A 56,382-nucleotide genomic window follows, 5' to 3' on the forward strand; every position below is an offset into this window, starting at 1 on the left:
ATCGCCACCCCGACAGGGAAAGAGACTGCATCGCCTTTGATCCGGAGGTATTGAGACGGGTTCTAAGTGCTCGTTGCCCAGTTCGCGGTCACCGTCAGCCGTCGGCGCGGTCTCTCTCGATTCTCCGCATCTGGCGGGCCATGTCGGGTTGCGCCCGGATCACCGCCTCGGACAGGGCGTCCGGATCTCCGTCGGGTCCGGCGTTCGCGGACAGCAGCGCCGCGACGAGGCTGGTGAGGACGGTGACCAGGTCGGCTGTGCCCACCGGGCCACGGACTTCGACCAGTTGACGGACGGCTTCGTCGATGCGGTCCATCGCCTCCTCACCCTGGAGGAACAGGCCGAGCCGGTCGGCGAGGAACATGCGGACGACCGCGACACCGTCGGCCAGCGCAGTGTCCACGTTGAACTGCCGGACGTAGTCGAAGCTGCGGCGCTCAGGGGTGCCCGGCACCATCGGCAGCACCGGCGCTGTCCGTTCCAGGGCCTGGATCTGCGGCTTCTCGTCGACCGCGAAGACGGCCGTGTTCGCCGGCGGGGCGAGATACAGTCCGACCACGTCACGGATCTTGTCGATCACCAGCGGGTCCGGAGAGATCTTGAAAGTTTCGTGCGCCAGGGCCGCAGTGGTTGCAGGTCAGGAAACGCCTTCGGGTCTTCGTAGACCTGGAGGCGGGGGTTGGCGACCAGCGCGCGTAGTTCGCGTTTGCCGAGGTAGGTCCCGGCGTAGCGGTCCTCCTCAGCACCGTCGTCGACGAAGGAGCCCGGCGACACCAGCGCCTTCTCCACCAGGACGTGGAAGGCGTCCGTGTCGGTCGCGGCCAGCAGCGCCGAATGGTCCGTCCAGGCGAGATGCGCGATCTGGTGGGCGACGCTCCAGCCGGGCGCCGGGGTAGCGAGCGCCCACTGCTCGGCGCTCAACTCGGCCATCAGCCGGTCGAGTTCCTCGCTCTCCTCGCGCAGGTCGTCGAACACGGGCGTCGGATCGGGCACGGGACCCTCCCCTCGGGCATGGCAGCGCCGAAGAAAACAAGCGAGTAAGGGTGCTTGCATAATTGTGGCCGTTCGGTGCACGCCCCCCGGGGCGAGGTCTGCGCGGACCCTGTGTCTCAATACACTCGGTGATCGCGCCCATCGCGGCGCACACTCGCATATCGGGGGACGAACGATGAGCAACTGGAACCCGGGCGGACAGCCGCCCCAGGGGCCGCAGCCCTACCAGCCACAGCCACCGCAGCCCTATCCGCCCCAGCCCTACGTGCCGCCACAGCCCCAGCCGCCCTACCCGGGACCGCCGGTGCCGCCGTCGGGCGGGCCGATCACCCGGCTGCGGCGGCGGATCGGACCCATCCACACCGCGCGCAGGGTCTTCACCCCGTCACGGCCGGGCATCGTCTCGGATCGTGAGGTGGCGCGGATGCGGAAGATCAGGACCCTGGTCGGCGTGGGCGCGTTCCTGTGGATGTCTTATGCCTACAAGCTCGCCCCCAAGCTCAGCGATGCGGCGGACGAGCAGGTCGACAAGTCGTGGACCAGCGCCCTCGTGCTGGCGGCTACCCTCCCGGTCGTCGTCGGCGTCCTGTACGGCCTGGCCGCTCCGGCGGCGCGACGGGACCTGCTGCGCCGGGCGGGGCGGTGCTTCGGCGCGATCGTGGCCATGATGGCGGCGGCCTCCGTCTTCCCGATCATCGTGCTCTCAGGGTTCTTCGAGGGCCAGGAACCCCTCGTGGAGGGCCACTTCACCGTGACGAAGGGCCTCATCCTCGCGTTCACCCTCTTCGTCCTCTTCTGGGTGACGCCGTTCGTCGTCTGGGGCGTGGGACTCGCCGTCCAGCACGTGTTCCGCACCGCAGACATCCACGAGACGGTGCCGCCGCTGCTGATCATGGCGTTGGCGTGGGAGATGGCACTGATCGACATGTTCACCGGCGCCCACGAGGGCGTGCCGACGGTGATCCGGTACGTGTTCATCCTGGGCGCCCCGCTCTCCGTCACGGCGGTGGGCCTGTGGGAGCTACACCGGCTGCGCGTGCACTACAGGCTGGGGATGCGGGGACTGCTGATGCGCTAGGAACGGCGCCTCGCAGGACGTACTAGTGATCTGGTTTTGAGGTTGTGGGTCGCCACATGAGGCGTCCCCTCTTTCAGACTGCGGCGTGCTGCTGCGGCGGGTAGCGCGCTCGCGCTGTGCTGGGTGGATGGGCGATACCCAGCTGGAACCTGTCGTGTTGTCGGAGGCCGAGCGGCTGACGCTGGAGAGCTGGGCCAAACGCCGCTCGACCGCCCAGGGACTGGCCGTTCGCGCACGCATCGTGCTGGCGTGCGCAAACGGCTGGAACAACACCGTGGTCGCCGCGCGACTCGGTGTCGGCAGAGATAGCGTGCGCCGCTGGCGCACACGGTTCCTCGCCCGGCGACTGGACGGCCTCGCCGACGAGCCGCGGCCCGGAGTGCCGCAGACCATCACCGATGCCTAGGTGGAAGAGGTCGTGGTCCGCACCCTGGAGCAGACGCCACAGGGCGGGACGCACTCGTCGAAGCGGGAGTTGGCCAAGGTCGTGGGGATCTCGGCGATGAGCGTGCTGCGGATCTGGCACGCCTTCAGCCTGCAGCCGGGGCGGACTGAGACCTTCAAGATCTCACCCGACCCGTTCCTGATCGACAAAGTCCGCGACGTGGTGGGCCTCCACCTCGCCCCGCCGGTCAAGGCGGCCGTCTTCAGCGTGGACGAGAAGCCCCAGATCCAAGCCCTGGAGCGGACCGCACCGGTGCTACCCATGGTCCCGGGCATACCCGAGCGGCGCAGTTTCGACTACGTCTGCCACGGCACCGTGGACCCGTTCGCGGCCCTCAACACCACCACCGGAAAGGTCATCGCGGCTTGGTCGGCGAACCATTCCAGCCTCAGGCACTTGTCGGGTTCGCGGTTCGCGACTTCGCCTTTGAACGTCGTGGTCTCGTAGAAGAGGCCGATGCGGTCGGGGCCGTCGCCTAGGTGATGGATGACGGTGTGCAGGGGTGTCATCGTCTCGGGTTCGGCGAAGAGTCCGGTCTCTTCGAGGAGTTCGCAGGCTGCTGCTTCGGCGAGGGGTTCGCCGGCGTCCCGTTTTCCGGATGGCAGGTGCCACTGCCCGTACCCGTAGGGCCCGCCGCGCTGGGACATCAGGAGTTTGTCCCCGTCCCGTACGAGGACGTGGACGTCGACGATGGGCGGGCGGGGCGTGGTGTGGTGTGGTTCATGGTGTGGGCTCTTCTGGGCCGGCTGTGGGGGCGGTGCGGTTGACGGTAGCGCCCGGGGCGGGTGCGGCGCGGGCGATTGCTTCGGCGACACCGTGGGGGGTGAGGTCGGTCGTGTCGATGGTCAGGACGGGGTATCCGAGCTCGGCGAGGATGAGCAACGCCTGCTGGTAGAGCTCGAGTTCGCGCAGGGTGCTCTTGGGGTCCAGCTCGAAGCGGTGCTTGGTGCCGCGCTGTTCGAGGCGGGCCAGGATGGTGTCGGGGTCCGCGAGGAGGATGACGGCCAGGTCCGGGACGGTGAAGAGATGGCCCCGGACCACACAGGACGGGGCATGGGAGAGACCTCCGTGACAGCCCCGAGGATTTTTGTGGGATCTCAAATCCCGTGGCCGAATCTCACGAACCGTGGCCACGCGAAGGCCAGTTGGCTGCGAACCTGAGACTGGCTGGTTGTGAGCGCTTCAGTCGGCGAGCTAGCAGTTGATCTGGCGAGTTAAGCATGTGTCCAGGAGTACGGAAGCGTCGACGTCGACCCTCACTTTCGAGTGGCTCGAGCCGATTCCCCGCATAAACACATCGTGGGTGGTCAGGTGACACCCACCACCTACGACGAAGGGACGTATCCCATGACGATGTGTCGCCCCAGGAGCCGCCGGCGTCTGGCCGTCGCCGGATTACTGACGACGGTGCTGGGCCTCGGTCTCATCGCGGCCCCGACCGCATCCGCAGCCTCCGTGCAACCCGCCCCCTCCTGTACCAGTATCCCTGGCCCACTTGGAGTGGACATCGTCATCAGCATTGGCTGCGAGAAGCTTTGACTCCGCCCCGGTCGTGCCGTGGCCCCCTGAGCCGGGCACTACCTTGCCGCCGAGATACTCAACTCGCCAACTGAAGCGCTGAGCGACACTGGTCAAGGCGCCCGGCGCCATCACCTACAAGGGTGGCGATGTCGTCCCGCCAGCCGTTCGATGCGGCGATCGGCCGCAGTTCTGAGACTGAACAGTTTGGCCACGACGTGAGACAGCGCGCCCGGCCTGGGAGAAGAACGCAGGGAACCTTGCGTGTCACCAGTCGGCGACGGTGGCGGCGATCACGAAGACCAGCGCGAAAGCGCCAAGCAGCATCCCTGCCGACCGAGCAGCGCGCAGGGCACGCTGCTTGCGGCCAGGAGGCTCCGCCTGCGGGTAGTCGCAGCAGTCGCAGGGTCCAGCGCACCCCGCTGTCGTGCCAGGTGCCTGGCCCCCGCCCAGGTCGATGTTGAGGAAATCACCGACACCCATAGCCGTATATCTCCCTGCCCCGCGTCGTGACGGCGATTGGCTGTCGGCGCCAAGGCCCGTGCCGGATAATCGTCCCATATGGGACTGGTCTGGCGCTCAACGTTCCATGGCGCAGGCTCACGGCTCGGGATATCTGCAGCCCGGACCGGTGGGCTAGCCGATTCTCCAGTCCCGCAGTTGCCCGGTCACCTGGCCGAGGTCCACGGCCCGCTCGCGGACCTTCCGCACGAGCTCGGACAGCGCACCGTAGGGCGGATCGATACCTTCGCCGGACTGGCCCATGGACTGGGCAGCGGCGATCGCGGCGAACCAGCTGTTGCACCGCGGCAGAGGCTCCAGAAGCACCAGTGTGTGCAGCAGGGCCGCGGCACGCCAGGCGGCATCCGGGTCGGAGGCGTCCCGGCCGTGTCCCGGCGGGCACGGTGATCGTCGGTCGGGCGGCCGCCGCGGGTGCTCAATTCATCCCCGGACTCGGGGCCCCGGCCCGGTGCTGTTGCCCCGAGAGGGGTACCGGCACGGAAGCCGGTCAAGAAGTGTTCTCGGCGCAGCGGAGCGTACTCCTGTGGGCGGAACAGCCAGCCCTCGCGGGCATGACCAGCATGAACTGGACTGCCGACGGGGCCCGTCCCGTACAACATTGACTCCCGGTCCGCCCAGCCGCCTATTCGTCGGTAGCCGTGGCGGGGGAAGCCGGGCGGGAGGACGCGTCCGGCCGCTTGGCCGCTTCGTCGGCGCGGCGGTATTCGGCGTTGAGGCGCTGGGCTTCTTCGAGTTGGTCTTCGAGGATGACGATGCGGCAGGCGGCTTCGATGGGGGTGCCCTGGTCGACGAGCTCGCGGGCGCGTGCGGCGATGCGCAGTTGGTACCGGGAGTAGCGCCGGTGCCCGCCCTTGGAGCGCAGCGGGGTGATGAGACGGGCCTCGCCGATGGCTCGGAGGAAGCCCTGGGTGGTGCCGAGCATCTCGGCGGCCCTGCCCATGGTGTAGGCGGGGTAATCGTCGTCGTCGAGACGGTCGAAGGAGTCCTCAGCTGTCATTTGCACCTCTCCGTGGAACGCGTCGAGGGGCCCTGGCGCCGTACCGGCACCAGGGCCCCGAAGGAACTACTACACCATCTGCCGGCACTCGTACTGCGCCGACCTACTGTTTCCGCACGTCCGGCCTGGGAGCTGCCGGGAGTGCGGGGATCGCGGATGCGTGACCGGAGACCACCTGCCTATCGATGTCCTGCGGTACCCGGACCCCTTGGTTCCGTCCGGGCGATCCTGATGGCGTTCGATCCCTCCGTTCTTCCTCTTCTCATCAATCACTTGCCGTACCGGGACTGCGTACTGCTGGCATTGCTCATCGTGCGTGTACCACTGCCCGGCAGTTCGTGTCTGCCGGGCTCTTCTCGATCTCGGCTACGAGAGAAACCATAACGACCTCAGCGCCCTATGTCTACTCTGGCCAGAGTAGATTTTCACGTGTTCGAAGATGAGGTAGTCCGCCTCGAACGCCGTGGTATCGCCTCGCCCGGTAGCGGCCCGCTGGCGCCGCCGGTCACGCAACTGGACGCCCGTAACTAGAGTTGGGCTCATGTCGAAGCCTGACGAGTTGCTCGTTGACGTCGCTGCCCTGGTGGAGTCCAGGCAGAGCAACCAGATGTCCCTGACCGTGGTCACGGGTGGTGCTGTCATCACCGGTCGACTGGCCCCCGAAGCCGTGTGGCGGCAGAGGGTTTCCGATGTGCTGACGGATTCGGAGCGCTTGGGCGAGTTCGCCGGCGTCTTCGACGCCCCCACGAAGAGGGACGGGCCGCCGACGCATCTTCACTTCCATGTCGCCCGGATCTTGCAGGGCACGGTGGGCATCCCGGAGACGGGCGGGATGTACCGCGTCGCGATCGCGGACGTCAGCGCCTGGACCATGGGCGACTTCAGCTATTCCGACCACTGAGCCCGCACTGCGGCGGGAGCCCCTTGGGAGCAGTGTGGCCCCACCCGGCGTACGCCGGGTGGGGCCACACTGCTCTCTGCTGTCCAGGTGCCGGCTCGCGCCTGTCCCCTCGCTCAGGCAGGTGCAGGGGCGCCGAGCATCTGGGAAGCTCGCTGGAGCGAGTCGAGGACGGGTACCGGCTCGGCCTCGGGGACGGAGCTGCAGGTGAAGCCGAGCTGAGCCATCGCCCGGAGCACTTCGGCGGTGCTGAAGTCACGGCGGTCCTGGCGGGTGATGACCTGACCCACCTGCTTGACGGGGTAGTGGCGACGGCCGATGGTCACGGACACACCGGTGACCGGTTCGGGCTTGATGCCCTTCATCGACTCCAGCACGCCGTTCTTGGTGAGCTCGAAGGGAAAACGAGCGATGATGCAGCGCATGTGACCTCACAGGGACAAGGGTGAGAGCGGGCCCACCAGGGTGAGACGGTTCAGCGGGAGAGCGCGCGGACATCCTGGGCGGCGCCTAGCTGCTCGGCGACTGACGGGACATCGAGCCGCAGGTCGCGCAGACGGACACGGTCCGTGTACGCGGAGCCGTCACGGACGGCGGCGAGGTCGGCCTGGGTGATCAGGCCGGTGCACTGATCGTCCTGGTCGCAGACGGCCAGCCGGTCCGTGCGGGCGGCGGCCATGACAGCCAGCGCCACCTCGACGCTCATGTCGTCACAGACCCGCGGCCCGGCCGTGTCCATACCCCCGACCCCTGTCCTGTACGCGGAGTTGGCGCCTGAGGGGCGGTGCCGGATCTGAACCAGCGTCAAAGGTACCTCCTGCAGAGATGGGTCAGCTTCCCGATCACAAGGGCTCTGGGCCGCTCGTACGAGGCTCCAGGCCGTCGGCGAAAGGCTTTAGGCCGCCGCGTTGACGCCGGGCTGGCGTACGGGCGTGCGCCGTGCCGCCGAAGAGCGGCGGCGTCGGCTGTGGGAGGAGGCTCCGCGCAGGGGGCGTTCGGCCACTGCTGCGGTGATGACCACCGGGATACCGGATGGTGCCTGGGCGCCGGTGATCCGGTTCAGGGTCTCGTCGTCCGGGCGGATCTGGGTGGTTCGCGGCCGGATCCCGGCGTCCGACATGAGACGGAGCATGCCACGGCGCTGGTTCGGCGTGACGAGGGTGACGACGCTGCCGGCCTCGCCGGCGCGGGCGGTACGGCCGGCTCGGTGGAGGTAGTCCTTGTGGTCGGTCGGCGGGTCGACGTTGACGACCAGGTCGAGGTTGTCGACGTGGATGCCGCGCGCCGCGACGTTGGTCGCCACGAGCACGCTGACGTGTCCCGTCTTGAACTGCGCCAGCGTGCGGGTGCGCTGCGGCTGCGACTTGCCGCCGTGCAGCGCGGCTGCCCGTACTCCGCTGTCGAGCAGGTCCTGGGTCAGCCGGTCGACGGCGTGCTTGGTGTCCAGGAACATGATCACGCGACCGTCGCGGGCCGCGATCCGCAGCGTGGCAGCGTGTTTGTCGGCTCCGCGGACGTGCAGGACGTGGTGCTCCATCCTCGTGACCGCACCGGCCGACGGGTCGACGGAGTGCACGACGGGGTCGGTCAGATAGCGGCGCACCAGCAGGTCGACGTTGCGGTCCAGGGTGGCGGAGAACAGCATCCGCTGCCCCTCCGGACGCACCTGGTCGAGCAGCGCGGTGACCTGGGGCATGAAGCCCATGTCAGCCATCTGGTCGGCCTCATCGAGGACGGTGACGTCCACCTGGTGCAACCAGCACTCGCCCCGGTCGATGAGGTCCTTGAGCCGGCCGGGGGTCGCGACGATGACCTCGGCCCCACGCCGCAGCGCGCCAACCTGCCTGCCGACCGACATCCCGCCCACCACCGCGGCGAGACGCACCTTCACGGAGCGTGCGTACGGAGTGAGCGCGTCGGTCACCTGTTGGGCCAGCTCACGCGTCGGTACGAGGATCAGCCCCAGCGGCCAGTGGGGCTCGGCCCGCTGTCCGGCGGTGCGGGCGAGCAGGGCGAGGCCGAAGGCGAGGGTCTTGCCGGAACCGGTGCGCCCACGGCCCAAGACGTCGCGGCCCGCCAGGGAGTTCGGCAACGTCGCACCCTGGATCGGGAACGGCGCCGTCACGCCCTGCTTGTCGAGTTCGGCTAGCAGTTGCCCGGGCATGTCGAGATCGGCGAAACCGGTCACGGCCGGCAGCGCGGGGGTGACCGTCTCAGGAAGCGCGAACTCACCCTGCGCTGCGGCGGGCCGCCGACCATACCGGCCGGAACGGGTCAGCCTGCCCGAGCGGTCGATCGGACGTGTGCGGTTCATGCGGAACCTCCCTCGGTGGGGCACATATCAAGGATTACTGCAGCCGTGAGCGGCGCGGGTAATCGCGAGTATGAACCAGTGAAAAGGGAAAGCGGCCTCGCCGATAAGAACAGGCGGGGCACTTCTGTCCCTGAAGCAGAAACCGCGGACTGCGCGCGAAAATGCGTATAGCTGGGGCCCGCACCCCAGAGGATGCGGGCCCCAGCTATAAAGTGCGCGTCAGCGTTAGGCAGGAACGATGTTCTCGGCCGTCGGGCCCTTCTGGCCCTGCGCGATGTCGAAGGTGACCTTCTGGCCCTCGAGCAGCTCACGGAAACCCTGAGCGGCGATGTTCGAGTAGTGGGCGAAGACGTCGGCGCCGCCGCCGTCCTGCTCGATGAAGCCGAAACCCTTTTCCGAGTTGAACCACTTCACGGTTCCAGTAGCCATGTCATATCTCCTTTGGGCAGCACATCGGCACCCGCACTGCGCGGGGCCGTGTCGTCGCAATGACCCCGCCCGGAAAATGACCGGAAATACATAAGCGCTCTCGCCGACATGAATCGGCTGGCGCGCTTGAAGTTTCGGGAACCACAACAGCAACTGAGATCAACATTAGCATGCCGCGACGGCGCGCGTATGCCGAATAATCCATTCTCGCTCATCGCGACAGAAAACCTGCGCACATGATCCGTCAAATTCTCATTTCGCGGATACAGATATTTCTTCATTCGGAGGGCCGAAAACGGTGCACCAGCTTCTGAGTACGTGCTTGGAACGGTAGGCAGGCACTGAGCCTGTACCTGCACCGTTCAGAATCAGCGGCGGCCTGATCCGCGTCCGCCGCCTCGCACCTGGCACCGACGGCCGCGACCGCTACGTTTCCGGCAAGAGCAAGCAGAACGCGGTGAAAGCCCTGGTGGTCACCGACATCCAGGGGCGACTGCTGTTCGGCGGTGCTCTGAAGCCCGGCAGTTGCCCCGACATCACTCAGGCCCGAGACGCTGGGCGCCCAAACCGGTGGCCAAGTGATCACACCACCACATCGCAAGTTCAAGAAGAACGCCGCGCCTTGGTGGGAGGAGAGGCTCACTCAACAACGCAAAGCTCACTCAACGCGACGCATCCGGGTCGAGCACGGCATCGCCCACCTCAAGAACTGGCAGGCGCTCTCCCGCCACCTCGGCCGACGTGAACTCCTCGACGAACTCGTCCCGGCCATCGCGGGACTCGCATCCACACATCGACAGCCACCGAAGCCTGCCGCAGCAGGGTGAGAAACACCCACGTGTCCCTTCACGATGCCCAGCCGCCAACCATGCACGAGGTCGTTAGGAGTAGCGCGTCACCAACCCCCGCCTGCGGAACGTCCGCAGCAGCCGGCGCAGCGCGTACACGCTGAGCACCAGGAGCAGCAGGGTGCCCGCCGCCGCCAGGGACAGCTCGCGCCAGGGCATGCCCCCTCCCCCGGCCAGGGCCCGCCCGGCCGCGAAGACATGGGTCGTGGGCAGGACTTCAGCGATCGGGCGCAGCGCGGCGGGGAGCGTGGAGACCGGGTAGAACACGCCGGACAGTGGCATCACCACGGACAGCGCGCCCCAGACCAGCGCCTCGGCCCCGCTGCCGTACCTCAGCACCAGGCCCACCACGAGCAGCGCCACCGACCAGCCGCAGGCGAGCAGCAGCGCGGCCACCGGGATGAGGCCGAGGCCGAGCGTGGTGACGTCGAAGGCGTACGCGGTGAAGGCGAGCACCGCGACGGCGCTCGTGCTGGCCGCCATGCGGACCAGGGCGAACAGGCCGACTCCGGCCAGGTACTCCCAGTCCCGCATGGGCGTGGCCATCAGGCCGAGCACATTGCGCGACCAGGTCTCCTCCAGGAACCCCGTGGCCAGTGAGATCTGCGTCTGGTGCACCAGGTGCCACAGCACGGTGCCGCTGAGCAGATAGACCGCGACGGTCGTGCCGGTGCCCGGGCTGCCTTTGGCGGACTGCGCCGCCTGTGCGGCGAACAGCCCGATCGAGCCGTACAAGAGGGTGTCGACCAGCGGCCACACCAGCACGTCGAAGAACCTGTGCGGGCTGCGTTTGAGGACCAGCCAGTGGCGGCGCGCGACCGCCAGGACCCGGTGCAGGGAGGCGGAGGCCGGGGTACGCAGGGCCGGGGGCGCCTCCACGGCGTTCGGAGGTGTTGTCATCGGGCCGTTGCCCCTTCCGCCGTGCGGTCCGCGAGGTCCGCTCGGTCCGTACCGTCCTTGCTGTCCTTGCTGTCCTTGCCGACCGCCCGGCCCGCACGGTCGCGCTCCTCTGCCAGGTGAAGGAACACGCCCTCCAGGTCCTGCCGCCCGAAGCCGCGCGCCACCTCCTGCGGGGTGCCGTCGGCGGCCACGCGCCCGGCGTGCAGGAAGACGACCCGCTCGCACAGCCGCTCCACCTCCACCATGTCGTGGCTGGTGACCAGGAGGGCCGTGCCCTGCTCCCGCGACAGGGCGAGCAGCGCGGTACGTACGCGCAGCGCCACGTCCGGGTCGAGCGAGGCGGTCGGCTCGTCCAGGACCATCAGCCGCGGTCGGTGCAGGGCAGCTTTGGCGATGCCCACCAACGTGCGCTGTCCGCTGGAGAGTTCGGTGCCGATGGCGTGCGCCAGATGGTCGATGCCGAAGCGCTCCAGGGCCGCCTCGACGGCGGCGGCTGGCGCGGCGAGCCCGTACAGGTCGGCGTACAGGCGCAGGTACTCGCGCACCCGCACCCGGTCCGGCAGGGGCAGATACCCGGCGACGAACCCGACGCCCTCAAGGGCTCGCGCGCGGCGGGCGGGCAGCGGGTGCCCGAGGATCTCGACCGAGCCCTCGTCCGGCTCGACCACGCCGAGGCACATCAGCAAAGTGGTGGTCTTGCCCGCGCCGTTCGGGCCGAGCAGCCCCAGCCGCTCGCCCTCCCCCAAGATCAGGTCCACGCCGTCCACGGCCCGGCCCCTGCGGTACTCCTTGACGAGCCCTCTGGCCGCGAGGGCCGCCGGCGGGGAAACGGCACCAGGGTGGGCGGGGCTCAGCACGAGGCGTCCGAGGAGGCATCACGAAGGGCGCCAACAGGGCTGATCGACCAGGTGAGTTCGGAGCTGACTGGGCCGGTGCGGGCCAGGAACGCGCCGTGGTCGATGGAGACCGGCGCGAGCTGCGAGCCGTAGCAGAGCACAGCCGCGCGCTTGGCGGCCCACTGCTCGTCGTCGAGGGTCACCGCGTCGCGGACGGCGGTGCGGTATTCGTGCAGCATCCCCTGGTAGGCCGGTCCGTACGGCTCGCTGGTGGCCAGCGCCTCGCTCGCCTCCGGCCGGCCCCACTCGGGCAGATGGCCGGTGTAGGGCAGATCGGCGTACACGATCGGCAGCGGGGCGCCCAGGTCCGCGAGGACGCGCAGCGCGCGGCGACGTACGGCCTCGTGGTCGCGCTGATTGGTGCCGAGCGGGACATAGACGTCGGTGCCGGGCTCCAGCTTCGCCAAGTAGGCGTCCAGCTCGGCGAGTTCGGAGCCGGGCGCGGCGTACGGCCCGTCGGGGTGGTCGAGCGCCACCTGACGGGCGTCGAGCAGCGCGCAGGCGGCGGCGTCCTCGGCGAGCCGGACGCGGTGCGCCTCGTGCGCGGAGGAGAACCCGGAGGTGCTGTCCCACCAGGAGACGAGGGTGCCGGGTGCGGGCGCGCCGCCGTACACCGTGACGATGTCGACGGGTCCGGGCAGGCGCGCGATGAGCCCGCCGAGCGAGAGGGCGGCGTCGTCGAAGTGCGGGGACAGGACGACCGTGCGCGGGGCGGCGGTCTCGGAAGGATTCTGGGGCATGATGCGTGGTTCCTCGGATCTGATGCAGGGGCAGGTACGCGTTCAGGCGCGGGACTTGGCCGCGGGCGTGGCGCGGCGGCGCAGCGGCAGGGCTGACAGGACGCGGTCCCAGGCGAGGTCATCGCCCTCCCAGCGGCCCTCGACGAGGGGCACGGTGTCCCAGCGGACGCCGGGCGGCAGTCCGTCGGCGTCCGGCGGCGGGGTGCGCCGTAGCCAGAGCAGTCCGAAGCGGTGGTCGGGGTGCTGCGCGGCGAGCACCGCACGCAGCCGCAGTACGTCCGACGCGCCGATCTCGTCGAAGGCGTCGTGGTGGACGTAGAGGACGTGCGCGGACGACGCGGTCATCGCGCGCCAACGCTCGGCGAGGTAGGTGAACTTCTCGCGTACGCGCGGAAGCTGGCGGTGGATGTCGGGCGGTGCGAGGGGCCGTCCCGGTTCGGCGTGGAAGTCGTGGAAGAAGCGGATGTTGGAGGGTCGGTCCAGGGCGCAGCGGCCGTCGCTGAAGGGCACGACCGGGCCGGTGCGCAGCACGTCCTGGAAGTCGCCGCGGATCGTGTCGACGACCGAGCCGAAGTCCAGGTCGAGCCAGTCGAAGAAGCGCGCGCGCTCGTCGCCTGTGTGGCGGCGCAGCTGATAGGTGGACTCGCAGTGGTAGCCGAGCCCGACGCAGAGGTCGTACACGGGATTTCCTTGAGGCTATTGAGGCTATTGAGGCCGTTCAGGCGGTTGAAGTTCCTGACGTTGTTTGACGGGAGCGGATCCGGAAGACTTGCCGTCATGTGCGCAGCGGGCCCAACCAGCTGTGTCCGGTGAGGAGTTCGGCGGCGGCCACGGCGTTGGCCAGGCCCGCGCCGCGCGTGTACAGGACGGCGTCATCGCGGAGCGTCGCGTTCGGAGCATCCTCGTCACGGGCCTCATGCAGGCCCATCTCGACGGCCACCAGGTCCGGCCTGCGCGCCCGCAGCGCATGGAGCGCCGTGCGCTGCCAGGGGTCGCGCGCCGCGTCCCGGACGACGACAGCGACCGGGCCGCCGGCGGGCAGGGAGACGGTGGTGGGGTCGGCGCCCGGTTCGACATCGGTGGCCGAGGCCAGCAGGCCGAGGCGGGCGAGGGGCTGCTCCAGGCCCCAAGGGGCCGTTCCCACCGCCATGTTGGCCTCGCTGAGCAGTCGTACGGTGTGCCAGGCCGTACCCGGTGCGGGGGCCACGTCGCCCGTCGCGGCGAGGGCTCGGCGGGCGGCGCGCAGGCCGACGTCCGCCGACGCCCCCGACGTGGGGACGGCCGTGGCCCAGGCACGCAGCGCGGCGACCCGGGCGGCGGCCTCCTGGAGCCGCTCGACCGTCAACTCGCCCTTGCGCAGGGCGGATTCCACGGCCGCGTACACCTCGGGCAGCGCCCGGTCGTCACCGCTCGGGCCGAGCAGGACCAGGTCCGTACCGGCCGCCCAGGCGAGGACGGCCGCGCCGCCGAAGCCCCAGCGGTCCCGTACGGGAGCCATCTCCAGGGCGTCGGTGATCACGACGCCGTCGTAGCCGAGCTGCTCGCGCAGCAGCCCGGTGACCACGCGGCGGCTGAGGGTCGCGGGGAGTTCCGCGAGGTGGGGCAGCCGGATGTGGCCGGTCATCACCGCCTTGGCGCCGGCCGCCGCACCGGCCGCGAACGGCGGCAGCTCCACGGCGTTCAGGGCGTCGAGGGGCCGGTCGATGTCGGGCAGCGCGTCGTGGGAGTCCACGCCGGTGTCGCCGTGCCCGGGGAAATGCTTGAGCGTGGCGGCGACGCGGTGTTCCTGCAGTCCCTCGACGAAGGCGGCCGTGTGCCGCGCGACGAGCGCGGGGTCGGCGCCGAAGGCGCGTACGCCGATGATGGGGTTGTCCGGTTGGGAGTTGACGTCGGCGCAGGGCCCGAGGCACAGGTTGATCCCCTCGGCGACCAGGTCGGAGCCGATCGCCCCGGCCACCTCACGAGTGAGCGCTGTGTCGTCGACGGCACCGAGGGCATGGTTGCCCGGGTAGGCGCTGCCGCGCAGGTAGTCGAGGCGGGTGACGTCGCCGCCCTCCTCGTCGAGGGCGATCAGGACATCGGGGCGTACGGCCCGCAGCGGCTCGGCCACGTCCTCGCGCAGCGAGCCGTGGGCGACGCCGTCGGCGGGCGTGAGGTTGGTGCCGAAGAGCCCCACGCCGGCCATGCCCTCGTCGAGGGCGCGCAGAAGCCAGGCGGGCGGTACGCGACCGGGGTAGGCGGGCATCAGGCAGGCGTTGACCAGGGCGGTGAGCTGGGCGGGTGAGGGCAGGGCGGAACGGCTCATGTGCGTGATCCTTTTGGTCCTCAGCGTCAGGTACTGCTGTACGGGCGGTGGTTCAGCGGGTCGCGCGGCGCAGGACCACGCCGGTGCTGCCGCGCTTGCGCAGATAGGCGCGGCCTCCGCAGACGCCCTCCAGCGCAGGCCGTACCAGGACCGTCTCGTCGACGGCCGACCACTGGGCGCTCTTATCGAGCCAGGGACGCAGCCGGGTGTCCAGGGCCTCGGGTTCGAGGGCGACCAGGACGAGGTCACCGGGAAGGGCGTCGAGCAGGTCCAGGTCCTGGCCGTAGTAGAGCATCTCGATCAGGAGGTACGCGGATCCAGGCACCCCCCGCTGCTCGGCCCCCACCCCAGCTCCGGCTTCAACTCCGGCTTCAGCTGCGGCCAGTTCCTCCAAGGAGTGGTCGTAGAGGTCGAGTTGGGGCGAACCCGCGCCCACGTTCCGGTGCAGGCGCTCGCGGAAGACCGGGTTGGGCTCGGTGGCGGCGACTCGGAAGCCCTTGTCGACCAGGCGTGTGGTCAACGCACCCTCACAGGCGCCGACTTCCACGAGCGTCCCGTTGTCCGGGGAGACGGAGCGGGCGATCCAGGCGGTCGTGGCGTCCAGGCGCCGCTGCTCGTACGCCGAGGTGGCGAACTCCCAGGGGTCGGACACGGCCGCCGCCTCGTCGTCGAGGCTCGCCATGAGCGCGTACAGCCGCTCGCGCTCCTCGGCGCCGCCCGAGGCGAAGAACCGCTCGGTGGACGGCACTCGGCCGGTGTGGAGCATGTGCTGCGGCGACTCGGTGTCGAGGAGGTGCGCGCAGTGGTCGTTGACGAAGCGGAGCTTGTCGGCGCAGCCCTGGCGGTCAAGGGGCCGGTCCAGGTCGCTGACGAACTGCAGGAAGGGCGAGTAGCCGACGGCGTGCCGCACGGACAGCCCGAGCTCCTCGGCGGCGTGCGCGACGTCGCGCCCGACCCGGCCGCGGCTGCGCCGGGTGTCGGCGGCGGAGTGGGTCCACACCATCGTCCCGCTCCCGCCGCCCAGTTGGCGCAGGTGCGCCGCGAGGGCGTCGGGACCGGGCGAGGCGACGGACTCGTCCGCCAGGCGGACGCGGGCGGCGAGCGCCGCGAGGCGTTCGGCGGCACCGGTTCCGGGCGCGAACTCCAGTGCCTCACCGGTGTCGCAGAGCAGGACGTGGGTGGTGGCGGTGGCGGTGCCCGTCGGGGCGAGTACGGAGAAGAAGTCGACGACGGCGTCCTCGGCCCTGAGCACCACGAGGATGTTGTTCACGAGCGGGTCCTTCCAGGGGGCAAGCAGGCAGGGCGGATCGAAGGCGGGCAGGGGTGGGTGACGGGGAGGAAGATCCGGAGGTCGGCCGCAGCCGACTGAGCAGACCTGTGCGGATCTGCGCGGACCGGTGCGGACCGGTGCGGACCGGTGCGGACCGGTGCGGACCGGTGCGCTCCGTGGAGCGACGTTAGCCACTACTCGACGGTATGGTCTAGACCAGTATGTCGGCCATTGATCGTCGTGTTCCAGCCACGCGGCGCGTACTCCTCGCCACAGGCCATACCGGTATGCAATCTCGCGCGCGGGCGGGCGTGGAGGGACAGGGACGGGTTCCGGTTGCGGACGCCGTGCGCACCGAAGTTCTGGACCGGCGCCTGCCCCACCTGTCACCGCAACGTCCCCGACCCCGCACCAACCTGACCAAGCCTTGCTACTGAGGATTTCGGCTTGGGGTGACGGTGATCTCGGTGGTGAGTTCATCCTGGTGGCATGCGGCATGCCGATGGGGCGGTCTGACCGCGAAGCAGCGGGCTCAGAGGGAGCAAGTGCGGTTCGAGGCCGCCGAGTTATTCGCACAAGGGCTGCCGCCGCCGCAGGTCGCGCGGCGGCTGCGGGTCTCCGGGAAGTCCGCGTATGCCTGGCATGCCCGGTGGCGGGACGGCGGCGTGGAGGCTCTGGGCTCCAAGGGGCCGTCAGGGCGGCCCTCCCGGATGAAGCCCGCTTGGCATGTCTGGCCGGCCGCCGAGCTGGAGAAGGGGCCGGCTGTGCGCGGCTGGGCGGAGGAGCAGCGGTGGACTCTGGCCCGGGTGGCCACTGTGATCGCGCGGCGCTTCCACCTCCGCTTCAGCCCGGCGCATACCCGGCGGATCCTGCACCAGATGGGCTGGACGGTGCAGGTCCCGGTGCGCCGGGCCGCCGAGCGTGACGAGAACACGGCGGCCACCTGGATGAAGGAGACCTGGCCCCGCGTGGAAAGCCGGTGAGGGACCAGGACGCGTGGCTGTGCTTCGCCGACGAGTCGGGCCAGGTGCTCCGGCCACCGAAAGCACGGACCTGGTCCCGGCGCGGTCACACACCCCGCATCACCGTCCGGGTCGCGGGCTCGGGACATATCTCGCTCGCCGGTCGGGTGTGCCGCAGGCCCGGCCACCGCACGCGGCTCGTCTTCCGGAAGCTGGTGCACCACGGCCGCAAGGGCGAGCAGAAAGGCTTCCGCGAACGGGACTTCGCCTGCATGCTGGACGCGGTCCGCCGGCAGCTCGGCGGCCCCATCGTGCTGGGATGCGACAACGACACCCACCATGTCGACGCCGGGATGCGTGAGCTGATCGCGGCCCGCAGCTGGCTGACCGCCTTCCGCTTCCCCTCGTACGCACCCGACCTCAACCGGCCGAGGGCGTGTGGGCACACCCGAAGAACAGCCTGACCAACCTGGCCCCGTGCGGCATCGACGAGCTCGCCGCACCGGCCCGCACCCGCCTGAAACGGATGCAGTACCAAACCGGCCTGCTCGACGGATTCGTCGCCGAGACCGGACTGATTCCGGCCCAGCAGTCGGACGCTGTGGCAGCAGCGGGCACCTACGGGTGATAGAGGGAATGGGCGCGCGTCAGGTCGGCAGGCCCGTCCTGGCCAAGGTGGAAGAAGTAGTCCACCTGCCATGCCTGGGTGCTGCGGGCCTGCCGGTTGGTCGTGGTCACCCACGGCGGATACACACGGAATCCCCGCTTCCCGCCGGAGCCGTTGCGGGAGACGATGTCGCGCTCACACAACACCTCGCGAGGGAAGACGAACTGCCCGAAGCCGTCGTCGTCACGGCTGCTGATGACGAAGAGGTCCACCCCGCCGTCGGCGTCGAAGGGCCGGATCGGCCCCTGCGCAGACCGCTGCCACACAGTGACGAACTGACCCACCTTCGTCGGGGTGGTCTTGCCCACGCGGAACCGGACCGCACGGCCATCGAGCGTGAAACCGCACGCCGCGTACTCGACGCTCTCCGGTTCGGGCACTGGCAGCGAGCAGGCAAAACCGCTCGGGTCGTACACCAACGCCTTCGCCGCCAGCAGATCACCGTGAAGCCCCGCCCACGGCTGATTCGTCACCATGCCGCCATCCTGCCATCGCGACCGCCACGCTCTGCCTCGGCTCCGATCCGCCTTGCGATGCAAGGCCAATCCGACCTGTCAGCGCCGGGGCCCCTGGTGCAACATCGTCACCCCGAACCGAAAACCTCGGTAGCGCACCCGAGGACATCGCCAAGCGGCCTGCTTCGTTCGCGGGGGGGACCGGACGGGGGGCGAAGCAGACCGCCGATCGTGCTGCGCGGCACGGGTCCTCAGTGGCGCATCGTGCGCTCCGGCGGAGGCCCCGGCCGGTCCTTCGGCAGCAGCACACGCAGGGCACCCGGCCGGATCCCGCACAGGACGGGGAGAGGAAGCCGTACCGCTTCGCCGTCGATCCCCGCGTCCACATGCCGCGCGTCACCGTGCAGCGTGATGCCGGGAGCCGACCAGACGACAACCCCTTCACCCGCCGGGCCGGCACCGCGCTGGTGCTGTCGCAGTTCGTCGCGCAGGTGCCGCAGGAGATCCGGGGGTGCCTGTGCCGGCCGCTTGAGGACGATGGCGCCCAGCTGTCCCGTGGTAAGGGAGAACCGACGCCCCAGCCAGCGCGGTGTGGCCAGGTGGTAGGGGTTGTTGGAGATCAGCACCACCTGCGGGAACTCGACGGTCCCCCAGGGGGTCGCCACCTGAACCTCGACCCACTGCTTGCCTTTGAGATAGTCGGGCACCACAGTGGCGAACGCGCGGGGCTTGTCGTCCCGGTACCCAGGCTCGAGCAGGGCGTCGGCGTACATGCCGAAAGAGACGTTGTTGACAAAGACACGCGAGCCGAGCACCCCGAGGTCGACCTGTGTGGGCTCACCGTCGACCAGGGCGTCCAGTGCCCGCCCCGGATCGCGGATGTCAAGGCCGAGGTCCCGGGCGAAGTGGTTGCGGGTGCCCGCCGGGACCACGACCAGCGGCAGGCCCTCGGCGGCTGCCACCGCGGCAACCGCCGACACGGTGCCGTCGCCGCCCGCCGCCCCCAATACCTGCGCCCCTTCCTGGACGGCGTTCTTCGCAAGCGACGCAGCGTCGTATTCCGCGCTGGTCCTCCAGCACTGGGCGCCCATGTCCTCGGCCCGCTGCACCAGTCCGTGACGAGCAGTCGTCTTGCCACGGCCCGAGCGTGGGTTCGTCACGATCACCACCCGGGCACGCGTCCGGGCACCGGCCATCACCGCACCCGTTCGCGCCGTTCCGGGCGGCCTGCGGCCAACCAGTCGATGTAGGACATCGCTGCCTCCTGACGGCGTGGGACGGTAGTGGGAAGGTAATGGGCGCCGCCGCGGCGGCGGCCGACGGCGCGTCCGTGCGATGCGGTCAGCCGGGCGGATACCGTCTGCCCGCAGACGTCCGGTAGGACGGTCGTCTGCGGGAGCGGGGTGGCCGGAGTCCGCGCCGCAATCAGTGCTGGGGGTGCGGTTGGGAGCGGAACAGAGGCCGCCGCTCGGCAGTGGTCCCGGCAGCGAGACGGCCGACTTCGATGCGCATCCTGATGGCGTGGAACACCTCGATCACGCCGAGGACGATGGCCATGATGCCCGCCGCCAGGGTGAGCGCGCCGATCGAGGTGAACGGCGAGACGATCAGCACGATGCCCGCCAGCATGCCGACGATCCCGGTGAAGAGCGTCCAGCCTCGCGCCGGCATGTCCGGGGCCGAGGCTGCCGTTGCTGTGACCATGGTCCCGCGCAGCAGCCAGCTGAAGCCGATCCACAGAGCGAGCAGCAAGATCGACTGCAGAGTGCCGCGGAAACAGACCAGCCCGAGCAGGACGGATAGCGCGCCGGTGACGAAATGCAGCGCCCGAAGATGCCCGGGGATGTGCGTGCCGAAGGCGGCGGCCAGCTGGAAGACACCGATGACCAGCAGATAGACGCCGAAGAGCACGCCGACGACCCGCAGCGTCTCCTCCGGCCAGGCAAGGACCACGACGCCGAGGGCGATGGCAGCCAGGCCCATGGTCAGAAGGATCTGCCAGCCCATGTTCGCCAACGGCGCCAGGCTTCCGCCGAGGGAGGCGCCCTGTGGCTCGGTGCCCTGCTGAGGGCGCAGTGCCGGTTCCTGAGGGGAATCGGAGGGAGATGTCATGCCAGCTCACCCTTCCGGGAACACAGAGGGGGCGGATCGGTTCCTCACCATCGTCGCGCCGCGCCGGCCAAGAGCACCAGCCACCGAGCCGACGGCCTGCTCCGCCTCGAACTCCCCGTCGGCATCCCCGCTCTGCCGCCCCTGCGCCGGTGCCTCGCCGGTCACTGGCTCAGCCCGGATCCCGAACGCCTGGGCCTGCTCGGCCCGACGATTCAATACCCGCTCCGCGATAGTGAGTTCCTCCCGATCGGCCTGCACCTCCTGCGGGATGCTTGGCCAACTTCCAGGCAGCGGGGCCCAGTTCGTTCCGGCGGGCGGTAATCCACTGCCACGCATGCATCTCCGCAGCCTCCCGCAGTCTCAGGGCGCGCCAGCCTGCTGACGGATCGTCGGCGGGGGCCTGTCATGGCCGCAGCCGAACCGGGAAGTCCGTCGGAACCGGGAAGTCCGTCGGAACCGGGCAGTCCGTCGGAACCGGGCCTGCCCGATGATCTCCGGCACAGCCATCAGCCGCCGACCGGCACGAGTACCCGAACCGTCACTCACGTCAGAGCCATGACCTGCGATTTCACGATGCACACCACTCATTGGGCAGGTGGGACGGACCCTGGTACCGCGTCCACACCGAGCAGTTCGAGGCCGCGTTCCTGCCCCATGCCGGTGAGGACTTGGAGTCCGTGGACAACGTCGACGTCTTCGTGGACCTCAAGGACGGTTCCCGGTGGAGCACGACGATCATCACCGTCGCCCAGGCCGAGGTCCTTATGAAGCGATGGGTCGCCAGCAGGGAGGCCCTCTCAGGCTGCTACTTCCGGTGCTCGGGCGGGCTCACCGTCCACGACGCCGGCATCAGCAACATGACCGAGATCCTCACCGGCCTGGCCGAGAACGGAATGACCTCGGTCAAAAGAGCCCGCAGTCGATTCCTTCTGGAGCGCGTGTCGTCCGACGATCTCACTCGTTACGATCATCGCCCTCGGTGCTGTGACCTGGGGCCTTGTGACGATGAAAGGCCCCAGGCGTCGCCATGACCCAGCCCGTTTCCGCCCCCGACCCGGCTCCGTACGACAACACCATTCCGCCCCTTGCCCCGGTGCCGCCCGAAGTCCATGCGAAGACACTGCGCGACGAGCTCGTGGCCGCCGCACAGTGGGTGTCCCAGTACCTGAGCGACCTCCCGGCCGGAACTGTCAGCCGTCCCATGACGCCGGAGCACCGGACCCGGCTGCGCACACCATCCCTCGCCCCGCAGGGCCAAGACCTGGGCCGGATCCTGGACTTCGTCCGCGACGAACTCGCCCCGTACCCGACGGGGAACGGACACCCCGCCTTCTTCGCCTGGGTCAACTCCCCTCCCGCACCTGCCGGCATCGTCGCCGACCTGCTGGCCTGCGCCATCAACGCGACCTGCGGCATGGGCGAGAACGCCCTCATGGACCTCGAACGCGGCACCGTGCACATGCTCGCCGACCTGGCAGGACTGCCCGACACCACCGGCGGGGTCCTCACCAGCGGCGGCTCCATGGCCAACCTCCTCGCCCTGGCCACCGCCCGCACCTGGTACCTCACCCGCCGCGGCTCCAGCGACGGCCCCGCATACGACCGCGACCACACCCGCCTCACCCTCTACTACAGCGCCCAGGCCCACATGTCGGTCGCCAAGGCCGCCGCCTGCATCGGCCTGCCCGCCCACCGCCTGCGCCCCATCCCCGCCGACACAGACCACCGCCTCGACCCCGCCGCGCTGCACACCGCGGTCACCGCCGACCTGGAGGCGGGCCTGCTGCCGTTTTGCACCGTGACCACACTGGGCACCACCGCCACCGGCGCCGTCGACCCGCTCCAGCCGGTCACCGACCTGTGCCGCAGCACGGGCATGTGGCACCACGCCGACGGCGCCTGGGGCGGCCTCGGCGCCGCCGTCCCGGCACTGGCCCCCCACTACCAAGGCATCGAAGACGTCAACTCGCTGACCGTCGACCCGCACAAGACGCTCAGCGTGCCGGTGGGCTGCGGAGCACTGCTCGTCCCCGATCCTCAACACCTGCACACCGCCTTCGCCCACCAAGCCTCCTACCTCACTGCCAGTGAACCCGGCGTACTGCCGTGGCTCTCCCACGCCACCATCGAACTGACCCGCCCCGGCACGAGGGCCTTGGCCCTGTGGGCCACCCTCACCCACCTGGGCCGCGACGGCGTCACCGCGCTGATCGAGCACTACCTGTCCCTCGCCGGCCAACTGCGCGACAAGATCACTGCCGAGCCCCGGCTCCACCTCCTGGCCGGCGGCCCCTGGCCGGTCGCCTGCTTCGGCATCACCCAGCCGACAAGCGATGACCCGGATGCCCTCCACACCCGCATCGCCCGCCGCGTCCAGGACAACCAACGCGCCTACCTCGCCACTGTCGCCATCCACGGCCGGACCGTCCTACGCGCCTGCCTGTGCAACTACCGCACCACCACCAACGACCTCGACCTACTCATCCACGAAATCCTCAATGCCACCGACACGCACGACCACCCGCCCATTCCCACCAACGACCAGACGACACCGTGGTGATCACCATCCTCACCTCGTTCAGGCCATCGACACCCGCAGCTAGTGACAACTAGGACGTCCAGAAGTGACAGGTGGGCCGTTCACGTGCCAAAGGGCGCTCCGTCCCACCTGCCCGTCTCATTCCGAAACGATCAGTAAGCCCCGCCCGGGAGGATCACGATCCCAATCGAACGCCACGGAAGGTAGCTGCTAAGAGCGTCCGCCAAAAGGGCGAGGACGTGTCGAAGCTGACGGCACGGCAGACTCTTCTTGGTGATCGTGGAGTTGCTTATGCTCTGTGATCTTCAGGAGAAGGTGTGTCTGTCGTGCCTGTGTCCATCATCGCCCCGATCCGCGAGGAGTTTCTCTCGCTACTACCCCAACGCCGGGACGAACATCCACTCGGATGTCACCGGCCCCGGATCCCCGACAGGGTCATGTTCGACCGGATCGTCTTGGCGTTGGTGTCGGGGATGGGTTACGAGCGGGTCGCGGACGAGGCATGTTCGGCGACTACGATCCGGCGCCGACGGGACGAGTGGATCGAGGCCGGTGTCGTCGGCCACCTGGTCCTCGCGGTGCTGCGGGCCTACGACACGATGGTGGGCCTGGAACTGGAGCGCCTGGCCGCGGATGGCTGCATCACCAAGGCGCCATCTGGCGGCGACACCGCCGGGAAGAGCCCGGTGGATCGGGGCAAGCAGGGGCTGAAACGGTCCCAGGTGACCGACGGCTACGGGATACCGGTGGCCATCGTCCCGGCCGGGGCCAACGTGCGGGATCACACCCTGCTGCCCGAGACCCTCGATGAGTTCGCCGCTGTGGCTCACGATCTGGAGCATGTCCCCAAAGATCCCAAGCTGAGCCTGGACGCCGGCTACGACTACCAGCCCGTCTACACCGACCTCGCCGAGCGCGGTGTCACCGGCCGCATCACCCGGCGCGGCACGAAGACGCCCATACAGACAGACGGCCGCTGGGTGGTAGAGCGCACGAACTCGTGGATGAACAACTTCGGCAAACTCCGGCGCAACACCGAACGCCGCCGGATCTGCACCGAGTTCTACCTCGCCCTCGCCACCACGATCATCACCGTCCGTAGTCTGATCCGGCGAGCCTGGTACACCCACCGCCGGGACACCCGACCGGCCAGTCCTCGTGTCCGGTAATCCCAGTGCACGCCCCGCTGGCCGACGTTCTCAGGCGGTCAGGTTGGTCGGCCACGCTGGTGACCGCGAGGGCTGTTGCGCTTCAGGCGCGCGGCTCGATCGCCAGTGTGTGGTGGAACACGTTGAGCGGGTCCCAGCGGGCCTTCACCTGTTGGAGGCGCCGGTAGTTGTCCTTGTAGTAGAGGGTGTGCCACGGCACTTGGGAGGTGTTCCACGCCGGGTCGGCGAGGTCGGTGTCCGCGTAGTTGATGTAAGAGCCGTCGCTGACCTCGCCGGGTACGGGCACGCCACCGGTGTCGGCGTAGACGTCGCGGTAGAAGGCCCGGATCCAGGCCAGGTTGGCGGCATCGTCGGCCGGGTCGTCCCAGGTCGTGCTGTATACCGCCTTCATGACCACATCGCGCTGGGCGAGTGCCGTGTCCTGTGGCCGTACCGCGTTGACCTGGCCCCCGTAGCCGACGAGCAGCATGCCGCCGGTCGAGGGGCCGGTGGAGTCTGTCAGGTAGCGATGGATGGTGGAAAGTTGGGCGTCGGTGTATGAGCGCCGCAGGTAGGCGGCCTTGTCCTTGTAGCGGCGGCTGATCGCGTCGCCGGGCTCGCCGCTGCCCGGCCAGGTCAGCCGGTGCAGCCAGGGCATCGTCACCTGCGTTTTGCCGGCCAACTGGACGCCGGTGCCCGCGGTCACGGCAAAGACGAGATCGTCCACCATGCCGTGGGCATTCGGGATGTCCGCATCGACTTGGACGGCCATCGCGATGCCTTGGGGCCCCCGGTGCGGCACGAGGAGGACCGCGTACAAGCCGGTGGCCGGTGAGCCGGGCGCGCTGTTGCGTTCGTGCCAGATCCCGAAGTTGCGCAGCAGTGTGGTGAACGCCTGCTCGGTCATCGTCCGGTCCCAGGCCCAGTGGACCAGGCACTCTAAATTCTCGCTGGGTGAGGACGGCAGCAGGCGGGACGGATCGGTGCCGGTGGCGTCGGGTGAACGCAGCAGATAGCGGGTGACGACGCCGAAGTTGCCGCCGCCCCCGCCGGTGTGCGCCCACCACAGGTCGCGGTGCGGGTCACCGGGCTCGCGGGTGGCCAGCACCGCGCGGGCGCTGCCGTCGCCGTCGACGACCACCACCTCCACGCCGTAGAGATGGTCCACGACCGAGCCGTAACGGCGGGAAAGGGGCCCGTACCCGCCGCCGACGAAGTGCCCGCCCGCACCCACCTCCGGACAGCCGCCCGCCGGGATCGTCACACCCCAGCCCTTGAACAGCGTCCGGTAGACCTGCCCGAGCGTGGCACCCGGCTGCACCGCGAACGCCCGGTGCTCCGCGTCGTAGCCGACCGCGTCCATAGGCGACAGGTCCACCAGCATGCGTATGGCCGGGTCCGCGGTGAAGTTCTCGAAGCAGTGGCCGCCGCTGCGGACCGCGACCCGGCGCCCCAAGCGCACGGCGTCCGATATCGCCTCCACCACCTGGCCGGTCGACCCGGCCACACGGATCTCGTCCGGGCGGCCCACGAAGCGGAAGTTGTTGCCACGCAGCAGACCGGCATACCGGCGGTCGTCCGGGCGGACCGTCACCGGGCCGAACGGCGTGGGCTCCGGCCCGCCCGTGCCGGTGGCCGCAGCAGCGGGTGCGGGGGTCAGCGCGCTGCCCGCCGCCATCGCGCCGGCCGTCGCGAGAAGCGCGCGGCGATTGAGTAAGTTGCGATCCGTTCTCTTCAACGTGCCCCTCCGGTCCGGCGGCGCAGCCTGAACGCCTGCAACATACACGCGGCGGACCGAGAGCGTCAGCACTCCCACAAGGAAGTGGACCTACCCCTGCCCCTCATACCGCGCTGACCGGGCGCTCCGCAGCGTGAACACCACAACGACACGGAGGAACAACCATCACGGCGAACTCCACGGTTGCGACCGCACACGGTGGCCGCTCTCACAGACAGGTAGCAGAGCCAGGAATTCCCGACGGACCGGCGCGATGACCGAAGCAGACACAATGGACACGACCTCTCCCAATGACCACAGAGCGTAGAGAACTCCACGGTCATCAAGACCGCGCCCGCATACGCCAAATCCCACGCATCCACGCCCTATTGGCGGACGCCCTAAGTGACTGCTAGTTGTGTGCAGTTGGCCGTTCGGTCTGGAATTCATGCACACTCGGCCGGAACCCGACGCCACACAGCACCGCACATAAGTAGCCGACCACACTAGCCCCACCCCCACCCTCGCTTCTCATTGGTCACGACCCAATACGCGCCCTAGCGCAGGTGCCGTCCGGCACCCGCATCGATGATCTCGGCGCAGGCGGTGAAGACGGCCTGATCGCCGCCCTCGGGGTCGGGCACGTCCTGGTCGACGAGGTAGAGGGCGTAGCTCCACACCGATGTCGTGCTGCAACGTGCCGTTCCAGTCCCAGCCGCTGCGCGAACCGACGACGTACAGTCCACGCACTTCAGCCACTCGAGGTCGTCCGAGACGTACCACTCGCGCAGGAGACCGCTCCATGTCTACGCCCATCGCTCAGTGGCTCCCCCACATGCAACTGACCGCCGGACGACTCCAGTACATGCCGGAACGCCTCTCCGAGTCCCTCACCGTCACCGCCTACGGGGCGGCAGGCACCGGAACCGTGGACGACGCGCCCGCCATCCAGGCCGCGCTGAACGCCGCGAAGGTACGCGGGGGTTTCAGGGCCAGTTGCGAAAGTGCTGGTCACAGCCACTCGTTGAGGACTGCGACCAGCACGGTCGCCTCGTAGCGGACCGCGAGCTTGTCATACCTCGTGGCCGCAGCCCGGTGATGCTAGAGGCGGTTGATCCCGCACTCGACCTCTACGTCGCCCTGCACCTGGAGCGCGCCCGCATACGGCAGTTGACTCTGCGCGCCGATCAGCTCATGGCCGCCGAGCCCGCCCATCACCAGCTGCTGGATCCCGCCGACGACAAGGCCCACCGTCTCGAAGCCGTCGCCGACGCCGCCCGTGCCCGCTTCGGGCCGCACATCATCCGGCCCGCCGCCACCGGGCCGCTCGGGTCCTGATTCGCCGGTGGGGCCTGCTGGATACGCGGATCTTGTCATTCACTGCCGCTGAGAGCTCTTTGGACCGCGTTCATAGCCGCTGCGACTTCATCCGAACTCAATTGAGGAGGATGGAAGTTGCGCTTCTGCACACAGGCCACAAAATCGTCCGGAACGTGAGCACCGTACTCCCTGACGAAGTAACCCCAGTACGTCGGCCACGCCCACTCGCCATCAGTGGAGAACCCGAACGGGACGACTGCACCCTTCTCTGGTGATAGCGGGTCTGTAACGTGTCCGGCGGCCACGAGCACCTGTGACCCGAGCAAATACCTCGCCACGGGCTCACGTAGAGGGACTGGGAGCTTGCCGACGTTGCCACTCAGCATGACCCGGGTGAACCTACCCGAGTCTGCCGACTTCACTTCTTCAATAGCGGGGAGAATGCGCACGTCCACTCCGTTTGTCAGTCCGCGGCCCATGCGGAACGAGGGATTTGCCGCTTCGGCTCCTTCACCATCCGGCCCGCCGAGAGAGACATGGTCAACGCGGCGCTCCATCTGCGTCGGTCGCTGCTCGTCACCGGCCGCTACTACACGCTGTGCTGTTCCCCCTTCCGGACGGGCACGGCGAAGCACACGATGTGCGTGTGGGTCGACTACATCGACTGGACCTTCCACGGAAAGAGCATGGGCCAGAAGGGCATCCAGACCGCCTACGTGGCCAAGGGGCAAAAGGGACCGGGCAAGCGCAAGTGACGCGACTCATGTGTGCGGCACAGCGGCTGAAGGACTCCGACGAGCCGCGGCGCTTCATCCCAGGAGACCGGGTGCGGCCGCGGGAGGATACCGACCACCCCGAAGACCCCATCGGAACAGTCATGGTGCGCCTGGACACCCATGAACTCCTGGTCGACTTCCCGCGAGCCGGCGGTGAGATCTACCTGGACGAGCACCTCGACCTCGTCCAGGCAGCTCCCCCGGGCTGGAAGCCACCACCGCCCGCCCCGGAAACCGAAGTACACCGCGACTGAGAGCACGGTAGGTTCGCGGAACAGAGGCTGGTCGTCGGCAACCGGGAAGTCCGGCTGCCGACGGCAGAGTCCCGGCGGCCATGGCCCGCTTGCACGCGACGACGCGCTGATCGAAGGCAGGTGCGGGGCACTATGGCCGAGCGGCGGCCGCAGAGATTCCGGCCGCCCGCAGCTTGCTGGCGATGAGTGCCATCTCGGGAAGGGTGCCCGAGAACTCCCCGGCCAGCACACGGCCCAGTTCCGTTTCGGCCTCGGTCAGGTCGATCCCGAGTTCAGCCCGCAGCACTCGCATGATCGCGATGCTCTTGCCCTGTGGGGAAGTTACCCGCAGTCTCGCCGCTCCGTGCTCGGAGAGCAGCTGATCGCGGAGGCCAGCCGGCAGTACCTCATCGCACACAGCCATCGTGAACCCACAGGCCGAGCAGATGACCTCCACATCCCACCGCAGGGCGACGCCCACCAGAGCCTGGACGCCGCAGCACTCCAACCGGGCAACCGCAGTCCTGGCACACCGCCGCGTACTTGATGGACTCCCACACTGCCTGCCCCATCCCCACCTCCAACAGAGCGAGGCTACCCCCGTCCCGGCAGTTCACCACCATGCCGGGAACCGGCGATGAGGCCCGGCTACGGTGGGCGGACGGACGGATCGAAACCACCGGCCGGACCGGGTGCGTTGCTGCCCGTGCTGGGCACCGACGAGCAGGTTGTCGCGTCTTTCACGTCGATCGCGGATCTCGACGCGACGTACCCGGCCGACTTCGAGCTGAGTGACGACGTCCGGCTCGCGCCCGGGGCCCGGCTGGAGCAGTTCGCGCGAGGCGCCTCGGGGGACGCGTACTGCTTCGCCGGTGAGGGTGGCGAGGAACACCCGGTGGTGTACGTGAGCCTCGACGGCGAGGCCGGGCCGCTGGCACTCGGACTGCCGGAGCTGGTGCGCTTGTGTCTCGTGGCGCCCTGGTGGCGGATGCGCATGGGCGGACGGCCACACAACTCCGGGCGGTCGCCGACGAGTACCGCACAGACTGGCCCGACCTCGACCAGCGCCGCGACCGCGCGCCCCAGGCGCTTGGTCTCGACCCGGCCCAACTGCCGTCCGAGGCCGCGGTCCTGGCCCGGCTCAATGAGCTCGCCCGTGGACCGGTCGCCGCGGACTGCGTCGTCCTCGGGTACAAGGGCGAGCCGCTGGACCCGCTGTTCGATACTGCCCCCGGCCTCTCCTGACCGTCCGCAGAGCGCACACCCGACGCCGGGCTCCCTCTCCATGCCAGGCCCCATCCAAGCCGCACCCCGATTCATCGAGATCACTCCGTCGCCGACAGGCTTCACCAGCAGCTTCTGAGCCCCAGACCACAGGAACGCCTGTGACGTCTCCGCGCTCTTCTGCGTAGTCAGCATGGACCGGAAGGTCCTGGCCACCCCAGCCGTTGGCCAGTCTCTGCGGCCCATGGTGCGGTAGCACACCGCCAGTTGACGCCCTCAAGACGCCTTCATTGCTATAGGTCGAGACTCCAGCACCTCAGCCCCGTCGCACGTACCACATTGGGTCGTCTGGAGCCGGGCGGCCAGAGAGGCGCTGTAACCGCTCCCCGGCATACGAGAGCCGTTGGCGGGCGACGGCGACGGCGACGGCGACGGCGACGGCGACGAAATCACGTTGCGCCGATTCGACCCGAGAACCCAAGGTCAACCAGCTCTCGCTGGGAGTCGGACCACGGTCTACTGCGATGAAGGCACGCCAGAACTGCTCATCGAGAGCATGAACTGCTTTCACGACATCCCTGTCTACCGCCTGTCCCCTGGCGACCGCGTGGCAGAGATCGGCAGCGGCACTGGACTCGGATCTGGATTCACCAAGGCGTCAGCGCCCCCGCCCCGACCCTTCGCCCCATGACCACCTCACTCGCGGTCAGGGCGGCCTTGCTCGTCCATGCTCCGTCGAACACCGGGGTTCCGCATGGAGCGGGGATCGGCCGTCCGTCTCCTCCAGCGACTGCACCACCGCTGCGGCGTTCGGTGCGCGGAAGTCGTCGGCCAGAACACCCATCGCTCTTCTCCCGGGCTCCATGTCTCGGGCGATAGCAGATCAGGCGGAGCGGCAGTGTCAGTGGTCGGTCCTAGGATCGCGTCGCACGCAGTGATCAGGAATGCTGCCGGCCAACCAACCGACCGAGCGGAGAGCACCGTTGTCCTCAATACATGACTTCGCGACCTGGGAGCCGCTGCTGCGGCTGGTGCGGGATTCCCACGCGGAGCAGCTTGTCGCGCCGGGTGGTTGCTTCACGGGCCAGATCAGTCTCGGCAGTTGGACCCTGCCCGCGCAACAGCCGCGCCCAGTGTCAGGGCGAGCCCTGCAAGTGGCAGACATGCAGGACCAGTTCACCGCCGTGGAACGGGTCCAGGCCGCCCTCAGGACCGACGGTGTGAGCGGCGTTTCGTACATGGTCGAGACGGCGCCGGACGGGAAGACCGTGCTCCACGTCATCGATGCGGGGCCCGCCGTGGAGCATGGCGTCACAAGCCCTTTCGTGGGCGCCCTGCTCCTGGTCGAGGGCGCCGTTCCCGAGCCCTGGCGGCGCCTGCCCGAGGATTTCCCGGGGGCGGCGCCGGCGCCGTCGGCGGACCCGGCGCTGCTGGAGCGGACCCTTCACGAGCGGCTCCCCGACACCATCGGTGCCACCGAGGAGGAGATAGCCGCAGCGGAGGCGCGCCTCGGTGTCACGCTGCCCGACGAGCTCAAGGCCCTCTACCGCGTCACCCGTGCGCGGTGGCAGGACTGGAGCGGCGACTACGCGGCGCAGGAACGCGTCAGCGAAGCGGTCGGCTGTGAGCTCTTCCCCCTGGACGGGCTCTACATCGCGGATGCCCGTTCCCGTCCCTGCCCTTGGCAGTCCGCCGCCAAGGACGCGGTCGTCACCGCACCGGACGCCGCCGTGCAGGGCCTCGTCGGCTCGCCCGGCTGGATCGTCTTCGGCGACAACGGCGGCGGCGACCGGCTGGCCCTCGACCTGACACCGGGCCCAGGCGGACACGCCGGGCAGGTCATCGTGATCGACCACGAGCGGAGCATCGGGGCCGCACTGCGCGCCGGCTCCCTTACCGACATGGTGGTCAACCACCGCGACGACTGGCACTCGGACGATGACTGGGACCGTCCGCCGGTGGTGGCTCAGGTGAGCACCCACAGCCCGGGCGGCATGGTGGCCGCTGCCCGGCCCGAGCTGGAGGTGCTCCGGATCGGTGGTCGCAAGGGCGAGCCGGTCGGCCTCGCCCCGGTCGCCGGCCTCCCCCGCCTGCGGACGCTAACCGCTTCCCCGGGCACGCTGGCCGATCCTCTGGAGATCGCCGGGCTGAGAGGGCTGGAGTACCTGAGCCTCGGCCCCGAGGAGTGGCGCGTCCTGCTCAACGCGGGCGCCGTCCCCCGGAGCCTGTCGGCTGCCGCCATCGATGTGAAGGGCGAACAGCACCCGTTGCCGGTCCTCGACCTCGCCAACGAGCTCCTCGCCCTGTGGGACCGCCCCCTGATCACCCGGACCGTCCTCGAAGGCGACCTTGACATCGACCGGGCGGCCGAGGGCACCCAGTGAGCAACGGCGCAGTGGAGGAGAGTGGAGGAGATGTGGGCACCGCTGCCCACGTACAGGGTCGAGACCGTCAAAACCCTCGGCGGCTGGACCGCCCAATAGCCACCTCCGCGTGCACGATCCGCGCCATCGGCAGGACCTGGTCGACCACAGCGAGCGCCGCACGGCCGCGACACCGCTGGACGGCACTGCGCGCGTCGGCCAGGAGACACTCCCGCTCATCGGCGGCCGCAGCCTTGCGGTGTAGGGCCGCTGTCCGAGGCAAGTGCTCGGTCAGGAAGCTCGTCAACTGCCGGTCGGCCCAGGCCCGCGCGACAGCGCGGCGGCCGAGGTGGAAGGCGGCCAGGCCGCGTGCCATCCCCTGTTTTCCGGCGACCGCCATCGGACGATCTGTCGGCATCGCCTCTGCGCGCAAGGGCGCGGACGCGTCTCGACGTCGCGGGGATGCATGGTGAGCGCTGACGGGCCGTCGGCCCGAAGTTCGGGATCGAGTGAGTTGTGGCATTCGTAGCAAGGAACGGGCCGCCGCGATCGCCAGCAGAAGGCACGCTTCCATGCGAACCAGCGCACGAAGCCCAGATCAGCGGGGTGATCGCTAGCTCGGCACAGCCACGTCGCCCCCCCACCCGCGCGGTCGACGTTCTTGCGTTCTTCGACCACCCCGGTGCCAGCAACGGCCCCGGCCGAAGCGATCAACGGGCCCCTCGAATACCTCCGCGTCTCCACCCGAGGCTTCCGGAACCTCACCAACCACGTCGCCCGGAGCTGGATGGAAACCGGTGGACTCAGGGCCCCATCCACACCCTCACATGCGAGGAGCCGTCGCATGCCTCGATGGGATGACGAGGGACAGGAAACTTACCGACGGGCATTGCTGCCCCTCATCGACATACTCAGGCATGGATTGCTCGGGCCGCATGAACCGGCGCGGCACCCACAAGAGCACCGCGCCAGAACGATGGGCACTCAACAACCTCTGTATCAGCCGGTGTTCGTCGAGACCTTTCCCTGGGAGAGTTTCCATTCGCGATGCAGGGCGCCCAGGGGGATGCTCTTGCGGAAGAGCGGGGTGCCGAAGACGGTCAGCTGGGCATTGAGCGAGCCGGACAGGTCCAGCCCACCGTACGCCTTCCACTCGGCCGAGGCAGAGGCGCGGCCATCGGTCCCCGCAGTGGCGGAGGCATGCGCCTCGCCGCGCAGATACGGGGCGATGTCGGCGCTCACGCCGGCCATGCCGTAGAGCCCGACGCTCGCCTCGGCGCCGAGTGTGGCCTTCGTCCTGCCCGCGGCCGCCACGGTGGCCCGTACCGGGGTAGAGGTCATGTCGGACCGGCTGACCGAGGTCCAGCCCTTGGACCACGAGTAGCTGCCACCGACGCGGAAGTCCCCCTTGAGGTCCTGGCGGATGTCCACGCTGATCCGGCCGTCGGCCTCCACCGCGAGGTAGCAGGTCAGGTCGAGGTTGACGACGACCGGGACCGGGCCGACCTGGATCACCGGGTCGGCGTGCAGCTTGGCGAACGGCATCCGCAGCGGCTTTCCGGGCTCGGTGGCTGCTGCCGCCTGCCCCTTCAGCTCCCACTGCGAGGACCAGTCACCGGACAGCCCGATATACGCCCCGCCGGGCACGCCATCGGTGTTCGCACTCCCCTCGCCGCTACCACTGCCGTCGTACGAAAAGTCGATGTCCGGGGCGAGTTGAACAAACCCGGAGGCCGAGGCCGCGGCGGAGGCCGGTGCGTCCTTCGCGGTGGCGACCGAGGTCGCGACATCAAGACGCAGACTGCCCAGCGGCAGCTTGGCGCCGTGCGGTCCCACCCGCGGCCGGCCGCGCTTCGCCCAGGACAGTCGTACGCCCTTGACCAGCGGCTCAACCGTCATCTCGGACGGGTCCACGCGCACCTTGCCGTTGGCCTTGTCCGCCCCCAGCACCGAGTTCAGCGTGGCCGGGGCCATCTTGACCTCGGTGCCGTCCTCGCCCTTCTTCCCCAACACCTGGGTGACCTTGGCGAGTACGCCGTCGGGTTCACCCGGAGCAGGCGCACTCGCGATCACGTCGCCCACTGCAACAGCGGAGTTCTTGGCGGGCGTTGCGAGCGGCGGACTGGACAAAGTCGGATCCGAACGAGGCGTTGTCGAAGGTGCCGAAGGCTTTGAGGAAGCCGAAGGCGGGGTTGCCGGGGACTTCGTTGCTGGAGGTGTGGCCACCGCCCCGGTGATCACCGCACGTCCGCTCTTACGGTCGTACGAGGCCACCCGTAGCGACGACTTGTGCGTCCGGCGGCCGCCGTCGCCCGGTCGGACCACGGCAGTCGGCGCGCCTGCGGCGGGAGCCGCCCTGACGGAAAGCCGCCGCGGGGCACCATCGGGCCTGCTCGCACTGCCACCGGACGCCGCACCGGATCCATCGCCGGCCCCGCTTCCCGTTCCGTCCTCCATACCGTCACCGGCACTGCCGGCATCGGCCCGGGCGGGCGCCCGCACTCCGCCGCTCGGCCCGGTGCCGGGGGCGTCGCTCGCCGAACACCCCGTGGCGAGCAGGGACATCAGGGATATGCCGCTCAGTGCGGGTAAGAGGACGTGCTTGCTTGTCTTGCGCAAAGTTGGACCCTTGAGGATGTGCTCGGGCTGCGTCGCAGGAGACATGTAGGCCCTGCGGAACGCGTCACCACGGCAACGAGACGGAGCGCGATGGCTCGCGCGTACTGATCGCCGTGATCATGCCATGCGCACCCGGTGATCTGCGCCTGTCGTCCGGATCCTGGCGGATTCGACTCCGCAGACCGTACGGCCTCACATGGGCGAGTTGACCGGACCGGTCAGGCTCCAGGCCGCGACGGTCGCCTGGATGTCGATGGCTTGATACGCCCCATAGCGGGGGGGGGGTGTTCCGCGGCGATGCTCCAGCAGATGGCCGCCTCGTGACTCGGGCGAGCAGAACGACCGTGGGGTCCGGGCCGATGCGCAAGGCGTTCGTCAACGGAGTCACACTCCTCACCTCCGTACGCGGGCGGGTGCTGGCGCGGGGTGAGTTGGACACCGGGGGTAGCTACGCTTCGCTCCCGCATCACCGTATCCGTGGGGTGTGCCGGCCCTGATGGTTTTGGCGGATCTCCGCATGCACTGTCCGGTCTCAGAGGTCGTCAAGTCCGATTCTTCTTGGTGGGTACCCGGCCCAGCGTCGGCCGCAGGACCGGTGCATCGCGGGCCAAGAAGTCCCACAGCTGGTCGGCGACCGGCCCGTGCGGCCGGTCGCGCCGGCGAGCTGCCGAGAGTTCCTCGACCACACCGGGAAAGTGCCGTCCGGCGATGGAAAGCAGGCGTCCGTCACGCAACTCGGTCTCGATCAGGAACCGCGGCACGTGTCCCCACGCCATGCCGTGCAAGATCAGTTCCTTCTTCATGAGGTGGTCCGGAACGGAGCTACGGGGCGCGCCTTCGACCAGGAAATGGCCTTGTTCGGACGGCTGCCGCGCCGAATCCCGCACTATGCATTGAGTGAAGGGCTGCATCCGCTGCGGTGTGATGTCGGTCTCCGCGGGGAAGGGCAGGAAACCGGGCGCCACGACGGGCACCAGCGCGACGCGGCCGAGGTCGATCCACTCCATCCGCACGTCGCTTTTGGGGACGCGGTGCACGATGAGGTCGGCTTCGTCCTCCAGCAGCCGCTCCCAGGGGCCGGTGACCGTCTCGAACTGCAGGTGCAGTCGTGTCTGCGGGCGCTGTGCGAAGAAGCGGCTGAGCATCTCCAACACCGGTGGAAGTGGGCAGAGGTCCCCGAGCACCACGCGCAGTTCGGCCTCTTCGCCCATCGCCAACTGCGCGGCGTAGGTCTGCAGTTCCTCGGCCTCATGCAGCAGGAAGCGCACCTTGCGGTGGAAGGCGTGCCCCGCCTCGGTGAGCTGGACCCGATAGCCCGAGCGATCCAGCAGGTCCAGGCCCAGCTGGCGCTCCAGCTTGGCGACTGCCGCGAACACAGAAGGGTGCGAGCGGTGCAGCCGCTCGGCGGCGGCCTGGAAGCCGCCGTCGAGCACAACCGCGTTGAAGCACTGCAACTCGTGGAGCGTGAAGTTCGACATTATCCAGAAAACCTACAGGGTTCGTTTGATCTTTGTAATAGATCTCTGCAGGTGGCCTTCATAGGCTGAGCGCATAGCCGCTAGATCACTGGAGCTGACATGACCTCTCAGACCCGCACTGCCATCACCACCGGCGATGGCGTCCGCATCGCCTACCGCTTCGACGGTGACGAGAACAAGCCGGTGCTGCTGCTCTCGAATTCCATCGGTACCGACCTCCACATGTGGGATGGCCAGGTGCCGGCTCTGACCGAGCACTTCCGGCTGCTGCGCTACGACGCGCGCGGCCACGGCGCCTCCGATGTCCCGAGCGGCCCGTATTCCCTGGACCGGCTGGGACGCGACGTGGTGGAGCTGCTGGATGCCCTGGGCCTGCGGCGGGTGCACGTGCTGGGCCTGTCTCTGGGCGGAATCGTCGCGCAGTGGTTGGGGATCCATGTTCCGGAGCGCGTCGACCGCCTGGTGCTCTCCAACACTGCCGCGTACCTCGGCCCGGCCAACCAGTGGGATCGGCCGATCGCCGAACTGCTGGAAGCCCCCGACATGCAGGTCACCGCGGAGAGGTTCCTGCACAACTGGTTCCCGGCCCGAATGCTGCGAGGCGACGATGAGATCGTCGAGGGCTTCCGCCGCACCTTGCTCACCACGCGGCGCGAGGGCGTGGCCGGGAGCTGGGCCGCGGTGCGCGACTACGACCTGCGCCGCACGGCCGCGCTCATCCACAACCCGACACTGGTCATCGCGGGTGAGCACGACACCGTCACGTCCGCCGACCACGGCAAGGAGCTCGCCGCGACCATCCCCGGCGCGCGGTTCGCCCTCCTGCCCACGGTGCACATGGCGAACGTCGAACGGCAGGCGGAGTTCCTGGACTCCGTGGTGGCCTTCCTCGCAGAACAGCCTTGACAGCTACTGCGTCGTGCCTGGACAACCCCTTTCCGCTGTCCCGGCCAACAGGCCCCGAGTGGATGTCTACACAGGTCAGCCCTTATGAGAGCTTTTCATCCGTGTCATGTCTTGAGGTGTAGAGGCGGGTGAGCGGCTATCGAGCCTCCAGAAGCCGCGAACTCGTCGGTGCAGCCCGTGATCACGCTGCGGCGTGAGCCAGCCGAAGCCGTACCCCGGCGACCTGTCCGACACCCGGTGGGCCTTGATCGAGCCGACGTTGACGGCCTGGCGGAAAGCCCGGCTCGGCCGCAGGCCCACCGCCAGCCCCGAGGCCATGATCCACGTCGTGTCCATCGACAACCTCGCCAAGCGCATAACCGACAAGACCATTCCAACCTGGCGAGGAACCCACCAGCGCATAAGTGGAAATCTACCTAGACCAAACGACCTCGCAGTGAAGGTGGCCAGTCGGGCGTTCAACATGGCGAACCGGCGGGCTGATGCCTCCCACCGCGGTGCATCATCACAACGGTCAAGACGTTCGAGCTGGGGGAAGAGTGTTTGAAGAGGGAAGGAGCCGGGACCTGAGTGCTGGTGAGCTCGTCCGGATGCGCGGCTGTCTCGTGAACGAGCAGCGGCGCGTCAGGCAGGCGGTGGTCTTCATGGTCATCAACGTGACGCTCGCGTAGCTGTGCGGGGGGGCCGTCACGCTGTCGTCGCAATCTCTCGCGGTGCGGTGCGGTGCGGTGCGTGCTGACCGTGAGCATCACGGTCCTCAGAGTCAACATCGTGGTGTCGGCCCGGCGCTATCGCACGGCGCGTGCGTGCCACACGCCCGACAAGTAGCACGCGAACTACCTGGAGAACAATGCCAAGAGCGCACTCTTACGGGGCATACGAGGCAAGCGAAACGGACCGGCGCCGAGCTCCCTGTGTCATTCCCAACTCGCGTGCGTACGCGGGCGGGTGGGAGCCGGGTGCCGGTCCGGAGCGCAGGCGGGTCAGTGCCGACGAAACTCCTCGGCGGCCAGCAGTGCGGTGTCCGGGTTGTCGGAGAACAGGCCGTCGATGCCGGTTGCGAAGAGCGCCTTGAAGTACGCGAGCGAGTTGCCGTAGCCGCCCGGGGCCTTGCCGACCCGGAAGTCCAGCGGCAGGAAGCTGTTCTCGTTCCGCACGGTGTACGGGGTGAGGAACAGTCCCGCGGCGTGTGCGTCGCGTACGAGGGTGGTGGGCTTGCCGAGTTTGCCCTTGTCGTCCTCCGCGATGATCTGCGGCAGCCAGGGCCCGATGCCCTGCGCGAAGCCGGCGATCCACTTGAGCCCCTCGGGCTTGAGGAGGTCGGCGGTGGTACGTGGGTCACCGGACTCGACGAAGTCGGCGGGCTTGACGGACGGCTCGTCAAGCAGGACGGCCTTCGGGCACTTCACGCCCAGTTCGCTGAGCCGCTTGAGGCTGCTGGGCTCGAAGGACTGCAGGAGGTTGGGAGCCTGCGCGGTGTGCCGGCCGTAGCGGCGCAGCAGCTTGGCGAGCGGTTCCTCGATGCCCAGGCCCAGCTTGCGGAAGTAGGTGGGGTGCTTGGTCTCTGGGTAGATCCATACGGGGCGGCCGCGGCGGCGTCCCTCGCTCTCGGCCCACTGGAGGACTTCCTCGAAGGTGGGCACCTCCCAGCGCCCGTTGTACAGGGTGTTGTGCTGGCGGACGTCGGGGATGCGCTCCTTGGCGCGCAGGGTCTTCAGTTCGGCGAGCGTGAAGTCCTCGGTGAACCAGCCGGTGATCTTCGCGCCGTCCACGGTCTTGGTCGTCTTGCGGCCGGTGAACTCGTGGTGGTCGGCGACGTCGGTGGTGGCAGAGATGTCGGGCTCGTGCCGGCAGACCAGGTGCCCGTCCCTGGTGGGGACCAGGTCACCGGCCTCGATGACGTCCGCACCCATGTCGAGGGCCAGCTGGTAGGAGCCGAAGGTGTGCTCCGGGCGGTAGCCGCTGGCGCCGCGGTGGCCGATGACGAACGGTACGGGCAGCTTCGCGGGGGCCCGGCGGGCTTCCGCCGGGCCCCCCGGTCCGTCGCCCCCGCTCCAGCCGCGTTCGCCTGTCCCGCTCCGGCCAATACCGTCGCTCCGGCACCCAGGGCCGCAGCTCCCAGTACCGTCCGTCGCCCCGGCTCGTTCCGCTTGTCCATGCCCGCGCTCCTTGCTCTGTGCCGGGCCCTGCACCACCCGATGGAAATCCGGGCATTTCAGGGTTATCCGGTGTATCAACGTGCTCCGGGAGGCCGCTTCACACGTATCCCGGAAACGCCTTGATCGTAAGCACGGACGGGTATGTCGGAGAGACTCAGGTGGGCTACCGCGGGGAACACGGACGTAACGCGCGTCACCTCTGCGTATTGGCGGCCGCCAGACAGGAACGATGCGCGGCGGCGATTGGATCAAGTAGCTCGACCAGATCGGCACGCGAGGGGAGCTGACGAACTACTCGCCGGGCGCGGTGGGTGGACGAGGTCCCCCTACCTCAGCGGGGACCTCGTCCAGCAGAGCCTCCGCGGGAGCGGCGCGCGGAGGGTCCTTGGTAATGCGCGGGATTCTCCAGCTATGGACAAACGACCATGAGTTCACTGACCTGGACGTGACCTTAGAGGTCCAGATCAAATACCTCATCGATGCTGATGAACCGGCGCATACCGGTTTTCGGGTCGACGCTGAACAGCACACTCCCGTCTTCTGCACCGGTGATCGACGACGTGACCCCGGCGCGGCTGCAGGCGGCCGTGCAGCGCCTGCTTTCGGATCCTGGCCAGCGTGCGGCGATGGCCGAGCAGGCCCGCCGGTACGGGCGACCGGACGCCACCGAGCGGCTGGTCGGTGTCGTCCTCGAGGCGGCACGGCGGTAGCCGGTCGAGCTAGCGCAGGTGCCGGGCGGCGCCCGCTTCGATGATCTCGGCGCAGGCGGTGAAGGCGGCCTGGTCGCCGCCGTAGGGGTCGGGCACGTCCTGGTCGACGAGGTAGAGGGCGACCTTGCGGGCGGTGAACGCATCGACCTGGGCGTGGAGTCCGACCATGAGCGGCCGGTCCATGACCAGCACGAGGTCGGCCCCTTCACAAACAGGCCATAGGCGGCCTACGCGGTAGTGGCGATGCCGCCGTCGACGGGGATCACGGCACCTGTTAGATATGCGCCTGCCCGGCTGGCGAGGAACACGGCGACACCCGCCATGTCGTCGTCGCGGCCGATCCGGCGTAGTGGGGCCGACGCCGCGATCGCCTCACCGAACTCATCGAGGGTTGCAGCCATCATCGTCGACGGGAACGGTCCCGGCGCCACGGCGTTCACGGTGACGTGCTGCGGTCCTAGTTCCTTGGCGAGCACTCTGGTGAGTTGATGCAGTGCGGCCTTGCTGCTGGAGTACGAGTAGTTGGGCCGCTGGGGGATGTGGATGGCAGCGATGCTGCCGATGTTGATGACCCGCGCGGGATCGTCGGCGGTGCCCGCCCTGCGAAGTGCGGGCAGCAGCGCCTGGACCAGCCAGAACGGCGACTTCAGGTTGAGGTCGACGACCGTGTCCCAGGCCGCGTCTGGGAACGTCGCCAGCGGCTCGTCCCACATGGCGCCCGCGTTGTTGACGAGGATGTCGATACGCTCCGAGTCGGCGGTGACGAGGTCGGACAGTCGCCGGCACTCCTCGTGGCGGGACAGGTCGGCGGGGATGGCCCGCACCTCACCAAATTCGGACAGCCGTTCCTGCGCCTGAGCGCACGCTTCTGCGTTGCGTGAGCTGATGACCACGCGGGCGCCCGCCTGGAGAAGGCCACGCGCGATCATCATTCCGATGCCACGGGTGCCACCGGTGACGAGCGCGCGCTTTCCACGCAGATCGAAAAGCTCTGCATGCGTCGTGAATGGGTTGTCTGCCACTTGCCGCCTTTCCAGTTGGTCGTGCGGGATGCTGCGTCGACGCGTTGGGGGTTCGGTTCAGCTGCCACAACGCTATGGCCCTGGAGTGCACTCCAAGCAAGCGGATCAGAGTCCCGACGGATCGCGTCCGCGGCCGCCTCGAGCGCGGATCGCGAGGCGGACGGCCACCCAAGTTCGGCAAGGACGACTACAAGCAGCGGCACGCGGTCGAGTGCGGGATCAACCGCCTCTAGCATCACCGGGCTGCGGCCACGAGGTATGACAAGCTCGCGGTCCGCTACGAGGCGACCGTGCTGGTCGCGATCCTCAACGAGTGACTGTGCCCAGCACTTTCACAACAGACCCTTGGAGATCCTGCCGGTGGCGTAGCCGAGGGCTGTCTCGATCAAGCGTGGGATGCGCTGCGGGACCGGGTGCAGGTTCTGGCGCACGATCGTGACCGGTGCGACCTGACGGACCTGTCTATCGGGTCCCATCACCTCGATGACCGGTTCCCAACCGGCAGGCAGCGACGCGTCTTCCCGTGCTCGCAGGATTCCGCCCAGCTTGTCCATCAGGACGACGGACACGAACGCCGTCAGGTCCGTGTGCAGGCCGATCCAGTCCTCGGTCTCCATCTCGTCCAGCGGCAAGCGCGCCACGAAGTCGTCCAGCACCTCGACCGCGGTCAGCGGATCCGAGTCGAAGGCGACCACATCCCCACCCAGGTTCTCGACCAGCCCACGGATGGCCGGACGCATCCCGCTCGCCCACGACTCGATGTCAATGTCCACGCCGCGAGTCTGGCACTTCCCTCATCCGGTGAGCATCGCCAGGCGGAGGTGCACCGTGCGCGCGGCGCTGTGACGAGCAGCACGAACACCGCCGCGCGCCGCTCGTCCTCACCGAACAGCTCGGGCTGCGCCTGCGCACCAACTCCGAGGTGTGCCGCGCACTGACCCTGACCGTCCGCTACGCCGACACCTCGCCCACGACCCGCTCCCGCACCCTGCCCGAGGCCACCGGCCACTCCCCCGCCCTGGCCCGCACCACCCTCGACCTCTACACCGCCCTCCACCTGGAGCACGCCCGCGTACGACACCTGCCCCTGCGCGCCGATCAGCTCATGGCGCAAGACCACGGCGACGGAGCCCGCAGTGCAGCGCGGACTGTTCACCTCATGCGCGAGCGCGGCCAGTTGCTCGCGGGTGGCGCTGACCGGGATGTCGCCGGCCTCCGCATACATGACGGCCGCCGCGCAGGACACGGTCCGGTTGGAGCGCTCCAGGATGGGGCTGAGGTGCGGGTTGTCGGTCATGCGACGCGCCCTGGCTGACGCGGTGGCCGATTCGTCGAGAAGCCCCGGCAGCGCGCACCTGCCGGGGCTTCCCGCGTCACCGAATGCCTCGCCTCACTTCGGCATCACTTGCGGAGCAACAGCAGGAAGAAGCGGATCTTCTCGCGGATGAACGCCCGAACGGGCGGCAGGGCCGCGCCCATCTGTGCGGCGTACTCGGGCCCGAACCGGCTGTCCATCTCCTCGCGCCGGTCATGAAAGCCAAGCTCCACCATGTCCATGCTCAGGGCGAGGTTGGCCGTCAGGTCCTTGAGTTCAAGGGTGTGGAAGCCCGCGTCCTCGACCAGAGCGAAGAACTCCGGCATGCGCAGGGGGAGATTGCTGGCGAGGACCTGATCGTAGAGGGCGGCATCGGCCTCGGTCGGATCGGCGACGAGCACGGCCTCCAGGACCAGGAACTCACCACCGGGCTGGAGCACGCGCCATGCCTCTTTCAGGGCCTTGGCCCGGTCCATGTGCCCGATGCTCTCCACAGCCCAGGCGCCGTCGAACGACGCGTCGTCATACGGGAGTTGAGTGGCATCGGCGAGCTCGAAGGTCAGCCCTTCGCGGCCGGCCGCGAGCCGGTTGGCGCGGTCGATCTGCTCCTTGCTCACGGAGATGCCCGTGACGTGCGCCCCGGTCCGTTCCGCCAACTGGGCGGCCGGGCGGCCCGGGCCGCAGCCGATGTCCAGGAAGCGCTGTCCAGGCCGGAGGTGGAGGAGACCGATCAGGTAGTCCGTGTACCGGTCCTGCGCCTCGGACGACAGGGTGACCAGATCCAGGCCGGCCGGGTGCGGCGCGTCCGGGGGCACCCAGAGCCCGCAGTGCAGGCTTTCGCCGAGGGTCTGGTGCCAGACGTCACCGAACTCGTCGTACCAGGCACCGACTTCCTCGGGGGCGATCGGATCGGCTTGCTGGGTGATCGGTCCGGCGCTGGTGTGGGGGCTCTCTTGCGACACATGTCCTCCTGACGGGAAAACGGCGCGGCGGCACAGCAGTGAAGGCTGCGCCTGGGGATACCTGCGGTTCGGCGTGCGGTGGTGCGGGACCTGCCGGTCACCGCCGTCAGGCCGGGCGGTACGTGCCCGGGGCGAGGTAGACGGCGAAGCGCGGGGCCAAACCACCGCGGTAGGAGAGGAAGTTCTGGGTCACCGACTCCGTCAGCGGGCCGTCCGCCAGGGCGTGGAGGGCAGCCGTGTACGGCGCCGGGTCCACGTTCTCCTCGCGCATGAAGGCCGCCACGCGGTCGTGCGCGGACGCGTCGTCGCTGTGACCGGGGATGAGCGGCACATAGAGCGTGGCACTCGGGGCGTCCTGTGCGGAGCTGAAGCCCCAGCAGGTGACGGGGGGCTTCGGCCATCCGGACTCGCGGTGTCCGGTGACGCCTTCAAGAGCACGGGCGAAGGAACCGGGTACGTGATCACGCGCGACGGCCGACTGGGCATCGATGGCGTCGGCACTCACACCGGTGTGCGCGAGGTAGACCTTGCAGCGCGCCTCTTGGCTGTCGGACAGGTCCAGGGCCAGGGCGGCAGGCTCGTGCGCGATGCCGTGGACGCCGCCCAGGTGGTCGGCGAGGGCGCGCCAGGGGCGTTCCATGCCCAGCCGGACCATGGCCTCCTCCGTGCGGGCAACAGCGTGTTCGCGGCCGACGACGGCGGGGTTGAGATAGATCTTGTAGAGCGGGTGTCCGCCCCGCCAGGCAACCCCGTGGGAGAGCGAGAAGTATCCGCGCGGGTCCCGGTCGGTGAAGAGGTCCTCGACGGCGAGATAGCGCTCGATCGAGACTCCCGGCCGGCCGGCCAGGCTTCGGGTGAATGCCCTGCCGTCCTCCTGGCGGGCCAGGGATGTACCCGGGTGGCTCGGGGTTTCCAGCGAAAGGCGCAGCTCGCTCTGGCCGTCGGCCCAGGCGAACGACACTTCGAAAGGCATGCCGTCGATGGCGACCCAGCACGCGCGCTCGGGCGGCTGCCCCGCGGGGAGTTCACCCCAGTCCCCCAACAGCTCGCGGACCAGGGCGAGTCGAGACCGCCGTTCGCTCTCGCCCGCACCGAGCACCTCGCTCCCGCGCCGGATCTTGTCGCAAGCGATGTCGGCGTAGCTGTCGGTCGGTTGGTACCTCCGGGACTCGAAGCGCACGGGCCGTCCCACCATCTCGGCGGCGACTCCCGTGTCCGGTGTGAGAGCAGCGGCTTCCATTGACTCTCCCTGCACAACTGGGAACACGTAACGGGCGCAAACGATCGGATCGTCTCATCCGGTGATCGCGAACATCTGCCATCCGGAGAGATCGATTCGCCTATGGAGCGCTAAGTGCTGCTATTTAAGCCAATGTTCGATATCACCCGAAACGCCACTACGCAGGGCAAGTGGATCTGGCGGCACATGACCGCACTCCGTCGCCAGTCGTGCGCACACGGTCGCACCTGCGCTTACCCGGGGTCTTACCGGTCTGTGTGAGGTCGGTCCGAGAACGGCCTGAAGATCTCACTCGGGAAGTTTGCGTACCGGTTTCGATGCGACGGCCAGCGCGTATCCGATGCCCCGTGTCGCGGCGAACTGCTCCACGACGGCCCTGGCCCGCCCGAGCGCTTCGCTCACCGCGTCGGCCTCCGCGGCCTTGGGGACCACGGCGTCGGAGAGCCCGGCGAGGACGCACTCGAGGGTCCTGCGGACGCTGTGGTCGGAGACGTCGAGGAGCTCGTCCAGTACGAGCCCGCTGTCGGCGACCAGGCTGGGATAGTCGTCCAGCGGGGCGATCGAGGCGATGCCGGCCATCTGGAGGTACGCCGCGAGGCCGGCCTCCTCGGCCTCGGTGACCGGGGTTCGCTGCACCAGGTTCGCGATGACCAGGCGGCCGCCCGGTCGCAGGATCGCAGCGAGTTGCCTCAGCACGCGCCGCGGATCGGGCATGTGCAGCAGCGACTCGAACAGCCACACCGCGTCGAAGGCCCCGGGGGCGAAACGGAGGTCGTCCGCGTCGCCGTGTTCGAACTTCACCTGGCCGTCCAGCTGTTCGGCCTCGGCCGCCAGGTTCGCGAGCCGGACCTGTTCGCGGCTGATGGTGATGCCGACGACTTCCACACCCGTGGACCGGGCGAGCCGGAGGGCCGGGCGGCCGGTACCGCAGCCGACGTCGAGGACCCGTCCGCCCCTGCGCACCGCGAGCTTGTCGATCATGAGGTCGGTCATGCGCCGGGACGCCTCGGCCATGGAGCCGGTGTCGGCGTGGCTGTCCCAGTATCCGTAGTGCAGGCTGCCGCCCATGAGGGCGCTCAGCAACTCGGTTCCCTGGTCGTAGAGTTCTCCGACCGCTTCGGCTGTGACTCCGCGCCTGTCGGCAGTCATGGTCCTGACCTCCCCTTCAGTAACTCACCGGTGGCGTCAGCCGCGTCCCCCTGCGCCGTGCCGCCGCAAACGAGCGCGATCTTCCCGGTACGGCGCGGAGCATGCCGGATCCTTGCCCGACATTTCCCACGAACCGCCCCTCGGAACTGCATTCCGGCCAATCTCCCGGCCGCAAATCCGACGGGGCACCTCACGACTACGTCCTGTGGTCCGATGGCGCGGCCGGGGCCCGCGCCCCAGCGGTACCGCTCCCGGAAGCGACCGCACCTGCGGATTGACCACAAAGCGGCACACGACCGATCAGCCGATTGCAAGAACGGCCGAATTGGCCACCGCCCCGGTCCGCATCGCCACGTTCTGCGACATGATCGCTACGCATCGTTCGATGACGCATTCACCAGACGACTGAGTGCGCCCTTCCTCCTGTGCGGCCGACCGGCATGTCGGCACCGCCGCGCTTCGGGAAGCCGGCGCAGAGGAGTTGACGCGTGTCCGCACAGCACCACTCCCTCCCGGATGCCTTCGCGCGGCAGGCTGAACTGTCTCCCGACGCGACCGCACTGATCTGCGGGGCCCACGAGGACACGGCCCTGACGTACCGGGAACTCGACACCCGTTCCGACCACTTGGCCCGGCGCCTTGCCGCGGAGGGGGCGGGCCCTGGTTCTACCGTGGCGGTCCTGATGGAACGCTCGGCCGAGCTCGTGGTATCGCTGCTCGCCGTCGTCAAATCCGGTGCCTGCTATGTGCCGTTGGACGCACGGCAGCCCGCTTCGCGGCTGCGGTCGATGGTCGAGCAGACCGGGTCCCGGCTGGTCCTGACGGACGGGCCGCACACCCGGGCCGAGTTCGGCGCCGCCGGGCCGCGGGTCCTGCCGGTGCCGCTCGGCACACCGGACGGGCACGAGGGCCCCGCATCCCCCGGCGTCCCCGCCGAACCGCGGCAGCTCGCCTACGTGATGTTCACCTCCGGCTCCACCGGTACGCCCAAGGGTGTGGCCGTAACCCACGAGAACGTCGTGGGCCTGGCCCGGGACCAGGCATGGCACAGCGGCGCCCACGAGCGGGTCCTGCTGCACTCGCCGCACGCCTTCGACGCGTCCACCTACGAACTGTGGGTGCCGCTGCTGTGCGGCGGGACGGTCGTGGTCGCGCCGCCGGGTGACCTGGACGCCCGCGGCATCGCCTCGGCGGTCGCGGATGCGGGGGTCACCGGGTTGTGGGTGACCGCCGGGCTGTTCTCCGTGCTTGCGGAGGAGGACCCGCAGTGCTTCCGCGGCGCGCGCGAAGTGTGGACCGGCGGGGACTCGGTCTCGCCCGCGGCCGTCCGGCGGGTGCTGCGGGCCTGCCCCGGCACGGCGGTCGTCAACGGCTACGGGCCCACGGAGACGACGACGTTCGCCACCTGCCACCGAGTCGCCGGCACCGATGGCCCGGGCACCGTGGTCCCCATCGGCGCCGCCATGTCGGGCATGCGCACCGAGGTCCTCGACGGGCAGTTGCGCCCGGTGCCGCCGGGCGAGGTCGGGGAGCTCTACGTCGGCGGCTCGGGCCTGGCCCGTGGCTACTGGAACCGCCCCGACCTGACCGCCGAGCGATTTGTCGCCGACCCGCTGGGAGAGCCCGGCGCCCGGCTCTTCCGCACCGGTGACCTGGTGCGCGGCGGGCCGGACGGTCTCCTTGAGTTCGTGGGCCGCAGTGACGACCAGGTGAAGATCCGCGGTTTCCGCGTAGAGCCCGGCGAGGTGGAGGCCGTGCTCTCGGAGCACCCGGGCGTCGCCCAGGCCGCGGTCGTGACCAGGCAGGACCGGCCCGGGAGCAAACGGCTCGTCGGCTACGTGGTGCCCGCCGACGAGGCCGGGTCCGGGCAGAGCACCGCGCACGCGGACTCCGTGAGCGAGTGGCAGGGGATCTACGACTCGCTCTACAGCGATGTCGCCCGGGCCCGCTTCGGCGAGGACTTCTCCGGCTGGCGCAGCAGTTACGACGGACAGCCCATTCCGGCGGAGCAGATGCGGGAGTGGCGCGACACGACCGTGGAGCGGATCCGCGAACTGAACCCGCGTCGCGTCCTGGAGATAGGCGTGGGCACCGGCCTGCTGATGTCCCGCCTTGCCCCGCAGTGTGACGCCTACTGGGGAACGGACCTGTCCGGCCAGGTCATCGAGGCGCTGACGGGACTGGTGCGCCGGGACGCCTCGCTCGCGGGCCGGATCGAGCTGCGTGCCCGTGCGGCCGACGACATCAGTGGCCTGCCCGCCGACTTCTTCGACACCGTCGTCATCAATTCCGTCACCCAGTACTTCCCCGACGCCCACTACCTCACGGACGTCCTGGCCAAGGCCGTCGAACTGCTCGTCCCCGGTGGGTCCGTCTTCGTCGGGGACGTACGGAATCTGCGCTTCCTTCGCGCCTTCCACACCGATGTCCAGCTGCGCCGCCCGGACCTGCCGTCGAGCCCCGGCGCACTCCGCGCGGCCGTCGAGCACGGCATGGTCCGGGACAAGGAGCTCCTGGTCGACCCGGCGTTCTTCACCGAACTGGCGGGTGCCGTCCCCGGCATTGGCGGCAGCGAGGTGCGGGTGAAGCGGGGACGGTACGTCAACGAGCTGACCCGCTATCGCTACGACACCGTCCTGCGGAAGGCCGGACACGAAGCGGCTCCCGAGCCGCCTGTGGAAGAGCTGCGGTGGGGCCAGGACGTCCCGGACCTGGAATCGCTGGCCGGGCGCCTCGACGCCGGACGGCCCGTCGACATCCGCCTCACCGGCGTACCCGACCACCGGATGGCACCCGTCGCCGCGGCGCTGCGGGCCCTCGACGGTGTGGGCGGCACGGACCGGATCCACCCGCTGAGCGGTCAGGACGACGCCGAGACCCTCGTACTGGAGCAACTGAACCAATGTGCCGCCCAGTTGGGGCTTAGGGCGTCCGCCACCTGGTCCGTCACCATCGATGACGCCCTGGACGTCCTGCTGACCCGCCGCCCGCCCGGCGCCGCCGCCCCCGCACCGGCAGGTACGGCGCTCACCTCGCTGGCCAACGCCCCCGCGACCGTGCGCGACACCGGCGTCCTGGTCTCCTCGGTCCGCGCCTTCCTGCGCGAGCGGTTACCCGAGTACCTGGTCCCGGCCGCCACGGTCGTCCTTGAGACCCTGCCCCTGACGCCGCACGGCAAGGTGGACCGGCGCCGGCTTCCGGAGCCCGACATCCGCGCCGCCGAGGACGGGCGGCCGCCCCGCAACCCTCTCGAAGAGCTGCTGTGCGGGCTGTTCGCCGACATCCTCGGCGTGTCCAGGGTCACCATCGACGACAGCTTCTTCGCGCTCGGCGGGCACTCCCTGTCGGCCACCCGCCTCAGCTCCCGGCTGCGGTCGGCGCTCGGCCTGGAGCTGCCGGTGGGCAGCGTCTTCGAGTCGCCGACCGTCGCCGGTCTGGCCGAGGCCGTGCGCCAGGCGTCGGCAGGCGATCGGCCCCCGCTCCAGCCCATGGAACGCCCGGATCAGATACCGCTGTCCTTCGCGCAGCGCCGCCTGTGGTTCCTCGACCGGCTCCAGGGGCCGAGCGCGACCTACAACGTCCCCCTCGTCCTTGACCTGAAGGGCGAGCTGGACCGGACAGCCCTCGAAGCCGCGCTCGGCGATGTCCTGGAGCGCCACGAGAGCCTGCGGACCGTCTTTCCCGAAGCGGCCGGTGTGCCCCGACAGCTCGTCCTGGACGGCGCGGACGCACGACCGCCGCTGGACATCAGCACGGTGGCGCCCGCGGAACTCGACGCGGCGGTGGCCGCAGCGGTGCGCCGGCCGTTCGACCTGGCGAGCGAAGTCCCGGTCAGGGCGCACCTGTTCACCACGGCCCCGGACCGCCACGTCCTGGCGCTGACCATCCATCACATCGCCTGCGACGGATGGTCCCTCGCACCGCTGTGGCAGGACCTCGCCACGGCCTACGCCGCACGCCGTTCCGGTGAAGCCCCCGACACGAAGCCCCTGCCGGTCCAGTACACGGACTACACCCTGTGGCAGCGGCAGCTCCTGGGCGACGAGGACGACCCCGGCAGTCCGGCCGCCCGCCAGATCGCCTACTGGACCGGTGCCCTGGCCGGGCTGCCCGAGTGCGCCGAACTCCCCCTGGACCGGCCCCGCCCGCAGTCCGCATCGCACCGCGGCGACACCCTGCACTTCACCGTGGACGCCGATCTGCACCGGCGGCTCGTGGACCTGGCAGGGCGGTACGGTGCGAGCCCGTTCATGGTGGTGCACGCCACCCTCGCCACCTTGCTGACCAAACTGGGCGCGGGCCACGACATCGCGATCGGTACCCCGGTCGCGGGCCGCACGGACCAGGCCCTGGACGGTCTTGTGGGGTTCTTCGTCAACACCCTGGTGCTGCGCACCGACACCTCGGGGAACCCCGCCTTCCGAGATCTGCTCGCCCGGGTGCGGGAGACCGACCTCGCCGCGTACGCCCATCAGGACATGCCGTTCGAGCGCCTCGTGGACGCCCTCGCCCCGGCTCGCGGGACGGCCCACCACCCCCTGTTCCAGGTGATGCTCGCCCTCCAGAATGCTCCACAGGGTGCGCCGGAGCTGCCGGGCCTGGCCGTCGGGGAGCGCGCGGTGAGCACCGGTGCCTGCCGGTTCGACCTGTCGCTGAGCCTGCGGGAGTCCTGGGGCGCCGACCAGCGCCCGCAGGGCATGGACGGGGTGGCGGAGTACAGCACCGACCTGTTCGACCGGGGCAGCGTCGAGCGTCTCGTCCAACGGTTCCTGCGTTTCCTCGACGCGATCACCGTCGACCCCGAGCAGCGCATCGGTGCGCTCGACGCGGTCCTCGCCGACGAGCGGGAAAGGCTTCTTGTGCAGGGCCGCGACACCGTGCGGGACATACCGCGACTGCCCCTGCCCGATCTGTTCGAGGCGCAGGTAGAGCGGGCGCCGGAGGCGACGGCGCTGCTCTTCGACGACGGAGTGGGAACCGCACGAAAGTTGACGTACCGTCAGCTGAATGCCCGGGCGAACCGGCTCGCCCGGTATCTCGTCGGCTGCGGCATCGGCCCCGAGCAGTACGTGGCCATCGCGCTGCCCCGCACGGTCGACTCGGTGATCGCCATCCTCGCCGTACTGAAGGCGGGAGGCGCGTATCTGCCGCTGGACGTGAACTACCCCGCGCCGCGGCTCCGGTTCATGCTCGAGGACGTCCGTCCGGCGCTGCTCCTCACCGACTCCGGCACCTCGCTCCCCCTGCCGGATGTTCCCGGCACCCCCGGCATGCGCCGAGTCGTCCTGGACCGGGCCGAAACCCGGCACGCCCTCGGCCTGTGCCGGGAGACGGACGTGGCCGACGGCGAGCGGGTACGCCAGCTGACGGACACGAGTCCCGCATACGCCATCTACACCTCCGGGTCCACCGGCCGCCCCAAGGGCGTCGTGGTGACCCACTCCGGTTTCTCCGGTGTCGTCGAGGCGCAGCTGCGGCGGTTCGGGGTGACGGCGTCAAGCCGGATCCTCCAGTTCGCATCGCACAGCTTCGACGGGGCCGTGTGGGAACTGTGCGGCGGACTCCTCACCGGCGCCACGCTGGTGCTGGCACCGGCGGAACTCACCGCGCCCGGACCCGGGTTGGCCGCCCTGGTCGAGCGGCTCGGCGTCACCCACGCGACGCTGCCCCCGGCCGCGCTGACCGTGATGGAGCCCGCTCAGCTGTCCTCCCTGTCCTCGCTGATCGTCTCGGGTGAGGCGTCGTCCGGGGAGACGGTCCGGCGCTGGTCGGCCGGACGCCGGTTCATCAACGGCTACGGACCGACCGAGACCACCGTGTGCGCCACGCTCAGCTCCCCGCTCTCCGGCGGCGGTACGCCTCCGATCGGCAGGCCCACCGTGGGCGCGAGCACCTACGTCCTCGACCGCGACCTGTGTCTCGTGCCGCCCGGGATCCCCGGCGAGCTGCACATCTCCGGGGCCGGACTCGCCCGCGGCTATCTGCACCGGCCCGGGCTGACGGCCGACCGGTTCGTGGCGGACCCGTTCGGCGCCCCAGGCTCGCGAATGTACCGCACGGGCGACATCGTGCGCTGGAACAGCGACGGGGAACTGGAGTACATGGGCCGCGCCGACGGGCAGGTCAAAATACGCGGGTTCCGGATCGAGCCGGGCGAGGTCGAGGCCGCCCTGAGCACCCACCCGGACGTGGCGCAGGCCGTGGTCGTCCCACGCAAGGACAGCCGCGGTGCCACCCGCCTCGCCGGATACGCCGTTCCCGCCACTCACTCGGCGAACCTGAACAGCCTTGAGCTGCGCTCCCATCTGGCCGGTCTGCTGCCCGACTACATGGTCCCGGCGTCGGTGACGGTCCTCGACGTGCTGCCGGTCGCGGCAACGGGCAAGGTGGACCGGGCCGCGCTCCCGGCGCCGGACTTCGCGACGCTGTCGGCGGGCCGGGCGCCGCGCAATCCGCGCGAGCGCATCCTGTGCGAGCTGTACGCCGAGGTCCTGGATGTCCCGCAGGTCACCATCGACGACAACTTCTTCGACCTGGGCGGGCACTCCCTGCTCGTGACCCGGGTGATCAGCGGGATCCGCCGCCGCCTCGGAGCGGAACTGCCCGTCCGTACCCTCTTCGAACGGCAGTCGGTGGCCGCGCTCCTTGAGGCCGTCGACCGGGTGAGCACATCGACGGACCCGGCCGCGGCGGACGCGTCCGCGTCCGGTCCGGCCCCGGCCGACCTCGCGGCGGCGGCCGTGCTCGACCCGCGGATCACCGTCGGGCCCCGCCGCGAGGGTACGTCCGGCCAGGCATGGGACCACGAGAACATCCTGCTGACGGGGGCGACGGGCTTCCTCGGCGCCTTCCTCCTGCGCGAACTCCTCGACCGCACGAGTGCCGACATCCACTGTCTGGTCCGCGCGGACGACACCGAACAGGCGGCCGCGCGCATCCGACGGAGCCTGGTGGAGTACGGGCTGTGGAACGAGTTCACCCGCAACCGGATCGTGCCCGTGCCGGGCGATCTGGAAAAGCCCCTGCTCGGCCTCTCCCCGGAGCGGTTCGACGCGCTGGCGGCCCTGACTGACGTCATCTATCACAATGGCGCGCGGGTCAACGCGCTCGAACCGTACGCCCGGTTGAGGGCGGCCAACGTGTCCGGCACCCAGGAGGTCCTTCGCCTCGCGGCCCGCGCGGTCCCGGTGCCGGTCCACCACGTCTCGACGGCCGCGGTCTCCGTGAGCACCGACGAGAACGTCGAGGGCCTCGCCCCCGTGCCCGAGGCCCACCGGGTGCGCCCGGAGTCCCTCATACAGAACGGCTACACGGCCAGCAAATGGGCGGCGGAGCAGCTCGTGTGGGAAGCGGGCGAGCGCGGGCTTCCGGTGAGCGTGTACCGGTTCGGCCGGGTGAGCGGACACACCGTCAGTGGGGCCGGTTCCCACAAGGACGTGCTCTGGCAGCTCGTGCGGGCCATGCTCGTCATCGGGGCCGCGCCGCGCCCGGCCGATCAGGACGACCCGCCGCCCGTGGTCGACCTGATCCCCGTGGATCACGCCGCGGCCGCCCTCGTCCATCTCTCGCGCCGCCCCGGCAGCCTCGGTCTGGCGCACCATCTCACGTGCCCCGAACCCGTCCCCTTCGACACGGTCCTCGGCCATCTGCGGTCGTACGGCTATCACTTGGACACCATGGGCCTCGACGACTGGACCCGGGCTCTGCGCCGGCAGGCGGACGCCGAGGCGGACCGGTCGGCAGGCGCGGGACCCCTTGACGCGGCCGTGCTGCTCACCGACACGCTGCCCGCGCTGTCCCGCCTGGGCCAGGTCCGTCTCGACCGGACCAACACCCTGACCGGCCTTGCGGATTCAGGGCCCGCGTTCCCGGCCCTGGACGGCGCGCTCATCCGGACCTACGCCGACTACTTCGTCGCGTCCGGCTTCTTCCCGCCACCCGCTCGCTGAGCGGCACACCCACGCAGCTGAACACCCCACCCACGGAAAGGCACGCATCATGAGCAACCCCTGGGACGACACCGAGGGCACCTTCTCCGTACTGGTCAACGACGAGGGACAGCACTCCTTATGGCCGTCCTTCGCCACCGTGCCCGCGGGGTGGACCACGGTCCACGGACCCGCCTCCCACCAGGAGTGCCTCACTTACGTCGAGGAGAACTGGACCGACATGCGGCCCAAGAGCCTCGTCGAACACTACGACCGGTTCTCGGAGGTGCGGTCCGCATGAGCAGCCAGCAGCCAGCCCGCAGCTACCCCTTCAGCGAAGCGGTAGCCCTGGACGTCGATCCGCTGTACGCAAAGCTGCGCCAGGAAGAACCCGTGCCCCGGGTCAGCTGCCCTTTCGGCGAAGACGCCTGGCTGGTCACCAAGCACGCGGACATGAAAACGATCCTCGGGGACCGCCGGTTCAGCCGCGCGCTGGCGGCGGAGCACGACGAGTCCCGCCTGACTCCGCTGCCCATCCACACCAGCATCCTGGGCATGGACTCGCCGGACCACACCCGGCTGCGCCGGCTCCTGGCCAAGGTCTTCACCATGCGCCGTGTCGAGCTGCTGCGTCCCCGGATCGAAGCGGAGGCGCACCGCCTGATCGACGGACTCGTGGCCCAGGGGCCACCCGGTGATCTCATGGAAGGGTTCGCGGTTCCCTTCGCCGGCACGGTCGTGTGCGATCTGCTCGGCGTCCCGTTCGAGGACCGCGAGCAGTTCCGCGGCTGGCTGGACGCCTTCTCCGCCACGACCGTGATGACGGAGGAGGAGGTCGAGGCGGACACCGAGCGGCTGCACGGATACATCGCGCAGCTGATGGTCAGCCGCCGTGAGCGGCCGCAGGACGACCTGATCAGCGCCATGGTCAAGGCCAGCGACGAGGAGGACAAACTCTCCGAGAAGGAACTGGTGGAGCTGGCGAGCGTGCTGCTGATCGCGGGGCACGAGACAGTCTCGTCGCAGCTCATCGACTCCCTCTACGTCCTGTTCACCCACCCCGAGCAGCTGGACCTGCTCCAGCGCAGGAGCGAGCTGATGCCGAGGGCGATCGAGGAGCTGCTGCGTTATGTGCCCCTCATCTCCCATGTCACCTTCGCGCGCTACGCCACCGAGGACGTCGAACTGAGCGGAACGCTGGTCCGTGCGGGCGAGTCCGTCCTTCCCGCCATTCCCTCGGCCAACCGCGATGAATCGGTGTTCGAGAACGCGGACCGGTTCGAGCTCACCCGGGAGCACAATCCCCATCTGGGATTCGGGTACGGAATCCACCGCTGCCTGGGTGCGCCGTTGGCTCGCCTTGAAATGCAGGTGGCCCTGGAGACGCTGTTCGCGCGACTGCCCGGAATGCGGTGCGCCGTTCCCCCGGATTCACTGGAGTGGAAAGACGGCATGCAGGTGCGGAGCCTGCTGCAGTTGCCGATCGCCTGGTGAATTCCCGCCAAATCCAGAAGACTTGGTGAAGGGTCTCCCCGCGGACGTGTCCTACGTCCGCGGGGAGACCCTTGCCCGGACGGTCAGGCGAGGCGCCAGTCGGGGGACCGGGGACTCATGGCGACCGTGGCCGCAGGGTCACGATGGGCCACCGGACCGAGCACGGCGTCGATCCGGGCCACGACCTCGTCGTCCAGTCTGATGCCGGCCGCCTTGGCGTTGCCGGTGATCTGCTCGGGCCGGGACGCTCCGAGCACGGCGGCACAGACGTTGGGGTTCTGAAGCACCCAGGCGAGCGAGAGTTGAGCGACCGTCAGGCCGCCGTCGGCAGCGATCGGCCCAAGCTGCTGCACACGGCCGAGGACATCGTCCGTCAACCAGGCGGCGAGTTCCGCCGAGCCGTCGTTCGAGTCCGTCGCCCGGGAGCCCTCCGGCCACTTCCCGCCCGGCAGATACTTGCCGGTCAGCACGCCTTGGGCCAGTGGCGACCAGACGATCTGCCCGACGCCGAGCTCCTCGCAGGCAGGGATCACCTCGGCCTCGGGGACCCGCCACAGGGCCGAATACTGCGGCTGGTTGGACACCAGGGGGATCTTGAGCTCACGGGCGAGAGCATGACCGCGCCTGATCTGGTCCGCGGTCCATTCGGAGACGCCGATGTAGTGCGCCTTGCCGGAGTGCACCACGTCGGCCAGCGCCTCCATGGTTTCCTCGAGCGGGGTCGAGAGATCGAACCGGTGGGCTTGGTAGACATCCACGTGGTCCGTGCCAAGGCGGCGCAGGGAGTTGTCGATCGACTCCCGTATGTGCTTGCGCGAGAGCCCCATGTCATTGCGGCCGGGCCCTGTAGGCGCGAAGACCTTGGTGAGAATCTCCAGGCCCTCCCGGCGCTCCCCCTTCAGTGCCCGGCCGAGAGATTCCTCCGCGTGGGCGTCCGCATAGACGTCCGCGGTGTCAAAGGTGGTGATTCCGGCGTCAAGCGCGGCCCGCACACAGGCGAGGTCCGTCTCTTCGCTCCTCGATGAACTCCGGGTCAGCCAGTTGCCGTACGCAATCTGACTGACTATTAAACCGCTGCTTCCCAGATGACGAAAGTCCATGACCCCAAATTATCAGCGGAGTTGGGAGCCCTCTGGCGAATGCGCAATTAAATACGGGGCGCCGATCCGGACGGAGGACTTGGCCGCCAAGATGTCGGCGGACTTTCCGGACGCCGTTGCCCACTGCTCCTTCTGGCAGCGGGCCACTGCTGCGCCCGGGACGTAGGCAGTCAGGTCACCGGCGGGGGCTCACTTCCCCTGCAGCCTGCCCCCTCACGGCGTGGGCCCCGTTCCGTACATTCGCGCTTCACATCACCGCCCTTGGGGCCACTGTGGGTACACGACATAGGGGGCGAATGAGCGCATCCAACACGCGAGCGAGCCGCGCCTCACGGGTAGCCAACTACTCAGCTTGGCCCTTCATCCCCCTCCCCGCCAGACACAACCTCCGGACTCACCCTCCGCGCCCGACTCAACGGAGGGGCAGCACACCGCCGCACCCGGGCTGTCAGCAGATGGCTGGTGAGGTGTAGTGGAGTGTCGCCCCGTGATGCTCTGCAACCCGAGTGGCAGGTGGTGTTCACGGGTAGAGCGCGAGGGATCGACGCACGACGGGACAGCCTCTGGACGCCGCTGATGCCACCTGGGCACACCGCCACCCGGCTGTCATGAACGGGACATCCGCGCATCC

49 protein-coding genes and 10 pseudogenes are annotated in these 56,382 nt (G+C 69.3%); 23 read left to right on the forward strand and 36 right to left on the reverse strand.

The window, feature by feature from the left end; translation table 11 throughout:
* Positions 1-412: 412 nt before the first annotated feature.
* A pseudogene (locus ACQB60_RS40770) lies at positions 413-610 on the reverse strand (IS630 family transposase); the annotation flags it as partial.
* A complete protein-coding gene (locus ACQB60_RS40775) occupies positions 577-993 on the reverse strand; it encodes a maleylpyruvate isomerase N-terminal domain-containing protein (protein ID WP_496931150.1) in 417 nt (138 codons plus the stop codon). The pseudogene ACQB60_RS40770 and the gene ACQB60_RS40775, both read right to left, overlap by 34 nt.
* A 175-nt stretch (positions 994-1,168) precedes the next feature.
* Here ACQB60_RS40775 and ACQB60_RS40780 point away from each other — a divergent pair, with 175 nt between their 5' ends.
* The gene (locus tag ACQB60_RS40780) at positions 1,169-2,071 is read left to right on the forward strand and encodes a hypothetical protein (RefSeq protein ID WP_496931151.1); all 903 of its coding nucleotides are present in this window, start codon (positions 1,169-1,171) and stop codon (positions 2,069-2,071) included.
* A gap of 127 nt (positions 2,072-2,198) precedes the next feature.
* Positions 2,199-2,477, forward strand: a complete 279-nt coding sequence (locus ACQB60_RS40785) for a helix-turn-helix domain-containing protein (protein ID WP_496931152.1) — start codon at positions 2,199-2,201, stop codon at positions 2,475-2,477.
* Positions 2,478-2,812: 335 nt separating this feature from the next.
* On the opposite strand, the gene ACQB60_RS40790 is transcribed toward ACQB60_RS40785, so the two are convergent.
* From ACQB60_RS40790 to ACQB60_RS40810, 5 genes and pseudogenes are all read right to left on the reverse strand, one after another.
* A complete protein-coding gene (locus ACQB60_RS40790) occupies positions 2,813-3,163 on the reverse strand; it encodes an NUDIX domain-containing protein (RefSeq protein ID WP_496931153.1) in 351 nt (116 codons plus the stop codon).
* Positions 3,164-3,236: 73 nt separating this feature from the next.
* The gene (locus ACQB60_RS40795; protein ID WP_496931154.1) at positions 3,237-3,557 is read right to left on the reverse strand and encodes a hypothetical protein; all 321 of its coding nucleotides are present in this window, start codon (positions 3,555-3,557) and stop codon (positions 3,237-3,239) included.
* Positions 3,558-4,301: 744 nt separating this feature from the next.
* On the reverse strand, positions 4,302-4,517 hold the full coding sequence (locus ACQB60_RS40800; RefSeq protein WP_496931155.1) for a hypothetical protein: 216 nt from the start codon (positions 4,515-4,517) through the stop codon (positions 4,302-4,304).
* Between the two features lie 153 nt (positions 4,518-4,670).
* A pseudogene (locus ACQB60_RS40805) lies at positions 4,671-4,913 on the reverse strand (toxin Doc); the annotation flags it as partial.
* A 265-nt stretch (positions 4,914-5,178) separates the two neighbouring features.
* Positions 5,179-5,553 carry a MerR family transcriptional regulator gene (locus ACQB60_RS40810; protein ID WP_496931156.1) on the reverse strand — a complete coding sequence of 125 codons (375 nt, stop codon included), beginning with the start codon at positions 5,551-5,553 and terminating at the stop codon, positions 5,179-5,181.
* Positions 5,554-6,094: 541 nt separating this feature from the next.
* Between ACQB60_RS40810 and ACQB60_RS40815 the strand changes: the two genes are divergently transcribed.
* Positions 6,095-6,454, forward strand: a complete 360-nt coding sequence (locus ACQB60_RS40815; RefSeq protein WP_496931157.1) for a hypothetical protein — start codon at positions 6,095-6,097, stop codon at positions 6,452-6,454.
* A gap of 113 nt (positions 6,455-6,567) precedes the next feature.
* Here the strand turns inward: ACQB60_RS40815 and ACQB60_RS40820 are convergent, their stop codons facing one another.
* The 10 genes from ACQB60_RS40820 to ACQB60_RS40865 form a co-directional block, all read right to left on the reverse strand.
* On the reverse strand, positions 6,568-6,876 hold the full coding sequence (locus ACQB60_RS40820) for an SCO5918 family protein (protein ID WP_496931158.1): 309 nt from the start codon (positions 6,874-6,876) through the stop codon (positions 6,568-6,570).
* A gap of 50 nt (positions 6,877-6,926) precedes the next feature.
* Positions 6,927-7,259, reverse strand: a complete 333-nt coding sequence (locus ACQB60_RS40825; protein WP_496931159.1) for a CBS domain-containing protein — start codon at positions 7,257-7,259, stop codon at positions 6,927-6,929.
* 87 nt (positions 7,260-7,346) lie between these two features.
* Positions 7,347-8,765 (reverse strand): DEAD/DEAH box helicase, encoded by a 1,419-nt coding sequence (locus ACQB60_RS40830; RefSeq protein ID WP_496931160.1) that lies wholly within the window; start codon positions 8,763-8,765, stop codon positions 7,347-7,349.
* 225 nt (positions 8,766-8,990) lie between these two features.
* Entirely contained in the window at positions 8,991-9,194 is a 204-nt protein-coding gene (locus ACQB60_RS40835; protein ID WP_496931161.1) for a cold-shock protein, read from the reverse strand.
* An 881-nt stretch (positions 9,195-10,075) separates the two neighbouring features.
* Positions 10,076-10,942 (reverse strand): ABC transporter permease, encoded by an 867-nt coding sequence (locus ACQB60_RS40840; RefSeq protein ID WP_384849694.1) that lies wholly within the window; start codon positions 10,940-10,942, stop codon positions 10,076-10,078.
* A complete protein-coding gene (locus tag ACQB60_RS40845; RefSeq protein WP_496931162.1) occupies positions 10,939-11,799 on the reverse strand; it encodes an ABC transporter ATP-binding protein in 861 nt (286 codons plus the stop codon). The genes ACQB60_RS40840 and ACQB60_RS40845 overlap by 4 nt, the downstream gene beginning before the upstream one ends.
* The gene (locus ACQB60_RS40850) at positions 11,793-12,578 is read right to left on the reverse strand and encodes a PIG-L deacetylase family protein (protein WP_496931163.1); all 786 of its coding nucleotides are present in this window, start codon (positions 12,576-12,578) and stop codon (positions 11,793-11,795) included. Before ACQB60_RS40850 ends, ACQB60_RS40845 begins: the two co-directional genes overlap by 7 nt.
* A gap of 42 nt (positions 12,579-12,620) precedes the next feature.
* The gene (locus ACQB60_RS40855; protein ID WP_496931164.1) at positions 12,621-13,259 is read right to left on the reverse strand and encodes a DUF1796 family putative cysteine peptidase; all 639 of its coding nucleotides are present in this window, start codon (positions 13,257-13,259) and stop codon (positions 12,621-12,623) included.
* Between the two features lie 94 nt (positions 13,260-13,353).
* Positions 13,354-14,883 (reverse strand): glycoside hydrolase family 3 protein, encoded by a 1,530-nt coding sequence (locus ACQB60_RS40860; protein ID WP_496931165.1) that lies wholly within the window; start codon positions 14,881-14,883, stop codon positions 13,354-13,356.
* Between the two features lie 52 nt (positions 14,884-14,935).
* Positions 14,936-16,153, reverse strand: coding sequence for an SAM-dependent methyltransferase (locus tag ACQB60_RS40865; RefSeq protein WP_496931166.1), 1,218 nt, complete (start codon positions 16,151-16,153; stop codon positions 14,936-14,938).
* Between the two features lie 470 nt (positions 16,154-16,623).
* On the opposite strand from ACQB60_RS40865, the pseudogene ACQB60_RS40870 reads away from it, so the two are divergent.
* Positions 16,624-17,743, forward strand: a pseudogene (locus ACQB60_RS40870) (IS630 family transposase).
* Here the strand turns inward: ACQB60_RS40870 and ACQB60_RS40875 are convergent.
* The 3 genes from ACQB60_RS40875 to ACQB60_RS40885 form a co-directional block, all read right to left on the reverse strand.
* The gene (locus ACQB60_RS40875; protein WP_496931167.1) at positions 17,734-18,258 is read right to left on the reverse strand and encodes a MepB family protein; all 525 of its coding nucleotides are present in this window, start codon (positions 18,256-18,258) and stop codon (positions 17,734-17,736) included. The pseudogene ACQB60_RS40870 and the gene ACQB60_RS40875 sit on opposite strands and share 10 nt — an antisense overlap.
* A gap of 230 nt (positions 18,259-18,488) precedes the next feature.
* Complete coding sequence (locus tag ACQB60_RS40880) at positions 18,489-19,433, reverse strand: diacylglycerol/lipid kinase family protein (RefSeq protein ID WP_496931168.1); 945 nt, start codon at positions 19,431-19,433, stop codon at positions 18,489-18,491.
* 229 nt (positions 19,434-19,662) lie between these two features.
* Entirely contained in the window at positions 19,663-20,349 is a 687-nt protein-coding gene (locus tag ACQB60_RS40885) for an HdeD family acid-resistance protein (RefSeq protein WP_496931169.1), read from the reverse strand.
* Between the two features lie 677 nt (positions 20,350-21,026).
* On the opposite strand from ACQB60_RS40885, the gene ACQB60_RS40890 reads away from it, so the two are divergent.
* From ACQB60_RS40890 to ACQB60_RS40900, 3 genes are all read left to right on the forward strand, one after another.
* A complete protein-coding gene (locus ACQB60_RS40890; protein WP_496931170.1) occupies positions 21,027-21,380 on the forward strand; it encodes a hypothetical protein in 354 nt (117 codons plus the stop codon).
* On the forward strand, positions 21,377-22,909 hold the full coding sequence (locus ACQB60_RS40895; RefSeq protein ID WP_496931171.1) for a pyridoxal phosphate-dependent decarboxylase family protein: 1,533 nt from the start codon (positions 21,377-21,379) through the stop codon (positions 22,907-22,909). Before ACQB60_RS40890 ends, ACQB60_RS40895 begins: the two co-directional genes overlap by 4 nt.
* Before the next feature lie 296 nt (positions 22,910-23,205).
* Positions 23,206-24,057 (forward strand): IS5 family transposase, encoded by an 852-nt coding sequence (locus ACQB60_RS40900; RefSeq protein ID WP_496931172.1) that lies wholly within the window; start codon positions 23,206-23,208, stop codon positions 24,055-24,057.
* A gap of 82 nt (positions 24,058-24,139) precedes the next feature.
* Here ACQB60_RS40900 and ACQB60_RS40905 read toward each other — a convergent pair whose 3' ends face one another.
* Together ACQB60_RS40905 and ACQB60_RS40910 are read right to left on the reverse strand one after the other, a co-directional pair.
* Entirely contained in the window at positions 24,140-25,714 is a 1,575-nt protein-coding gene (locus ACQB60_RS40905; RefSeq protein WP_496931173.1) for an FAD-binding oxidoreductase, read from the reverse strand.
* Between the two features lie 596 nt (positions 25,715-26,310).
* Entirely contained in the window at positions 26,311-26,433 is a 123-nt protein-coding gene (locus ACQB60_RS40910) for a hypothetical protein (RefSeq protein WP_496931174.1), read from the reverse strand.
* A gap of 122 nt (positions 26,434-26,555) precedes the next feature.
* Between ACQB60_RS40910 and ACQB60_RS40915 the strand changes: the two genes are divergently transcribed.
* A complete protein-coding gene (locus tag ACQB60_RS40915; RefSeq protein ID WP_496931217.1) occupies positions 26,556-26,810 on the forward strand; it encodes a hypothetical protein in 255 nt (84 codons plus the stop codon).
* On the opposite strand, the pseudogene ACQB60_RS40920 reads toward ACQB60_RS40915, so the two are convergent.
* Positions 26,765-26,881: pseudogene (locus ACQB60_RS40920) on the reverse strand (IS5 family transposase); the annotation flags it as partial. The gene ACQB60_RS40915 and the pseudogene ACQB60_RS40920 sit on opposite strands and share 46 nt — an antisense overlap.
* Between ACQB60_RS40920 and ACQB60_RS40925 the strand changes: the two are divergent.
* Positions 26,852-27,091 carry a hypothetical protein gene (locus tag ACQB60_RS40925; RefSeq protein WP_496931218.1) on the forward strand — a complete coding sequence of 80 codons (240 nt, stop codon included), beginning with the start codon at positions 26,852-26,854 and terminating at the stop codon, positions 27,089-27,091. The pseudogene ACQB60_RS40920 and the gene ACQB60_RS40925 overlap by 30 nt on opposite strands.
* A 35-nt stretch (positions 27,092-27,126) precedes the next feature.
* Here the strand turns inward: ACQB60_RS40925 and ACQB60_RS40930 are convergent, their stop codons facing one another.
* A complete protein-coding gene (locus tag ACQB60_RS40930) occupies positions 27,127-27,522 on the reverse strand; it encodes a hypothetical protein (RefSeq protein WP_496931175.1) in 396 nt (131 codons plus the stop codon).
* Between the two features lie 87 nt (positions 27,523-27,609).
* Between ACQB60_RS40930 and ACQB60_RS40935 the strand changes: the two genes are divergently transcribed.
* Positions 27,610-27,828 (forward strand): hypothetical protein, encoded by a 219-nt coding sequence (locus tag ACQB60_RS40935; RefSeq protein WP_496931176.1) that lies wholly within the window; start codon positions 27,610-27,612, stop codon positions 27,826-27,828.
* Complete coding sequence (locus ACQB60_RS40940) at positions 27,825-28,103, forward strand: hypothetical protein (protein WP_496931177.1); 279 nt, start codon at positions 27,825-27,827, stop codon at positions 28,101-28,103. The genes ACQB60_RS40935 and ACQB60_RS40940 overlap by 4 nt, the downstream gene beginning before the upstream one ends.
* A gap of 130 nt (positions 28,104-28,233) precedes the next feature.
* Here the strand turns inward: ACQB60_RS40940 and ACQB60_RS40945 are convergent, their stop codons facing one another.
* Positions 28,234-28,395 carry a hypothetical protein gene (locus ACQB60_RS40945; protein ID WP_496931178.1) on the reverse strand — a complete coding sequence of 54 codons (162 nt, stop codon included), beginning with the start codon at positions 28,393-28,395 and terminating at the stop codon, positions 28,234-28,236.
* Between the two features lie 668 nt (positions 28,396-29,063).
* On the opposite strand from ACQB60_RS40945, the gene ACQB60_RS40950 reads away from it, so the two are divergent.
* The 3 genes from ACQB60_RS40950 to ACQB60_RS40960 all read left to right on the forward strand — a co-directional run bounded on the left by ACQB60_RS40950 (position 29,064) and on the right by ACQB60_RS40960 (position 31,934).
* Positions 29,064-29,327: a hypothetical protein gene (locus ACQB60_RS40950; RefSeq protein ID WP_496931179.1), complete on the forward strand. Its 264-nt coding sequence runs from the start codon at positions 29,064-29,066 to the stop codon at positions 29,325-29,327.
* A 962-nt stretch (positions 29,328-30,289) separates the two neighbouring features.
* Positions 30,290-31,690 (forward strand): SMI1/KNR4 family protein, encoded by a 1,401-nt coding sequence (locus tag ACQB60_RS40955; RefSeq protein WP_496931180.1) that lies wholly within the window; start codon positions 30,290-30,292, stop codon positions 31,688-31,690.
* A gap of 109 nt (positions 31,691-31,799) precedes the next feature.
* Positions 31,800-31,934, forward strand: a complete 135-nt coding sequence (locus ACQB60_RS40960) for a hypothetical protein (protein WP_496931181.1) — start codon at positions 31,800-31,802, stop codon at positions 31,932-31,934.
* A gap of 110 nt (positions 31,935-32,044) precedes the next feature.
* Here the strand turns inward: ACQB60_RS40960 and ACQB60_RS40965 are convergent.
* Positions 32,045-32,197 (reverse strand): annotated as a pseudogene (locus ACQB60_RS40965) (epoxide hydrolase); the annotation flags it as partial.
* A 117-nt stretch (positions 32,198-32,314) separates the two neighbouring features.
* On the opposite strand from ACQB60_RS40965, the pseudogene ACQB60_RS40970 reads away from it, so the two are divergent.
* Positions 32,315-32,477: pseudogene (locus ACQB60_RS40970) on the forward strand (transposase); the annotation flags it as partial.
* A gap of 191 nt (positions 32,478-32,668) precedes the next feature.
* Here the strand turns inward: ACQB60_RS40970 and ACQB60_RS40975 are convergent.
* Positions 32,669-33,742 (reverse strand): hypothetical protein, encoded by a 1,074-nt coding sequence (locus ACQB60_RS40975; protein WP_496931182.1) that lies wholly within the window; start codon positions 33,740-33,742, stop codon positions 32,669-32,671.
* 1,088 nt (positions 33,743-34,830) lie between these two features.
* Positions 34,831-35,766: a LysR family transcriptional regulator gene (locus ACQB60_RS40980; protein WP_496931183.1), complete on the reverse strand. Its 936-nt coding sequence runs from the start codon at positions 35,764-35,766 to the stop codon at positions 34,831-34,833.
* A 99-nt stretch (positions 35,767-35,865) separates the two neighbouring features.
* Here ACQB60_RS40980 and pcaD point away from each other — a divergent pair, with 99 nt between their 5' ends.
* Together pcaD and ACQB60_RS40990 are read left to right on the forward strand one after the other, a co-directional pair.
* Complete coding sequence (gene pcaD, locus ACQB60_RS40985) at positions 35,866-36,672, forward strand: 3-oxoadipate enol-lactonase (protein WP_496931184.1); 807 nt, start codon at positions 35,866-35,868, stop codon at positions 36,670-36,672.
* A gap of 193 nt (positions 36,673-36,865) precedes the next feature.
* Positions 36,866-36,982 (forward strand): annotated as a pseudogene (locus ACQB60_RS40990) (IS5/IS1182 family transposase); the annotation flags it as partial.
* A gap of 673 nt (positions 36,983-37,655) precedes the next feature.
* On the opposite strand, the pseudogene ACQB60_RS40995 reads toward ACQB60_RS40990, so the two are convergent.
* A pseudogene (locus ACQB60_RS40995) lies at positions 37,656-38,830 on the reverse strand (glycerophosphodiester phosphodiesterase).
* Positions 38,831-39,310: 480 nt separating this feature from the next.
* Here ACQB60_RS40995 and ACQB60_RS41000 point away from each other — a divergent pair.
* Positions 39,311-39,541: a hypothetical protein gene (locus ACQB60_RS41000; RefSeq protein ID WP_496931185.1), complete on the forward strand. Its 231-nt coding sequence runs from the start codon at positions 39,311-39,313 to the stop codon at positions 39,539-39,541.
* A 9-nt stretch (positions 39,542-39,550) separates the two neighbouring features.
* Here ACQB60_RS41000 and ACQB60_RS41005 read toward each other — a convergent pair whose 3' ends face one another.
* Positions 39,551-39,733, reverse strand: a complete 183-nt coding sequence (locus ACQB60_RS41005; RefSeq protein WP_496931186.1) for a low molecular weight phosphatase family protein — start codon at positions 39,731-39,733, stop codon at positions 39,551-39,553.
* A 35-nt stretch (positions 39,734-39,768) separates the two neighbouring features.
* Positions 39,769-40,563: an SDR family oxidoreductase gene (locus ACQB60_RS41010; RefSeq protein ID WP_496931187.1), complete on the reverse strand. Its 795-nt coding sequence runs from the start codon at positions 40,561-40,563 to the stop codon at positions 39,769-39,771.
* Positions 40,564-40,676: 113 nt separating this feature from the next.
* On the opposite strand from ACQB60_RS41010, the pseudogene ACQB60_RS41015 reads away from it, so the two are divergent.
* Positions 40,677-40,880 (forward strand): annotated as a pseudogene (locus ACQB60_RS41015) (IS5 family transposase); the annotation flags it as partial.
* A gap of 15 nt (positions 40,881-40,895) precedes the next feature.
* Here the strand turns inward: ACQB60_RS41015 and ACQB60_RS41020 are convergent.
* Positions 40,896-41,336: a hypothetical protein gene (locus tag ACQB60_RS41020; RefSeq protein ID WP_496931188.1), complete on the reverse strand. Its 441-nt coding sequence runs from the start codon at positions 41,334-41,336 to the stop codon at positions 40,896-40,898.
* A gap of 74 nt (positions 41,337-41,410) precedes the next feature.
* Between ACQB60_RS41020 and ACQB60_RS41025 the strand changes: the two are divergent.
* Positions 41,411-41,878 (forward strand): annotated as a pseudogene (locus tag ACQB60_RS41025) (DinB/UmuC family translesion DNA polymerase); the annotation flags it as partial.
* Positions 41,879-41,964: 86 nt separating this feature from the next.
* On the opposite strand, the gene ACQB60_RS41030 reads toward ACQB60_RS41025, so the two are convergent.
* The 3 genes from ACQB60_RS41030 to ACQB60_RS41040 form a co-directional block, all read right to left on the reverse strand.
* On the reverse strand, positions 41,965-42,840 hold the full coding sequence (locus ACQB60_RS41030; protein WP_496931189.1) for a methyltransferase domain-containing protein: 876 nt from the start codon (positions 42,838-42,840) through the stop codon (positions 41,965-41,967).
* Between the two features lie 106 nt (positions 42,841-42,946).
* Entirely contained in the window at positions 42,947-44,080 is a 1,134-nt protein-coding gene (locus ACQB60_RS41035; RefSeq protein WP_496931190.1) for a tryptophan dimethylallyltransferase family protein, read from the reverse strand.
* Between the two features lie 288 nt (positions 44,081-44,368).
* Positions 44,369-45,229, reverse strand: coding sequence for an SAM-dependent methyltransferase (locus tag ACQB60_RS41040; RefSeq protein WP_496931191.1), 861 nt, complete (start codon positions 45,227-45,229; stop codon positions 44,369-44,371).
* Positions 45,230-45,717: 488 nt separating this feature from the next.
* Between ACQB60_RS41040 and ACQB60_RS41045 the strand changes: the two genes are divergently transcribed.
* From ACQB60_RS41045 to ACQB60_RS41055, 3 genes are read left to right on the forward strand one after another with little or no spacing between them, the layout of a single operon-like run.
* Positions 45,718-53,178, forward strand: a complete 7,461-nt coding sequence (locus ACQB60_RS41045; protein WP_496931192.1) for an amino acid adenylation domain-containing protein — start codon at positions 45,718-45,720, stop codon at positions 53,176-53,178.
* Positions 53,179-53,227: 49 nt separating this feature from the next.
* Positions 53,228-53,458 carry an MbtH family protein gene (locus tag ACQB60_RS41050; RefSeq protein WP_323178692.1) on the forward strand — a complete coding sequence of 77 codons (231 nt, stop codon included), beginning with the start codon at positions 53,228-53,230 and terminating at the stop codon, positions 53,456-53,458.
* Entirely contained in the window at positions 53,455-54,651 is a 1,197-nt protein-coding gene (locus ACQB60_RS41055; protein WP_496931193.1) for a cytochrome P450, read from the forward strand. The genes ACQB60_RS41050 and ACQB60_RS41055 overlap by 4 nt, the downstream gene beginning before the upstream one ends.
* Positions 54,652-54,734: 83 nt before the next feature.
* On the opposite strand, the gene ACQB60_RS41060 is transcribed toward ACQB60_RS41055, so the two are convergent.
* Positions 54,735-55,751 (reverse strand): aldo/keto reductase family protein, encoded by a 1,017-nt coding sequence (locus tag ACQB60_RS41060; RefSeq protein ID WP_496931194.1) that lies wholly within the window; start codon positions 55,749-55,751, stop codon positions 54,735-54,737.
* Between the last annotated feature and the right edge of the window lie 631 nt (positions 55,752-56,382).

Origin of the sequence: Streptomyces odontotermitis (assembly GCF_050510915.1) — a bacterium.
GTDB lineage: Bacteria > Actinomycetota > Actinomycetes > Streptomycetales > Streptomycetaceae > Streptomyces.

Excerpts from the sequence above, each read along its gene's own strand:
- ACQB60_RS40780 (WP_496931151.1), top strand. The coding sequence starts at position 1,169 with ATGAGCAACTGGAACCCGGGCGGACAGCCGCCCCAGGGGCCGCAGCCC.
- ACQB60_RS40785 (WP_496931152.1), top strand. The coding sequence starts at position 2,199 with ATGGGCGATACCCAGCTGGAACCTGTCGTGTTGTCGGAGGCCGAGCGG.
- ACQB60_RS40790 (WP_496931153.1), bottom strand. The coding sequence starts at position 3,163 with ATGTCCCAGCGCGGCGGGCCCTACGGGTACGGGCAGTGGCACCTGCCA.
- ACQB60_RS40800 (WP_496931155.1), bottom strand. The coding sequence starts at position 4,517 with ATGGGTGTCGGTGATTTCCTCAACATCGACCTGGGCGGGGGCCAGGCA.
- ACQB60_RS40810 (WP_496931156.1), bottom strand. The coding sequence starts at position 5,553 with ATGACAGCTGAGGACTCCTTCGACCGTCTCGACGACGACGATTACCCC.
- ACQB60_RS40815 (WP_496931157.1), top strand. The coding sequence starts at position 6,095 with ATGTCGAAGCCTGACGAGTTGCTCGTTGACGTCGCTGCCCTGGTGGAG.
- ACQB60_RS40820 (WP_496931158.1), bottom strand. The coding sequence starts at position 6,876 with ATGCGCTGCATCATCGCTCGTTTTCCCTTCGAGCTCACCAAGAACGGC.
- ACQB60_RS40830 (WP_496931160.1), bottom strand. The coding sequence starts at position 8,765 with ATGAACCGCACACGTCCGATCGACCGCTCGGGCAGGCTGACCCGTTCC.
- ACQB60_RS40835 (WP_496931161.1), bottom strand. The coding sequence starts at position 9,194 with ATGGCTACTGGAACCGTGAAGTGGTTCAACTCGGAAAAGGGTTTCGGC.
- ACQB60_RS40840 (WP_384849694.1), bottom strand. The coding sequence starts at position 10,942 with ATGACAACACCTCCGAACGCCGTGGAGGCGCCCCCGGCCCTGCGTACC.
- ACQB60_RS40850 (WP_496931163.1), bottom strand. The coding sequence starts at position 12,578 with ATGCCCCAGAATCCTTCCGAGACCGCCGCCCCGCGCACGGTCGTCCTG.
- ACQB60_RS40860 (WP_496931165.1), bottom strand. The coding sequence starts at position 14,883 with ATGAGCCGTTCCGCCCTGCCCTCACCCGCCCAGCTCACCGCCCTGGTC.
- ACQB60_RS40875 (WP_496931167.1), bottom strand. The coding sequence starts at position 18,258 with ATGGTGACGAATCAGCCGTGGGCGGGGCTTCACGGTGATCTGCTGGCG.
- ACQB60_RS40880 (WP_496931168.1), bottom strand. The coding sequence starts at position 19,433 with ATGGCCGGTGCCCGGACGCGTGCCCGGGTGGTGATCGTGACGAACCCA.
- ACQB60_RS40885 (WP_496931169.1), bottom strand. The coding sequence starts at position 20,349 with ATGACATCTCCCTCCGATTCCCCTCAGGAACCGGCACTGCGCCCTCAG.
- ACQB60_RS40895 (WP_496931171.1), top strand. The coding sequence starts at position 21,377 with ATGACCCAGCCCGTTTCCGCCCCCGACCCGGCTCCGTACGACAACACC.
- ACQB60_RS40905 (WP_496931173.1), bottom strand. The coding sequence starts at position 25,714 with ATGGCGGCGGGCAGCGCGCTGACCCCCGCACCCGCTGCTGCGGCCACC.
- ACQB60_RS40915 (WP_496931217.1), top strand. The coding sequence starts at position 26,556 with ATGTCTACGCCCATCGCTCAGTGGCTCCCCCACATGCAACTGACCGCC.
- ACQB60_RS40925 (WP_496931218.1), top strand. The coding sequence starts at position 26,852 with ATGCTAGAGGCGGTTGATCCCGCACTCGACCTCTACGTCGCCCTGCAC.
- ACQB60_RS40935 (WP_496931176.1), top strand. The coding sequence starts at position 27,610 with ATGGTCAACGCGGCGCTCCATCTGCGTCGGTCGCTGCTCGTCACCGGC.
- ACQB60_RS40945 (WP_496931178.1), bottom strand. The coding sequence starts at position 28,395 with ATGCGAGTGCTGCGGGCTGAACTCGGGATCGACCTGACCGAGGCCGAA.
- ACQB60_RS40980 (WP_496931183.1), bottom strand. The coding sequence starts at position 35,766 with ATGTCGAACTTCACGCTCCACGAGTTGCAGTGCTTCAACGCGGTTGTG.
- pcaD (WP_496931184.1), top strand. The coding sequence starts at position 35,866 with ATGACCTCTCAGACCCGCACTGCCATCACCACCGGCGATGGCGTCCGC.
- ACQB60_RS41000 (WP_496931185.1), top strand. The coding sequence starts at position 39,311 with ATGCTGATGAACCGGCGCATACCGGTTTTCGGGTCGACGCTGAACAGC.
- ACQB60_RS41035 (WP_496931190.1), bottom strand. The coding sequence starts at position 44,080 with ATGGAAGCCGCTGCTCTCACACCGGACACGGGAGTCGCCGCCGAGATG.
- ACQB60_RS41040 (WP_496931191.1), bottom strand. The coding sequence starts at position 45,229 with ATGACTGCCGACAGGCGCGGAGTCACAGCCGAAGCGGTCGGAGAACTC.
- ACQB60_RS41050 (WP_323178692.1), top strand. The coding sequence starts at position 53,228 with ATGAGCAACCCCTGGGACGACACCGAGGGCACCTTCTCCGTACTGGTC.
- ACQB60_RS41055 (WP_496931193.1), top strand. The coding sequence starts at position 53,455 with ATGAGCAGCCAGCAGCCAGCCCGCAGCTACCCCTTCAGCGAAGCGGTA.
- ACQB60_RS41060 (WP_496931194.1), bottom strand. The coding sequence starts at position 55,751 with ATGGACTTTCGTCATCTGGGAAGCAGCGGTTTAATAGTCAGTCAGATT.